Here is a 47696-nt window from a genome sequence, read left to right on the forward strand (position 1 = left end):
GGTTTCTTTAGTATTGCCTTTTTTAGATGCTGGTGGGTTTAAAATTTCCAATTCCTTAGATTTTTGGGCTTGACATATTACCGCAGGACTTTTTCATTAAGTCCCTTTCGCAGTCAGTGTGGAATAGCCTATTTTTTTGTATTACCGTACCGCTTCATATATCCCCTCATAGTATATTAATGAATAAAGTTTGAACATTTTTAGTGGGAAGGAAAGATGATGAATGAAGAAGAAGATCAAATCCATTCAGGGGCAGCAAGTGGCACCTAACCCAATTGGTCCTGAATGTATTCGAGTTACAAAAGTTTATGACTGGGTTGTACTCACAAACCGTGACCGGAATAAGGTTCCGATTCCTGATGAATGCTTTGCGCAAATAGAAGCTTGCCGTGATGATGGTAATATAGTTACGGCTACCTGTATGGAGGTACTGGATACAAGAAGATGTGATTTTGTTGGAGCAGTGCCTGCCAATATTCCAGATGTACCAGGAGCACAGATCGTTACACTAGCCTTCCATGTTCACATCCGTATCCAATTCTTCTGTAACGGTGTAGCGCTTCCTGGATGCAACTTTGTCGTGCCAGTCAGCTTTGTTGATGATGTTGTCCTTTGTTTCCCTGAGGGAACAGAAATCAACTGCAATATTTTTGATGTCCAATGTAATGTGTTATTGAATCAAATGCTAGGAAATATGGTTGTTATTGATGTTGTGATGTGTAAGGACGTTCAAGTAGAAGCAGAAGTGAAATTAGAAGTTGAAGCCAAGTTTTGCGGTCCGCGTGATATCATTCCAATTCCTGAACTGGAAGCGAATTGTCCGCCGCTTAGATTCCCGCAGCAATGTCCGGCATTCTTCCCGACTTTGAACTGTGAATGTCAAGGGGCAGCAGAATTTACGGGTACTGCAACAATAGCTTATACGGAGGGCGGGATAGCGGCTACACCTACAGGTGAACTTGATCTTACAGCCCTAGTATGTGACCAATGTACACTTTCAGGCAGCAGCATCCAGGTAAGTTTCGTCGATACACTTGGACCAACGCCAATCGGTACACCAGATGATGACCTTGACCAAAGCTTTATATTTACAGCAACAGACTTTAGACAGCCAACTTGTACTAACGGAACTGCTCTGACTGTAACCGGAACTGGAACATTCACACCATCAGGAGGTGTAACAGAAAATGCAACATTTACTCTTGCACTGACAGATATAACCGCTACACTAACCATTACTACTCCAACGACAACAGTCGTAATCGCTCTAACAGAAGCCACCAATCCAGGCTTCTCAGTTGATGTAGAAGATTGTGATCGTTTCGTTTAAATTAAAATATTACCAGGAAAAGAGATTTTCTTTGTTCCTGGTTTTTCTTTCCGAATTCTTCTTATTAATTGATCATGCTTTCTATAACTAATAACTAAAAGGAGTTTGATTTCATGTCCAAAAGCAATGCCATGCGCAAAGCCAGAAAAAAATTAAGAAAAAACAATTCCCAGCCCGCCGTTATGCAAAAGAGCCATCAACCTCAATTAAGGGTTCAGCAGCCCACGACAAAAGGCTGCTGCGGCGGAGGCAGATAATGTAAGTCAAAGTGCACTTTTTATAACAGCTCACATTCAAGATTCAGTGATCAGCCATTGCAAAAAGGAACTGCCGTTAGAGGCCTGCGGATTATTATCTGGAAGAAATCGGGTTATTCAATCCTTTTGGCCAATAAGGAATGTCGATAAAAGTCCTTATTCCTTTTCAATGGCTCTTGGTGAAATCGAAAGGGTATTTCACTCAATTGAGAGAAAGAATGAAGTGCTGATGGGAATTTACCATTCACATCCTACTGCTTCAGCCTATCCCTCATCTGGTGATATTGCATATAACAACTATCCGGAACTTGCTCATGTTATCATATCTTTAATGAAGAACCCCCCTGACATAAGGGCATTTAGCATTCAGGGAACTCAGGTAAATCCTATAGCCATACAATTAATGTAACTCGGAGCTTTTTTTAAGTATCTCATTTTTATCTTTCAACTAATTTGTTGATTTCCGTAGATGACTGATTGTCTAGCTGCAGGCATTTGGAGCTCGAGGCCATAAGATAATCCGTTCCCTGGCAAACTACGCCACTTCACGGGTTATCTTATGTTTGTCGCTCCTAATCAATCGCCTCCAGCTTTTCTATATGCCTCCCCGAGTTCAGCAAAAGCGAAATTTTGTTATTAGCCTCCATTTGCATTCCATTGTCATTAAAGAGTACAAAAGCTTCGACTGTCAATTTTTTATCTTCCTCGATATCCGTCAGCCTCATTTGAAGATTAGACAATGAAACTACTTCATCAGGCCCTATCACCAGATCATTAATTGACCTGATCCACAACTCCCCCTTTTCTTCTGCTTCTTCAAACCAATTTTCCTTGATATACTGCCAGCCTCTTGCTCCTTGTACAGTCTGAAGTCCTTTTGTGCTTGCTACATTCGGCGGCAGAATTTGACCAGTTATCCGGATACTGCCGGCAGGACTTACCCGTAAACAAATAAAAGGGTTCCGCAATGGCACTGTTCCGGTATTTTTGATAATTAAATTGCCAATTACCTTGAGGTTTTCACTATTGGCTTGATTAATCATTAAATGATAATCAAAAAAAGCCTGGGCATCGGTTATGGAATTGTTATCATTTGCCGGAGTATTTTGTTCGATTTCACCTTCTATTAGCTTACCTTCTTGTTCGCTTACTGCTTGATTAATTGTTTGAGTGTCGGATGAAAGTAAATTGATTAGTGCGTTAACTGATAAAATGGAAAATGGAGATATTCCTGATACATCGTGGAGTTTACATATTAAGCCAATTGAAAGGATATGAGCCATCTGTTCACTTATTATCTCCCATTCAGACCCATGTAGATTTGTTGGAATCATTACATGGATTTTGACCCCTTCCCGATTCTCCGGATTGTCCAGTTCATGAACTGCGACTTTTATGTTTAGCTTTTTGCATTCCTTTTTTATCAAATTAATCCACTTTACATCATGAATGCCTGAAGCATGGTATAGTTCAATCATGGACTGTTTAATTCTTGGGATTTGAAACAGGTTTACTGATATTTGTAATGCTGTTTTTCCTAATGGTTCTTCATCAAGAGCCAGTTTTACTTGCGCACCGCATTGTGAAAGACATTGCTGGATCGTCTTGACTATTTTCTGCTCATAGGACTCATTTCGCAATGAATTTTGCTTTAATTTTTGATCCTGAAAAATGATTATATGTTTATTGTAAAGTCCCGGATTAAGCTGCAGTACACCCTCTTCACTTTTTATATTAACCGAAAATCCTAACTCCCGAGCCCAATTATATAGAGCTGGCATTGAATCATCAGAAATGGATCCAATATATTTTTTGCCCATATGGATTTCCATTCCCATCCTCTCCTTCTCACATCGTTTTTTATATCATTCACACAGACTTACCTAATTATCTTATGTTACCTAAATAGTTATATGTTACGAAAATATCTGTCTCAGTGAAATCGCCCCTAGTTATCTGTCACGTTTAGATACAGGAAGCATATTTTAATATGAAGATTTTCACACAAGGAGTTTGCGGAATTTAGCTTATAAAGATGATAAAGAATCATCAATAAGACAGCCTTCAGACTATCGAAAAGGATGATTGATATAAACATCTCGATTGAGGAAGTGAATTGAAATGGTCAGAAATCCCAATCTTGAAATAAGGATGGAGAAGAAGTGTGTTGAATTATAATAATACGTCCGGAAACAGGCGATTAACCCCAGTTCAAATGGAACAGCATATTATTCATTTAAAGGCAGAACTAGAAAAATACAAAAATCAAATTAAAATATATGAGGAAGATTATCAAAACAGTTCGATTTATGAGTTAAAAGAAGACAACAAAAGACTTAAGCATGAGATCAAGCAGCTTACCCATCTCATCGAGGAAAAAGAGAATGAAGAAGAAGCGCTGTTAAAACGGGTTAATTTTAAAGAAGAGCAGCAACAGCAAGATGAAGCCCGTACAAAACAATTGCTCGAAAAATATGAGTACGAATTACAGCAACGCTGGGAGATTAATAAAAAGCTGGATCAGCTAAATGACGAGTTCGAGGAGAAAATAAGCAGTCTCAATCAATTCGAAGAAAACATAAAATCCTACCAAAACGATATCCTAGGACAGCTCGTACAACTATTTCAAATGCTAGAGCAAATCCATAAAGAAAATGCCAATTCCGATGCTTTAGAAGAGAAGCTGGCGAAAATATATAGTAAAGCGGAAGCACAAAGTGAAGAAATAAAAGAATTAAGTATTAAAGAAGAAAAGTATAAACAAGAATTGAAACACATGTCGGAAAGATTACAATTAAAGGAAGAGCAATATTTACAGGTAATGGAGAAGCTAGAGAACACCAATAAAGAAGGCAAAAAGCAAAATGAAGCGAACAAACAAGAAATTAAGAGATTGAAACAAAAAGAACAGCAATATACCCAGGAAATCGTGGAGCTAACTAACTCTCTTAATGAAACAGAAAAACAACTTACCCTAGAAATTGAAAAGCTTAAAAAGGAAGCGGAACTTTTTTATGAAAAAGAAAAGCAATATACAAATGAAATTGAAAGATTAACAAATTCATTGCGAAATCAAGAAAATCACTTCAAACAAGAACTTGATAAAGAAATCGAATTTTATAAAGCCTTAGTCAAACAAAAGGAAAATGAATGGGTGGAGGAAATGAACGTATTAAAAAACTCCATCAAGAAAAAGCATCAGTCTTGTACAAAGGAACTTGAAGTATTGAAAGATAAACTTGATGAATATCAGAAACAAGAAGCCACTCACAAAGCGAAGGAGCAGAAACGAGCTGAGGAGCAAAGTATTTTGCAGAAACGGATTAAAGAACAGAAGCAAGACGAGGTCAGAAAAAACCAAGGGATACCTTTCCCTAAAAATCAGCAAAATAAGAAACCAACATCAAATTTGCGTATCTCCTTTGATGAAGTAAAACGAAAAACAAACCATTCCCAGCACTATAGCGAAAGCGGATTTAACCAACCGGATGTTAACAGAAATCTACATTTAACTAAAAGCAAAACGTTTGACCACATGTCGACGCATATGGTCAGTACAGGAGCTAACCAGTTTTCAAAAAAATCCGCAACTTCCCCGACTTCTTCATTAAATTCATTTTATAAATCGCACCCTTTATATAAGACTATATTACAAAGCGCGAAGAACCCAATCAATCCATTTAAAAATTTTAAAAGCTGAGATAAGACCGTAGTATGTTTAACGTGGCATTCCCAAAAGAAAGATGCCACTCCGTTTTTTGGACTTATTATGAATTTTCCGAGGGAGCATCTCCATGAACAAAGTTTCGATTATCTTTCCGGTAAAAAATGAAGGGGTGAATGTGAAAACCACATTAGATTCCCTTTTCAATAAAATGACAAAATACTCCTTTGATGTGATTGTCGTGAATGATGCCTCAACTGACCAGTGCTGTGATTTTATAGAAGATTATTCAAAGAAAGACCAAATCCACCTGATTGAAACTAACGGCATTGGGCCGGCTAATGCAAGAAATGCCGGCGCCCAAATTGCAACTGGTGATTATCTTATTTTTTGTGATGCCCATTTAGAATTTGAGGACTCTTGGATTGACAGGATGCTTGAACCGCTAGTAGCCGGCAAAACAGATGCCATTTCCCCTGCAATTGGATCGATAGGTAATGAATCTTTTATCGGGTATGGGCAATCATTAAAGCCGAATCTTAGAATTAAATGGAACCCTAAACCCACGGGACTCTGTGAAACGGCTATTTTACCAGGAGCCTGTTTGGCAATCAAAAAAACTACGTTCGAAAAAGTCGGCGGATTTGAAAGCGGCTTTTTGACCTGGGGCCACGAGGACGTGGAATTGTCCATCAAGCTTTGGCTATTCGGGTACAGGTGCCATATCCTCCCGACTGTTAAAATTCTTCATTTGTTTAGAAAGATACATCCGTATCAAGTAAAATACGAAGATCTTTATTATAATTATCTCCGCATGGCCTATTTACATTTTAATGCAAAGAGGATCCTCTCATGCAAAAGACTGATTCTCCATACAAGGGCAAGGGAGATTGAATTAAGGGTGCTTAATGACGGTGTATTGAAGCAAAGAAATGAATACTTTAAGCGGCGAGTAAAATCAGATGATTGGTATTTTAATAAATTTAAGATCGATTTTTAATTCGTCAAATAAAAAACCTCCTAATCACGTATGAAATTTCGGTACCGTTTCATTTAACGCATTAGAAGGTTTATTTTACGGGCTTTACTACCCGATTTCTAGCGTCCCAGGAGAGATTCGAACTCCCGACCGACGGCTTAGAAGGCCGTTGCTCTATCCTGCTGAGCTACTGGGACAAGTTTTTAATTTTGCTACCTTTTAACAAGGACATTATTTATTATATTAGGCTAACATTCAAAAGTCAATAACTAGATGACTCTTTTTTAAAAATAATGCAGACAAGGAAGAGGTTCTGCTTCCTTGTCTGTTCCAAAAAATTACCCGAATTCATTATAGTCAAAAGTTCTTCGTAAATCCATCATTTCGCCATGTTCAAAATCATAAACATGGAGTTCGATCGACTTGTCTTGAATATCGAGAATACAATAGGTCTTCTCTCTTCTTCCCCTTGGCAATAGGAGGCTTCCAGGGTTGATAAACAGTTTCCCACGCACCATTTCAGCCCCTAATATATGGGTATGACCGAAGCAAACTACGTTAGCATTCACTTCCTCGGCACGTAATGAAAGATTGATAAGAGAGGATTTAACCGCATGAAGATGCCCATGAACGACGAAAAATCGTAAACCAGCTAGCTCACAGGTCACCTCGTTAGAAAAAGCACCTCCGAAATCGCAATTGCCCCTAACAACTGAAAAGCCTTGCAGTACCTGATCATCGCTTGATAGCTCAGAGTCCCCACAATGTAGAAAGAGGTCCACTTCATGCTCATATCTACTCCTTAGCTGCTCTAGCTCGGAGCGAAGACCGTGGCTATCGCTAACTATTAACACCTTTGCCATTAATCCACACCTTCTATAAAAGAGGATAAGATTTTCTCTAAATTTTTCAGCGCATTCGCACGATGACTAATTTGATTTTTTTGTTCAGGGTCAAGCTCAGCCATGGATTTTCCTAAATCCTTAACAAAAAAGATAGGGTCATATCCAAATCCATTGTGGCCCCGTCTTTCTCTCAAAATCATTCCCTCGCAAGTGCCATGAACGGTCATTGTCTCCCGATCGGGAAAAGCCACCGCCAGAGCGCAATAAAATCTTGCTGTTCTCTCAGCTTCCGGAGTATCGTTCAGCTCCTTAAGGACTTTATCAATATTCGCTTCATCATTTTTCTCAAGTCCTGCATACCGAGCAGAATAAATACCAGGAGCACCCTTAAGCGCATCAACGATTAGACCAGAGTCATCAGCAACAACGACTTGCCCTGTTTTTTTGGAGATGGTTTCCGCTTTGATCGTGGCATTTTCTTCGAAGGTGGCTCCGTTCTCCTCAACATCCTCGATTTCTTCAAAATCTAATAAGGTTTTCACCTCAAACCCAAGCGGCTGAAACATTTGTTCAAATTCTTTTGCCTTCCCCTTATTCTTTGTCGCGATTAATACTGATTTCATTTGGAAGCATTCCCCTCTATTTTAGCTCTTGCTTCCTCTCCAATCGCTTTCCTTTGGTGCTCAAATAGCTCGCTGATCCCTTCCTGTGCCGCTTTTAGCAGCTCTTGCAATTGGCTATAGGAGAAAGTTGCCTCTTCACCTGTTCCTTGAACCTCTACAAATTCTCCATTTCCAGTCATCACAATATTCATATCAACATTCGCTTTTGAGTCTTCTATGTAATTCAAGTCTAAGACGACTTCGTTTCCCTCTAAAATCCCAACACTTGTAGCAGCTAGGAAATCCTTCACTGGATATTTTGCCAGCTTCTTTGTTTGATATAGACGATGCAGGGCTTGTACCATAGCGACAAATGCACCGGTTATCGAGGCTGTTCTTGTTCCCCCATCTGCCTGAATCACGTCACAATCGACCCATATCGTTCTTTCACCTATCGCGTCAAGGTCCACAACAGCTCGAAGCGCTCTTCCAATGAGGCGCTGTATTTCCATCGTCCGACCGCTAATTTTTCCTTTGGCCGACTCCCTCACATTCCTTTGACCAGTTGCTCGGGGAAGCATGGAATACTCTGCTGTCACCCATCCCTTTCCTTGCCCTCTCATAAACGGTGGCACCTTTTCTTCTACACTTGCTGTACAAATCACCTTTGTATTGCCAACTGTGATTAACACAGAGCCTTCCGGGTGTATTAAATAATCCGTGTCAATTTGGATGGGGCGCAGTTGCAACGGTTGTCTTTCATCAGCACGCATCTTGTAATCCTCCCTTTCCATAAAGAAGAGGTGGCCCTAAAGCCACCTTCTTCCAGTGTCCAATCTTATTATAGCAAATAGTGTAGAAGTGTTACAAAACAGCCCTAAAAAAAAGATTTCTTAATAGCTACCAGTATTCACCTTTTGCGGTCGGGTGACTGGCTCCGTCAGCTTTTCTCCGTTTTCCTTAACAAGCTCGGCTTTGCCATTAACCATCACCTCAACACTCTCAATCCCCTCTTGTTCCGTAAGTGAAAGAACAAGAGAATTTAGTAGATGCTCAGAGATGATTTTTTTATCCTCAAAACTGCCAAATATGGATTCATTGAAATTCAAGGTCACTTTTTTGTTTTCTACCTTAGGATCATCAAGAAGCTTCACATCAGGAGAAAAATCATTTAATAAGGCTGATGAGTAGCTTGGTCCCCTAACGAGCTCAGCAACGATTCCAGCAATGCTATTGTCTTCCACGCGACGTGTGACAGGTACATAATAATTCTCTCCTTCTTCATTGGCTAGGAAATAGACAGTCGCTGACTTTGTATTCGTGATGTCTACAGCCTCGGAAGTATCAATATTGATTCCATTTGCTCGACTAACCTCCTTGCCAATAGGCGTACCTGCAACAGGCATTTCATTTAAATCGTGGCCATTCAATTTGAACTTTACCTTTTCGATGGTGTCAAATTGGGTTAAAGTCCACGTGACTGCCTGTAGAATCTTCAACTCATTTTCTGGCTTGTAGTTCTTAAATTCATTGGAAAAATTGACGATCGCCGTTTTATCCTTAATATCCACATCTACCTCTGTGTCAACAGGTAGAACGGCCGCAAACCCATTTGGAAGCATTTCCGTTACCGGTCCTCCCTCAACCAAATACGTCAATGCCTGCTTGGCTACCGACTCTGTTTTTGGCAACGGCAAGGTCTGTGCAACAACATAGCCGTTCTTATCGATTAAATAGAGCTCCGTCATGACTGAATCCTTTGTTGCTTCCTTTTCTACAGACTTTTCACCTACTGTTTTTCCCGTAATCTTTCCGTCATCTGTATAAGTCACCGTTTGCGGTGGATCAATCTTTTCTCTCGTCTTCCCACCTAAAAGTCCACAGCCTGATAACAGAAGAGATGAAACAATCACGGATGTAAGAATGGTTGTTCTTTTATTCATGGACATACATATCCCCCCAAAGACAGTTTGTACTAAGATATATACGAGCCCTTAAATCAATTTAGACCAGAAAAAAAAAGCCTCATTAGCAGAGACTTTCTTTTTCGATCTGGATGGTTTTTACATGTTGGATTTGTTTCCCTAACCATTTTGAAGCGATTTTTGAAAAAATCGCACTTGAACCAGTTGTGAAATAACAATGCTCCGGTACTTCATTTCTGTTCGCAAGCATTCCCTTATAATGGAGGATCGAGCTCACTTCACGTGCCGTTTCTTCTCCGGAACTGATCACATTTACATTTTTACCCATTATATTTTTTATAATGGGCTCTAAATGAGGATAATGGGTACACCCCAGGATCAGTGTATCTAGGCCAATATTTCTCAGCGGTGCAAGGGTTTCTGCGACTATTTTCTTGGCTACAGGACCTTCATATTCCCCGCTCTCTACGAGTGGAACAAATTTCGGACAAGCAAGTCCTGTGACAGAAACGGAACGATTAATGGATTTTAAAGCAGTCACATAGGCTTTGCTCTTAATCGTTCCCTCCGTTCCAATGACACCAATATTGTTATTTTTGCTCACCTTGAGTGCCGTAATCGCACCAGGAAAGATGACACCAATGACAGGGATGTCTAACTGGTTTCTTATTTCCTCCAATGCTACGGCAGTCGCAGTATTACATGCTATAACAAGCATTTTAATATTCTTTTCTAATAAAAAATTGGTTAACTCCCAGGTGAATTTCTTAACCTCTTCACCTGACCGTGGCCCATAAGGACATCTAGCCGTGTCCCCCAAATAGTAAATTTGCTCTTTAGGGAGCTGACGCATAATTTCCTTTGCTACGGTTAATCCTCCAACTCCCGAATCTATAATTCCGATTGGTTTGTCCAAACATCTCGCCTCATTCTCGCATATCTTGATGTAGTCTCATTAAGTTATCCTTTAGCAGAATGACCTCGTCCTCTGAAAAATTTCTTAATACTTCCTTTAAATAAACCTGACGTTTCTTAATCACCTCGTCAATGATTCTTTCCCCTTCAGCCAAAAGATGAATGCGCACAACCCGTCTGTCATTCGGATCTTTCACGCGCTTGACAAGGGCGTTTTTTTCCATTCGATCGACCAGATCAGTTGTCGTACTAAAGGCTAAATACATTTTATTCGATAATTCGCCGATTGTCATATCTCCTTCTTCAAAAAGCCACTGTAAAGCGACAAACTGGGGAGGGGTTATCGTATAATTGCTAAGGATTTCTCTTCCTTTTTGCTTGATAATTCCAGCTATGTACCTTAAATCCTTCTCGATATCGGCTACGATATCGAGATCCTTTTCAACCAATGCCTTTTCTTGATCCATCTTCCACAACTCCTAATATGAAATGCAACCATCACGCACAGTAAATTCTCTATTTCTACTATTTTCGCCTTTTTTCAGGATAATTTCAAGGAGAAATACGGACTTGTTAACTATTGGTGTCGAAAAGTAAGTATCCGCCTGTAGAACAAGCGGTTTTAATTTCGCCTATAAGGGCACTTTACTAACAAGGCCCCTAAAGGGGCCCTGGAATTGACCGCCAACCGTTTACCTCTCCTATTTGTCTTTAAATGGATCTACATATTCTCGTTTCGTCATGTTGTCTCGCGAATGTACTTTGCAACCGCCTCTTCATTCTAACCTACCGTGCTTACAGATCACATCCATATGTTGGTCAAGATGCCACCAAAATGTATTTCTCAAAAAAATTTGACAATAAATTCAAGGCGTACTGGAGATTACTTTCTTAAACGGTTAGGTTATAATAATTTTCAATAAATAAAAGGATTTTTTAACAATGATATCTAAAATTATTTACTAGATATAGTGATGGAATTGGGAGAGGAAGGGTGGATGATGAAAGCTACTTCTGAAATTATTTCGCTGCTAAATGAGTTAGACAACAATAGAATTGCTGACGATTTAGAAGGACAGGACATTGACTTTAAGGAGTGGATTCAACGAAGTTTCGATGACAACATAAAGCTAATGATTAAAATGGCGGTGTGCATGGCTAACGGCGGCGGTGGGAGTGTTATTTTCGGCGTTGCAGATAAGAAAAACGGAAGGAACAATGCAATTAAAGGAGTCCCTGCCAACTTGGATTTATACGCCATTTCCAAGCGAATATACGAAAAAACGGACCCTCATCTTACACCACATTTTGATTACATCGATGTGCCATATGGAACGGGAAAGCTGCTAATCATGCATGTATTCCCTGGCATGCCGCCATATACAACAACCGACGGAGCAGCAACCATCCGCCAGGGAAAAGATTGTATTCCTTTCACAGGAACGCTACGGAGGCAAATGGTTTCAACTACTTCAGAGCAAGATTTTACTGCGGAAGTTATATACGAAGACTGGAAAAAGCTCTTTTCTCCTTCAGCAATGGAAAAAATCCGCGAGATTTTAGTTGAACAGCGGGCCCCCGAACTGCTTCAGCAAATGAATGATGAAGACCTACTTGTATCTGTTGGTGCGCTAAAAAATGATTATCTAACAAAAGGAGCTTTATTACTTGTTGGTAAAACTGATGCGATTACTAGGCTGATTCCTCAATACAGTTGGGGATATAGGAAAATGGTTAGCGATACAGATTATATTATTAAAGAAGATGGCAATCAAGCTATCCCTATTGCTCTCTATGAATTAGAAAGATATATTGCGTCAGATAATCCGTTAGTGACGATTCAGTCTGGTTTAATTCATCCAGAATTCCATACATATCCAGTATTAGCATTGCGAGAAGCTTTGCTAAATGCATTTGGACACCGGGATTATCGTATGCTTGGCTCAGTTATGTTAAAACAGTACAGAGATAAGTTAATCATAACAAATCCGGGAGAATTTATTGGCGGAATAACGCCGCAAAATATATTGCACCATCCTTCTGTTACAAGAAATAGCCATTTAATGGACCTGCTTGATAAATTAAAGTTCGTGAACCGTTCCAATTTAGGTGTACCGCGTATTTATCGTTCTTTACTTATTGAGGGAAAGGAACCACCGGTCTATCGCGAGGTCGGAAATCATATTGAGCTAACCTTTATTGCATCCCCGTTAAATGACGGATTCAAAAATTTTGTAAATGCGATGACAAATAGAGGGTTCCATTTGGATACAGACCACCTTCTTATTTTGCAATATTTATTGCGTCATGGTGAAATTGATACCGCAACGGCTGCTGAAGCTATCCAACGAAACCAGGAACAAGCAAGAGAGGTTCTAAGTAAGTTATCCATTGAAATGAAGCTTATTGAGGCAATTGGACGCGGAAGAGGGCGTTACTATACATTATCAAAAGAAGCTTCTGCACAATTAAAAGGAGATATGGCATACGAACGGCAAGCCACATTAGATGACGAGGCTATAAAGATAAGAATATTATCCATATTAAAAGACCGGCCGCTCCGCAATAAAGAAATTCGTACAATGACAGGATTAGACCAAAAACAAGTTCAGCGATTAATGAAATCCCTTTATGACGAGGGGGTAAGGGTTGTTGGAAGAGGACCTGGCGCAAATTACGTTTTAGATAAAGAATAAGGACAAAAATAAGGACAGAATAAGGACAATAATTTGCGTTTAATATCCGACAATTTACCTTTTTAAACTTAATCAGAACAAAAATAAGGACAGAATGAGGACATTAGCTATAATCCTAATTGCGAAATATTAATAACAGATGAGCCTAGTTTATTTTCCCCTTGAACTGGCTCTTCTTTGTTATTAGTAATTTTAAGTGAAACATGTATAGCTCCATTAGCTTTTGCATCTATACCAAATGTTAGTGTGCTGGGAGATAAAAATAAAAGCTTGAGGAAGGAATCTCCTCAAGCTTTTAGCTATAACCGAAACATCTTTCATCAACAATACGAAAGTTATTATCAGAATGGGCTTCAATAGCTTCAAATACAATCCATTTGTCTGGATAAACCTTACGAACTTCTTCCTATAACATAAAAACTTTTAATAAATACTACAAAAACTCACAATTTGCTTCGTTCTTATTAAAGAAAATGAGTAAACCGGCTTCCAATGTGGATAGCCGGTTTTCATTTAAAGTTCTAGCTCTCCCATCCGAAGGAGCTCTACAACTGCTTGTGAACGCCCCTTAACACCGAGTTTTTGCATGGCATTCGAAATATGATTCCGAACCGTTTTTTCGCTGATAAACAGTTCACTAGCGATCTCTTTCGTTGTTTTGTCTTGTACTAATAGCTCAAATACTTCTCTTTCACGTTTGGTGAGTAATGGCTTGTGAGTATATTCATTCTCCTTCAAGTATTGTAACCCTCCTTGCCTTCGCCAGCTATGAACAGCGGGGTGGGTATATATTTAGTCACCATATCATATGTGAAGGAAATGATTGTAGTGACTACAAACCCGACAAGGAGTTTAAAGTTTTTGAAAAAATGTGCTTGTGCGGAGTTAGACGAGAATCTTTTCCTTCACCCCAAGCGCTCTCTTCATTTCTGGCGTCCATGGTACTCCTCTACCTGTTGTTTTAGAGATTTGGACAATGGTTCCTCTACCAACGAAGCATATATCATCATCCCCTCTTACGGCCATGTAATGGACATCGACTGAGGAGTTTCCAACACTGTTAGCTTTGACAAAAATTTTGAGCTGCTCATCGAAAAAAACTTGTTTAAGAAAATCACATTGCAGGTCAGCAACAACGATAATTGATTCACTACTTTCCGATAACCAATCTGCCATAAGCCCCTTGCTCTTAAAAAATTCAATTCTTGCCTCTTCGAAGTAAGTAAAGGGTACAGTGTTGTTCAAATGTCCAAACAGATCGGTTTCGGAAAAACGAACTTTTATAGGATAATAAAATTCAAACTCCTTTTGCCATGTGGATAAATCCTCAATATAGTTAATTCTATTCATCTAAATCCTCCTCTGTTAAAATGAATGATTATTCATTCATCTATTATAAGATATTTAGGAATAATTTCAAATCCAAAAATAAAAAGCTCTTTACTAATTTTTGCCCATTAAAAAGGATGTCCCGAAAAAGTTCGGAGACACCCTCTCTATTATTATACTTGATCACTGCCAAAGAAATTTTTGAATGACTGAATGGCTGTATCTCTATTAAGCGCTGCAATCGAAGTTGTAAGCGGAATTCCCTTTGGACAGGACTGTACGCAGTTTTGCGAGTTTCCACAGTTAGCAAGACCGCCATCCCCCATAATTTCCTCTAAGCGCTCTGCCTTGTTCATCGCACCCGTTGGGTGAGCGTTAAAGAGACGCACCTGTGAAAGCGGTGCAGGACCGATAAAGTTTGATTTGCTGTTCACATTTGGGCAAGCCTCTAGGCACACACCACAGGTCATGCATTTGGATAACTCATAGGCCCATTGACGTTTCGTTTCTGGCATCCGCGGACCCGGTCCCAAATCATAGGTTCCATCAATTGGAATCCATGCCTTTACCTTTTTCAAGGAATCAAACATACGACTTCTGTCAACCTGTAGGTCACGAACAACAGGGAATGTGCGCATTGGCTCTAAGCGAATTGGTTGCTCAAGCTGATCAACAATGGCTGAGCAGGATTGACGTGGTTTTCCATTAATGATCATCGAACAAGCACCACAAACCTCTTCCAAGCAGTTCATATCCCAAGTGATAGGAGAAGTTGTTTTACCTTGCTTGTTCACAGGATTACGACGAATCTCCATCAATGCGGAAATTACATTCATATTGGGACGATATGGGATTTCGAATTCCTCCTGAAATGGCTCAGAGTCCGGAGATTCCTGTCTCGTAATGATAAAATGAACAGTCTTAGTCTCTGACATTGCTTAGTTCTCCTCCTTTTTCTTAGAATAATCACGCTTACGTGGTGCGATCAAGGAAGTATCAACTTCTTCATAATGGAACTGTGGTGCCGATTTTGCATCGACGAACTTAGCCATTGTTGTCTTTAGGAATTCCTCGTCATTTCTTTCAGGGAATTCTGGCTTATAGTGAGCCCCACGGCTTTCATTACGATTGTAAGCCCCGATGGTGATGACACGTGCAAGCTGAAGCATGTTTTGCAGCTGACGAGTGAAGGCCGCTCCTTGGTTGCTCCATTTAGCTGTGTCATTGATATTGATATTTTCATAGCGCTCTAGGAGCTCTTGTAATTTTTCGTCTGTTTTCAATAATTTATCATTGTAGCGAACAACCGTCACATTATCGGTCATCCATTCCCCAAGCTCTTTATGAAGAACATATGCATTCTCATTTCCATCCATGGACATGATCTTATTCCACTTCTCTTGCTCCTGCTGTACATAACCGTCAAATAGAGAAGATGGTAAAGAATCAACGCTCTTAGCAAGGCCATTAATATAGTTCACTGCATTTGGCCCCGCAACCATTCCACCATAAATCGCTGATAGGAGAGAGTTAGCACCGAGACGGTTGGCCCCGTGCTGAGAATAATCACACTCACCTGCAGCAAAAAGACCAGGAATATTCGTCATTTGATCATTATCTACCCAAAGTCCGCCCATTGAATAGTGAACCGCAGGGAATATTTTCATTGGTACTTTACGTGGATCATCACCTGTGAATTTCTCATAGATTTCAATGATGCCACCAAGCTTTACATCAAGCTCATGGGGATCCTTATGAGAAAGATCAAGGAATACCATGTTCTCCCCGTTAATTCCCAGCTTCTGATTCACACAGACGTCAAATATTTCACGAGTCGCAATGTCCCTTGGTACAAGGTTACCGTAAGCAGGATATTTTTCCTCTAGGAAGTACCAAGGCTTACCATCCTTGTAAGTCCAAACTCGTCCACCTTCACCACGTGCTGATTCACTCATGAGACGGAGCTTGTCATCCCCAGGAATCGCAGTTGGATGGATTTGAATGAATTCACCATTAGCATAATAAGCACCTTGCTGATAAACAATGGATGCAGCCGAACCAGTGTTAATAACTGAGTTTGTTGATTTACCGAAGATGATTCCGGGACCACCTGTTGCCATAATTACGGCATCTGCTGCAAAAGACTTAATTTCCATAGAGGTTAAGTTTTGAGCAACAATTCCACGGCAAACCCCTTCATCATCAACAACAACGCCAAGGAATTCCCAGCCTTCATATTTCGATACCAAACCAGCTACTTCATGACGACGAACCTGCTCATCCAAAGCATATAGAAGCTGTTGTCCCGTTGTTGCCCCAGCAAATGCAGTACGGTGATGCTGTGTTCCACCGAAACGACGGAAATCTAGCAAACCTTCAGACGTACGGTTGAACATAACCCCCATCCGATCAAACAAGTGAATAATACCAGGCGCTGCCTCACACATCGCCTTTACCGGTGCTTGGTTTGCTAAGAAATCTCCACCATAAATCGTATCATCAAAGTGGATCCACGGAGAATCCCCTTCACCTTTCGTATTAACCGCTCCATTAATACCCCCTTGGGCACAAACAGAGTGAGAACGTTTAACCGGAACTAACGAGAATAATTCAACAGATGTTCCCGATTCTGCAGCTTTGACTGTTGCCATTAAGCCTGCTAATCCGCCACCGACAACAATGATTTTTCCTTTACCCACGCGTTTCACTCCCTCTTTCATTCACACTAGTAATCTATTAAACGAATGCAAAAATAGCTCGAAGCCCTACGAATGATAAGGCAATAAAAATAGCAATCGTAACATATGTGGAAATAACCTGTGATCTTGGTGTTACCGTAATTCCCCAGCTGACTGCGAATGACCATAAACCGTTAGCAAAGTGGAAAATTGTCGAAATAACTCCGATTATGTAGAACGCAAGCATAAACGGATTTGATAAAATATTTTCCATCATTTGAAAGTTAACCTCTGCTCCAAAAGCAGCAGCAACCCTAGTTTCCCAAACATGCCATGTAACAAAAATTAATGTGATAATCCCTGTTACGCGCTGAAGTAAGAACATCCAGTTGCGGAAAAAGCCATATCTCGTTACATTATTTTTTGCTGTAAAGGCAATATAGATTCCGTAAATAGCATGAAACAATAATGGTAAGAAAATAATAAAAATTTCTAGGAAACTTTTAAATGGTAGAGAATCCATAAATTTTGCTGCTTTGTTAAAAGAATCCTCTCCCCCTGTAGCAAAATGATTGACTACAAGGTGTTGCATTAAGAACAGACCAACCGGAATGACCCCAAGCAACGAATGCAATCTCCGATTAAAAAACTCTCGATTACCCGCCATGAATTTACCCCCTTTGAAATTTAAAGACTTTTTAAGCGGTCATTCTCCTATATTCCCCTTTTAAGGAATGTTATTTGATAAATTGTAAAAAAACGTTCGACACTTTTTTACAATTATGTGACATGTCCATTTTACTCCCAAGTAGGAAGAGCGTCAAGAAAACGTATACACAAAGTTTCCTATATAAACAAAATTTTTTGACATTATAAAAAAAGAGATTTACAACATAGACAAGATAATTACGTAAATATAAAAATATTGTGAAATAGCAATTTTTTCTTTATGAATACTCCTTCTTTTTTCTTATTTTGTGCGTATAATTGTACATATTGTATATAATAGAATCATAGAAAGAGGGGAGAACATTGACTGAATTACACGCATCTGAAATGACTCTTATAGAGCCTGATACCATTCCTGCCTTTGGATATGAATTGTTACGAGAAGTGGTTCTTCCAAGCATCCTTGGAAAAGAAACTTCCTCCATCCTTTATTGGGCAGGAAAAGATCTGGCACGCAAATTCCCTTTGCAAAATCTCGATGAAGTCATTGATTTTTTTGCAAAGGCAGGCTGGGGTTCATTAACCATCAAAGACGAATCAAAAAATGAAATACAAGCTGAGCTCTCTAGTTCAGTCATTTCAGAAAGGCTGAGTAAAAAAGATAGCACTACCACCTTCCAGCTTGAAGCAGGTTTCTTAGCACAACAGATCGAAAATCAAAGGAATGTTGTGGCTGAGTGCTACGAGCATCCGAAAAAACGTGCTCGAAAGATTGACTTTACAGTAAAATGGGATAAAAAGGATCCCGTTGAGTAAAATACCTTCTATAATCATTATTATAAATAGATATGTAATGAGCCAAAAAGCATCATTGCTTTTTGGCTTCTTTGTTTTATGATTTTACCGGCATGCCCGCTAATTCAAATGCATCATGCAAGGCTTCAACTGCCTTTACCATTTCCCCTTCATCGACAACCGTCGAAACCTTGATTTCTGACGTACTCACCATTTTCACATCAATATTTTGCTCTGCCAATACTTCAAACATTTGGGCAGCTACTCCAGGATTGGATACCATTCCAGAACCAACGATAGACACCTTCGCCAAATTGGATTCATATTGAACATTATCAAAATATAGTAATTCCTTATTATCCTTTAATACCTTTAATGTGTCGTTTAAATCCTTGGAATGAATAGAAAAAGATAAGTCTGTTGTATCTCTATCGGTCCTGCTTTGGATGATAATATCCACATTCAAATGATTGTTCGCAAGCGTCGTAAAAATGGTTGACAGGCTTGCTCGCTGATTTTTCAATCCTAATACGGTCACTCTTGTGATGTTGTCCTCAAAAGCGATCCCTCTTACGACTAGATTCTGTTCCATTCTTCCTTCCTCCTCAATGATCGTTCCCGATTCGGCTTCCATACTCGAACGTACTTCCAATGGAATTTGATAGTTCTTTGCAAATTCAACCGCCCTTGGATGGATAACCCCAGCTCCGAGATTGGCAAGCTCAAGCATCTCATCATAGGAGATGGATAATAATTTTCTTGCTGTCTTTACATAGCGAGGATCCGTTGTATATACACCAGTAACATCTGTGTAAATATCACATTTTTCTGCCTTCAGTCCTGCGGCAAGTGCGACTGCCGTAGTATCCGAGCCTCCTCTTCCCAAGGTCGTAATCTCTCCGTCCTTTGTTGCACCTTGAAAGCCAGCAACTACGACAATTTTTCCTTCCTTTAACTCGTTTGCTATTCGATTTGTGTGAATATCCATGATACGTGCATTTCCGAAGATCGCTTCTGTTTCCATTCCAGCTTGCCAGCCCGTTAAGGAGATCGCTGGATAGCCCTTTTCCAGTAGTGCCATTGTTAATAACGATATTGTAACCTGCTCTCCTGTTGTAAGCAGCATATCCATTTCTCTTTTGCTCGGTTTAGAAGTGATTCTTTCTGCCAAAGAAACGAGCTCATCGGTTGTTTTTCCCATGGCAGATACGACAACCACCACATCGTTTCCACGTGCTTTCTCTTCAATAACCCTATTTGCAACGTTCAAAATTTTTTCTGGGCTACCTACAGAGGTTCCACCAAATTTTTGCACGATTAAAGCCATTTAGTCCCCCTTCTTTCTACTATACTTTTTTCATTGACAATTATGAGTTAACTAAGAGTATTACCAGTGTGCATAGCTACCACCTATTTTTTCCACAGACTGTTTTCGCACGGATTGTTGTTCTGGAATGTCCTTAATACCGGCCATTCCGTTTCATACTAGGCGTGTGATACGCATAGAATGAGCAGCACTTTTCTCGGTTATTTCTACAGATAAACTGCATAAAACATCGTCTTATCTAATTATCTTTTGTTCATAAGCAACAATGTTTGAAAAGAGCATTTCCACAAAAAAAAGCAATGAGATTCTATCCCATTGCTGCGTGAAAAAAGTATCAAAATTTCGAACGCATCATTAGATAGCTCTCCAAGACGATCTAGTCTTGACAATCCTGCACTTATTCAATGCAGAACCAGCAAAAAAAGGGATGAGACTTTCTTCACTTCGGCGGTCCACCCCTTTCAAGTCTTTTCTCAGAAACTCATCCTTCTCCAAGACTCTACTATTAGCGTCCGCACCTCTACCTTCACTTACTTACGTTAAAGTGATAACGATATAAAGTTTTAAAAATTATAGCATAGGCTCGTCAGGAATACAATGTCATTCCTGCAATTTGTTAAACAATGCTTCTGCCGTATGGATTGGGATTCCAAGCTCCCGAAATTGATCCACCGAGGCTTCCTTCATTTTTTTCACGGAGCCAAATTCCTTTAACAGCTGCTTCTTGCGTTTCTCCCCAATTCCTGGAATGTCATCCAAAATGGATTGAAAGGCGGTCTTACCCCGCAACTGCCGATGAAACGTAATCGCAAAGCGGTGAACCTCGTCCTGAATGCGCTGCAGCAAATAAAACTCCTGACTGTTCCTTCCGAGAGGAATCACTTCGAGAGGATTGCCGAATAAAAGCTGTGAGGTTCGATGTTTTTCGTCCTTTACTAATCCAGACAGCGGAATATCCAGACCGAGCTCATTCTCCAATATATCACGAACCGCCTCCACATGCCCTTTTCCTCCATCAATCATAATCAGATCCGGAAGCGGTAATCCTTCCTTTAATACTCTGGAATAACGCCTTCGAACAACCTCCCGCATCGATTCATAATCATCCGGACCTTTCACAGACTTAATCTTGTATTTACGATATTCTCTTTTGGCTGGCTTGCCATCAATGAAAACAACGAGCGCAGATACTGGATCGGTCCCTTGGATATTAGAGTTATCGAATGCTTCGATTCGGTGAGGTGTATAAATGCCAAGCTGGTTACCCAATCGTTCCACAGCCTTGATCGTTCGGTCTTCATCTCGCTCGATGAGGGAGAACTTTTCTTGCAATGCAATTTTTGCATTCTTTTCGGCAAGCTTAACTAAATCCCTTTTTTGCCCTCGCTTTGGTTTGAGCATTTTCACATTTAACAGCGCTTCGGCTAAGGATTCGTCGACTTTTTCAGGTAAAAGGATTTCCTTTGGCTTGAAGTGATTCTCCTTGTCATAAAAACGTCCTAGGAAGGTTAAGAACTCCTCTTCTGGCTCGCTGTAAAATGGAAACATGGAAACATCACGCTCAATGAGCTTCCCTTGTCTTACAAAGAAGACCTGCACACACATCCAGCCTTTATCGACAGCATAGCCAAATACGTCACGATCGGTAAAATCGGTGGTCGTCATTTTCTGTTTTTCCATCGTCGACTCAATATGAGCAATTTTGTCTCGGTATTCCATCGCCCGCTCAAAATCAAGGTCTTCCGACGCTTTGTGCATCTTCTCGGTAAGCTCTTTTTTGATCTCTTTGTATCCGCCATTTAGAAATTTTGTAATTTCCTCCACCATATCCTTATAGGTGTCTTCAGAGACTTCATTCACACAAGGAGCTAGACACTGCCCCAAATGGTAATATAAGCATACTCGATCGGGCAGGGTCATGCATTTGCGAAGCGGGTATATACGGTCTAACAGCTTCTTCGTTTCATTAGCAGCTCCCACATTTGGGTAGGGTCCAAAATATTTCCCCTTATCCTTCTTTACTTTTCGTGTTGTAATCAGCCGTGGATGTCGCTCAGTCGTTAATTTGATAAAAGGGTATGTTTTATCATCCTTGAGCATAACGTTATATTTTGGGTCATGCTTTTTAATTAAGTTGAGCTCGAGGATAAGCGCCTCAATATTGGAGGAGGTTACAATGTACTCAAAATCCTCAATCTCACCCACAAGTCTTTGCGTTTTTCCATCGTGAGAACCTGTAAAATAGGAGCGGACTCTATTCTTTAGGATCTTGGCTTTGCCAACATAGATAATCGTTCCTTGCCGGTCCTTCATGAGATAACAGCCAGGCTGGTCTGGGAGTAACGCGAGTTTATTTTTTATCGTTTCGTTCATTGTTTTTTCACCCCCACCCTTCTTACTTCTGTAATTACTATATCAAAAAAATCTCCTGACCACATTCGTCAGGAGATTTTTTTAGGGCAAATTCTTATAGATGAGAATTTAAGCGTTCTGCAAGGGCTTCTTTTGGCTGGAAGCCAACCACTTTATCAACTACTTCTCCATCTTTGAAGACAAGTAATGTTGGGATGCTCATCACGCCAAATTTAGCAGCAGTTTCTTGGTTATCATCGACATCAAGCTTCACAATTCTTAGCTTATCTCCAAGCTCTTGATCAAGCTCTTCAAGGACAGGAGCGATCATTTTACATGGTCCGCACCATGGTGCCCAGAAATCTGCTAGTACAACACCGGTACTCGTTTCCTTATCAAAATTTTGGTCAGTTACATTCATAATTGCCATAATCTATTACCTCCTAAATATGCTTGCTATGCACGGCTTCATGAAAGTCGCCTACTCCACAGCACAGCCTTTTTTCTATAATTTAAATACTAAGGTCAGTATATCATCGTTCAAGTGACGATGCTAATAATTTGTTCGAAAGTAATTTGCCCCTAATACAAGCATCTATGCAAAAAATAGAACGAGCGGTTTTTACACCGCCCGTCGTTTTAATTACGCATTTACTTTTAATTTTTTGAATTCTTCAGTTAGCATCGGAACAACCTCAAATAGGTCTCCGACAATGCCGTAATCAGCTACATTAAAGATGTTAGCTTCCGGATCCTTGTTGATGGCAACAATTACTTTTGAGTTGGACATTCCAGCTAAATGTTGGATGGCTCCAGAAATACCGCAAGCGATGTAAAGGTCTGGTGTAACAACCTTACCTGTTTGGCCAATTTGTAGTGAATAGTCACAGTACTCTGCATCACAAGCTCCACGAGATGCACCGACTGCTCCACCAAGGACGTTGGCAAGCTCTTTTAAAGGCTCAAAGCCTTCTTCACTCTTAACACCACGGCCTCCAGCTACGACAACCTTTGCTTCAGAAAGGTCCACACCCTCTGTCGCCTTACGCACGACTTCCTTAATAATCGTACGTAGGTCTTTAATCTCTACAGAAAGGGATGTAACATCGCCGGTTCTTGATTCGTCCTTTTCTAGAGGAGCGATATTATTTGGACGTACCGTTGCAAAGATGATTCCATCTGTTACAATTTTCTTTTCAAATGCTTTACCGGAATAGATTGGGCGAGTAAAGACGATATTTCCTCCAGCCACTTCAATTCCAGTCACATCCGAAATTAATCCAGAATCTAGCTTACTAGCAAGCTTTGGTGATAGATCCTTTCCTAATGAAGTATGTCCAAAAATAATGCCTTCTGGCTGTTCTGAATCAATCACAGCTAATAAGCCTTGAGCATATCCATCAGAGGTATATTGTTCAAGCTTTTCGTCCTCTACAACAACGACTCGATCTGCACCATATTGAATCAAGTCATTCGCTAAATTAGAGACTGAAGCACCAAGAAGCACTCCAACTACTTCTCCACCTTCAGCTACAGTCTTAGCTGCACCAATTGCTTCATATGAAACGTTACGTAATGAACCATCACGAACTTCGCCTAATACTAATACTTTTCTAGCCATTTCGACTCCTCCTGTATGATATTTTCAGAAATTCTCACGTAATCCTTAATCAGGGTTAATTTCGAGTTATCAAACTACTTTAGCTTCGTTGTGAAGTAAGCTTACCAATTCCTTCACCTGATCGGTTAACTCGCCCTCAAGCACTCTTCCAGCTGCTTTTTGAGCTGGTAAATAAATCTCGATCGTTTTTGTTTTTGCCTCAACGTCATCCTCATCAAGATCTAAATCATCAAGCTCTAACTCATCAAGAGGCTTCTTCTTCGCCTTCATAATCCCTGGTAGAGAAGGATAGCGAGGCTCATTTAGACCCTGCTGAGCAGTAACAAGTAGAGGTAGGCTTGTTTCGATTACTTCTGAATCTCCTTCAACATCACGAACAACCTTTACATCTGACCCGTTAATCTCTAGCTTTGTTATCGTCGTTACATATGGGATGCCAAGCAGCTCGGCTACGCGTGGTCCAACCTGCCCAGAACCACCATCAATAGCCACATTTCCGCCAATGATCAAATCGGCTTCTTTATCTTTTAGGAATTCAGCTAGAATCTTAGCTGTTGTATATTGGTCACTGTAATCTAAATCATCTTCCGTATTGATCAGAACGGCCTTGTCAGCACCCATTGCTAATGCTGTGCGAAGCTGTTTTTCCGCCTCTTCATTTCCAACCGAAACCACGGTAACTTCTCCACCATGTGCATCACGGACTTGAATAGCCTCTTCAACGGCATATTCATCATAAGGATTAATGATAAACTCTGCTCCATCCTCATTGATTTGGCCACCAGAAATCGTAATCTTCTCTTCCGTATCGAAAGTTCTTTTCATTAGTACATAGATATTCATGGTTTCCCCTCCTAATAATGTTCAAAAGTAATTAGATTATTATGTTAAAGAGTCTTACCAAGGCAAGCTCCAAAACTCAATTTGTGAACGCTAACAAATTCTAAAATTAAGAAAATTAATCATTTACCAGTGAATTTAGGCTCCCTTTTCTCAATGAAGGCGGAAATTCCTTCCTTCGCATCTTCGGTAATAAACACTTGTCCAAAAAGCTCAGCTTCCCTTTTGACACCAGTATAGAATTCCTTTGTCTTCGAATAGTTTAATAGTTCAATAGCTGCGCCAATGGCAATCGGGCTCTTTTTGCCGATTTTTTTAGCCATGTCATATGCTTTTTCTAAAAGCTCATCGTCAGTATATGCATGATTGGCTAACCCGTATTGGACAGCTTCTTTGCCTGTGATCGGATCACTCGTAAACATCATTTCCGCTGCCCTTGCAACCCCTACATAACGGGGTAGACGTTGGGTTCCTGCAAATCCAGGAATAATTCCTAGCTGTAGCTCCGGTAACCCAAGCTTCGCGTTTTCTGTAACGAGCCTGAAGTGACACGCCATCGCAAGCTCTAATCCGCCGCCGAGAGCAGCCCCATGGATAGCTGCAATAATTGGCTTCGGAAAGTTTTCCATCCGGTCAAAGAGATTCTGACCATTTGTACCAAGGTTTGAAAAATCATCCTCGGATTGAACAGAAGTAAATTCCTTAATGTCAGCACCAGCAGAGAAAAAGCGTCCCTCTCCATGGATTAAAATCACGCGAATTTTTTCATTCGGCTTGATTTCATCCAGAACAGAAGAAAGTTCCTGTATTAACCCAGATGATAAGGCATTAGCTGGTGGCCGGTCAATTTTGATGGTTGCAACGAAATCTTCATATGACCATTTTAAATACTCCATTTTCGTACCCCCTTCTTCACCGTTTTATCTTATTTTGTTCCGCACCCGTTCAGAAGTAGCTTGTGAACAGGTATTGCTAGCGCTTGAAGATCATATTTCTGATCGCTCATGACCCAAGTTGTTGCCGTTTCATCCATTGTTCCAAAGATCATTTGTCTGGCAAGACGGATGTTTAATTCACTTGAGAATTCTCCATTTTCCATTCCCTCGGTTAAGATTTGGTCAATGACCTTTAAATAACCTTTTAGAACATGATTAATTCTCAATCTGAGGTCTTTGTTCGATTGTCTTAATTCCAGCTGAGTGACAATCGCTAAATGTGGATCCTCTGATAGTATTTTGAAATGAGTTTCCACCATCATTAATAACTTCTCTGCTGCGTACTGTTTTCCTGCTATAACCTCTTCAATTTTTTCAACGAAATTACCCATTTTTTCTTGAAAAAGAGAGATCAGAATATCTTCTTTATTTTTGAAATATAAATATATGGTACCATCGGCAACTCCTGCTTGCTTAGCAATTTTTGAGACCTGGGCTTGATGGTAGCCATTCTCAGCGATTACAATAACTGCCGCATCAATAATCTGCATGTATTTAGGTTTGTTTTTCTTCAATCGATGCCCTCCCTTCAAGAAACCTAGTTGTTCCATCTATTTCTTAGTTTCTTCTAACTAGCTGAAAGAATCAATACTTCAACAAAAAATAAAATTATGAATGAATCATCATTCATAATTTTATGATAGTAGTGCATTTAGTTTATGTCAAGAAAATTCAAGTCCTGCTTGAGAATTATTTTTTTGGGCAAGCTCTATGCCTTTTTCTCTTCTTCCTCCTGCTGCATTTTTTTCTTCTCTTCTTCCACTAATGTTCTTCGCAAAATTTTTCCGACTGCCGTTTTTGGAAGCTCTTTTCTAAATTCATACAATCTAGGAGCTTTGTATGCAGCTAGTGATTTGCGTGCAAACTCATTCAGTTCTTTCTCTGTTACTGTTGAGCCTTCTTTAAGTACCACATAGGCCTTGACTGTTTCTCCTCGGTACGGATCAGGTACCCCAGCTGCGACCACTTCTACGATATCTGGATGCTCATACAGCACCTCTTCAATTTCACGCGGATATATATTGTATCCTCCTGCAATAATCATATCCTTCTTACGATCAACAACGTAGAAATAACCTTTTTCATCCATATACCCCAAATCACCCGTAAGTAGCCAACCATCACGAAGAGTTTGAGCCGTTTCTTCAGGACGGTTCCAGTACCCTTTCATCACCTGAGGGCCTTTGACACAAATTTCTCCAACCTCACCGACAGGAAGAGGCTCACCTGTTTCAATCGAAAAGACCCCTGCATCGGTATCCGGCCAAGGAACCCCGATACTTCCCTTTACACTTGGACGATCCCAAAGAAAATTGGAATGAGTAACTGGAGAGGATTCTGTTAATCCATAGCCTTCTACAAGCTTACCACCGGTGACCTCTTCGAATTTTTGCTGGACCTCCACAGGCAGAGGAGCAGAGCCTGAAATACAGGAATCAATTGATGAAAGATCATATTTATGGAGATCCGGGTGATTCAACAAGCCAATATACATCGTTGGAGCCCCAGGGAAAATCGTTGGGCGCTGTTTTTGAATCGTCTTTAAGGCGGTGTCCATATCAAATTTCGGCAGTAGCACCATTTTGTTGCCTTGCATAACAGACAGGATTAAGACGGTTGTCATCCCATAAACATGGAAAAATGGAAGAAATCCAAGGACCACCTCTTCACCTTTTTTGCACTTATATAGCCAAGCTTCACACATGGAGGCATTGGAAACAAGATTTTTGTGGGTAAGCATGACGCCTTTAGGAAATCCTGTTGTTCCCCCCGTATATTGTAGGAGTGCTAAATCCTCCTCGAAATCAAATTCATATTCCTTTAAGGACCTTTGCGGCTGCTTCAATATTTCTATAAAGAGATGTTGATTTCCTTCATGCTTGACATTTACTGAGAAGCCGTACTGCTTTTTTTGGATAAATGGATAAATCAAATTTTTCGGGAATGGTAGAAAGTCCTTGATAGCGGTTACAATCACATGCTGTAAATCTGTTTGTGGCATCACTTTCGTTACCCGTGGATAGAGGATATCCAATGCAACAATCATCTTCGCTCCAGAATCCTTCATTTGATACTCTAATTCTCGCTCTACATAGAGTGGATTCGTTTGAACAACAATTCCGCCTGCAAACAGGATCCCATAATAACTAATGACAGCCTGCGGACAGTTCGGTAGCATAATCGCTACTCGATCCCCTTTTTCAAGTCCTAACCCCTGTAAATATCCTGCAAATTTCAGTGAATCCTCGTATACCTCCCTGTAGGTTAGCTCCTTCCCCATAAAGTGAATGGCGACCTTGTTCGGAAATTCTTCTGCTGTCTTCTTTAAATAATTTTGAACAGGTTCTTTGGAGTATTCAAGCGTGTGTGGAATTTCTTTAGGATAAAGCTCTAGCCAAGGCTTCTGTTCATTCATCTTTATACCCCCTTGTTCGTTCAATTTTTTGAACATTCTAATTGTTCTTCTCCAATTATAATATAGTAAACATTTTGTGACAATTAGAATATTACTTTCATCCTGTCCCCTGTACCTGTGCATTCATAGGCGACTGCTGAACATGCCCTTGGCAACCATCCGACAATGATCAATCCACATAGAAAAAACCGCCAACATGACGGTTTCAGAACATCCTATTTAAAGAACAAATAAATGATGCCAACTATAACAAAGCCGGCGCAGAGTGCTATTAAAATTTTTGCCAGTTTCTCCAACTCATGCTCGCTCCTTATGAGATATTTGCCCCTATCACATAGGATAATGCAATCGAGATCGTCATCGAAATGAATCCAACTGCTCGGTTATCATTCCCAATCTCTTCATCTATTTTAAACTTAGGAGTGAAAAATTCAAAAATAAAGTACCCAAGCAATAATAAGAAGAAGCCATAGACGCCCCAGCCGATCATCGTAAAAAGTGTGTCGTGCTGAGAAATAGAATGGCGAAAAACATTGGCGATTCCAAAGATTTTTCCACCGGTTGCCATAGCTACTGCCAGATTTCCATTTTTGATTTCATCCCAATTTCGATATTTTGTCACCAGTTCAAAAACAGCCAAGAACAAAACCATGCAAAGGATTACAATACTAAAATAAGCAGCTGTTTGTACATAATCATTCTCCCAGAATTGATTCATTCTAAACTCTCCCTAGCCTTTACTTATCGCACTTTTCTTAAAGATGGTTGCTTCTGAAAAAAACAATACAACTTACTTAAATTCTACGATTGTGACGCCGGTTCCCCCTTCTCCTGCATCACCAAAACGAATTCTTTTAACGGAGCGATGATTTCGTAAATACTCTTGTACTCCTTGTCGTAAGGCGCCGGTTCCTTTTCCGTGAATAATGGAAACCCTCGGGTAGCCAGCTAGCAGGGCATCATCAATGTATTTCTCCACCCGGATAAGAGCATCCTCAAAGCGCTCTCCCCTCAGGTCAAGCTCTAGACTTACATGAAAATCCTTTCCTCTAACCGTTGCTAGCGGTCTTGCTTCTACGACCTTTTCACTCTTAATAAACTGTAAATCCTGTTCATTCACCTTCATTTTTAAAATCCCAATTTGGACTTGCCACTCATGATCGGAAACTCGCTCCAGTAGCTGCCCCTTTTGATCGAAGCTTAATACCTTAACCTCATCCCCCGGCTTAAAGGTATGCTTCTGCTCCCTTTGATTAAGTGCTTTCGAGCTCTTCTTTGTCTTAGGCACCGCCTCCTCAAGACGCTTCCTAGCCTCGATTAATTCATGTTCCTTAATCTCCGCTTGTTTTTCCAGCTGCATTCTTCTTAATTGCTGAATGACCTCTTCCGCCTCTGACTGTGCCTTTATAAGAATTTGCTTTGCCTTTTCCTTTGCTTTTTCGACAAGCTCATCCTTCTTAGCATAATACTCTGCCATTTGCTTCTGTAGATCCCGATGCAGCTTTTCTGCATTCTTTAGTAAGTCGTGGGCTTCCTCCAGCTCTTTTTCCGCCTGCAATCTGTTTTCTTCAAGGGCGGCAATCATCCCTTCCACTTGGTTCGTATCTGCACTCACATGGGATTTAGCTGCCGAGATAACTTTTTCATTTAAACCGAGGCGCTTGGAAATTTCGAAGGCATTGCTTCGACCGGGAACTCCAATCAAGAGCTTATAGGTAGGACTTAATGTTTCTACATCAAATTCTACACTAGCATTGACAACACCTTCTCGGTTATAGCCGTAAGCCTTTAATTCTGGATAATGAGTCGTTGCGATCACTCTTGCTCCTCGTTTGTATACTTCATCCAGGATAGAAATGGCGAGAGCTGCCCCCTCCTGTGGATCGGTTCCTGCCCCCAACTCATCAAAAAGAACCAAGCTTTCGAAATCAACCTCGTTCAAAATATCCACGATATTGACCATATGGGAGGAAAATGTACTTAAGCTCTGCTCAATCGATTGCTCGTCCCCAATATCAGCAAATACAGAGGAAAAGACGGCCATCTCAGAGCCATCCAGAGCAGGAATTTGCAGGCCTGCCTGTGCCATCAATGTACATAGACCAACGGTTTTCAGCGTAACCGTTTTTCCACCTGTATTTGGACCAGTTATGACAATCGTGGAAAAATCCTTACCTAGGAAAATATCGTTTGCGACTACTTCATCGATCGGAATTAAGGGATGTCTTGCTTTAAATAAAGATATTCTTCCTTCATTATTCATCTTTGGCTTGGACGCTTTGATTTTCTGTCCATAACGAGCTTTGGCAAACACGAAATCAATCTTCGCAAGGACATCAACAATGATGGAAAGCTCACTGCTATTTTCTGCGACTCGTGCGGATAATTCCATCAAAATTCGCTCAATTTCCTGCTGTTCCTTCACTCGGATTGACTGAAGCTCATTGTTGAGCTCAACAATAGATTGCGGCTCAATGAATAATGTTTGACCCGAGGAGCTTTGGTCATGAATAATTCCGCCATAATGGCCCCGATACTCCTGTTTGACTGGGATTACAAAGCGATCATTGCGGATCGTGACGATCGCATCTGAGAGCATCTTTTGGGCATTGGAAGACCGAATCATGTTTTCAAGTCTTTCCCTTACTTTCGATTCCTTTGTTCTAAGCTGGTTGCGTAATGTGCGCAGTAGGTCACTTGCACTATCAAGGACCGCACCATTTTCATCGATCGCCATTCGGATGGCTTCCTCTAGTTCCGATAATACGACAATTTGACTGGTGAGCTCAGATAGATGAGGGTACTGTAGTTCTTCTTCGATCAAATCCTCCACAAACCTGCGAATAATGCGACTAGCATGGATCGTGCTTGACACCTGCATCAGTTCATGGGGACTTAGCATCCCGCCAATATCCGCACGCTTAATATGTGGCTTTATATCAAAAATCCCACCGAGAGGGACATTTCCCTTGATTCGAATCACGCTTGTTGCTTCATCTGTTTCTTCTTGCATTCTTATCACTTCTTCTAAGTTCGTTGAAGGGATAAGCTCACGAACCAACTGTGCTCCGAGCGTCGATGAAGCGTGCTCAAGCACCTGTTCTTTCACTTTATGAAATTCTAATATCTTCAAAACTCGCTGCTGCATGGAGAGAAGTCCTCCTTATCTCTATTCCTTAGGCTTTTTTATGTCTCATACAATAAGAGCCCTTGCAGAAAAATTCTTTATCTCTTTCATCTTTTTTGTAAAAACTGTTGGAGTTCTTCTAGACTCCAGGCATTGATTACATTTTCTCGTTGAATCCAACCTTTTTTAGCTGTAGAAACGCCCAATTGCATCTGGGTCAGCGTATCAACTTTATGGGCATCTGTATTGATCACAATTTTCACCCCAGCGTCCTGCGCCTTGCGTACATATTCTGCATTAAGGTCAAGTCTGTTCGGATTAGCATTTAGCTCTAGCGCCGTGTTTGTCTCTTTGGCTAATTCAATCAAGAGGTCAATATCTACAGCATAGCCCTCTCTTATCCCAATTTTCCTGCCGGTTGGATGTGCGATAATATCCACATGATGATTCTTCATTGCATTGGACAGCCGTTCCATTATTTTTTCCTTTGGCTGTGAAAATCCAGAATGAATGGAGGCGATTACAATGTCCATCCCCGCTAAGAGCTCATCATCATAGTCTAATGTTCCATCGGGAAGGATGTCCATTTCGACCCCAGATAAAATCGTGATGTCCTCATATTTTTCATTCAGACTCTTTATTTCTTCTCTTTGTTTCAGAAGTCGCTCCTCAGTTAATCCGTTCGCTACCTTTAGAAACTTGGAGTGATCCGTGATCGCCATGTATTGATAGCCTAATCTTCTGCAGGCTTCCACCATCTCTTCAATCGAATGGGCACCATCACTCCAGGTCGTATGCATATGTAAGTCCCCTTTCATATGCTCCATCGAGATGATCTCAAGCTCTGGGGAGTATTTCTCGACCTCACTGCCATCCTCTCGCATTTCTGGTGGAATGAAGGACAGGCCAAAATAGGCGTAAAAGTCCTTCTCTGTATCAAAGGTCAGCACTTTTCCCGTCTCCACTATTTCAACTCCGTACTCGCTAATCTTCTCACCACGTTCCTTAGCAAGCTGACGCATGCGGACATTATGTTCCTTCGAGCCCGTAAAGTGATGAAGGGTGGTCGCAAATTCCTCGGGTCTCACAAGGCGAAAATCGACCGAGACATCATGAGAGTATTCAAGAATGACCGAGACCTTCGTATCCCCAGCGGCAACCGTCTCCTTAATTCCCTCAATCTGAAGCAGTTGCTCTCTCACGATGGTTGGCTCTTTTGTGGCAATAATAAAGTCAAGATCCTTTACCGTTTCCTTCACCCTGCGCAAACTTCCTGCTCTTGAAAATCTTTCAACAGCTGTCATTTTACCTAAAATCTCTTCGATCTGCATGGCAATAGGAAGCATGTATGCGAGGGGAAGACGATCGGGTTTATTGCGGACACTATCTATCGCCGCAAGGATCTTTTCTTCCGTCTTCTTCCCAAACCCTGCTAACTCCCTCACTTGCCCGTCAAGACAAGCCTGCTTTAGATCCTCAACATTTTCTATTTGCAGCTCTTTGTGCAGCTTCGCAATCTTTTTCCCGCCAAGTCCTGGTAATTGCAGGAGAAGAATGAGTCCCTTTGGCACTTCCTTCTGGAGCTCCTCGAGCACGGAGGATGCTCCTGTTTGGATATATTCCTCGATCACCGAAGCGGTTCCTTTTCCAACACCTTGAAGGGTTGTGAAATTCTCTATCTCTTCCAATGTGCGCTCATCCATTTCTAAAGAATTCGCTGCTTTACGGAAGGCCGAGATTTTAAAAGGATTTTCACCTTTAAGCTCCATATAGATTGCAATCGATTCTAGCAAACGAACAACTTCCTTTTTATTGGTCGCCAACTCCATCACCTCCCACCTTTTCAAACAATCCTCTGTCCGTTAAAATTATTGTTACCTTATTCTGTATACGTACTACAGGGGAAAAGGTTTTATTTTTTACAAAGACGCAGTTAAATTTCTAAGTTGATCTTGATACTGCCATATGTGCATGGGTTCACTACGTTGTTCGTACCGAACAACACCCGTTCACGCCATGCACATATGGCTAATATCAGCACTGAGCATGAACAAAGTCTTCACAAAAAAACAACTTCCCTAAATAGAGAAGTTCACGAAGCGATATGCTCTATCCAAAGCTCCTTAATTTGACTAGAAAAATAGGGAGTATGCTCAACGATCATTTTTGCTAAGAAGGAATCACCTAGCGCATCTTGAACGGCATCCACTGGTAAAAGCGCTGCTATGTAGAGAAGGATAAATATAACAAGATACACTTCCAAAAAGCCTAAAATTCCACCGGCCCAAACATTTAGTGTCTTTAGGATCGGAAGGTTGGCTACAAAATCAAGCATATTGCCAATGATTTGCATAGCAATTTTCACAGCCAAAAAGATCCCCACAAACGAGATCGCGTTATAATAGGCTGCTTCTAAATGACCATTATCCAACAATAATTGAAAGGTAGAATCTGTACTAAAGTTCGGATAAGGAATCCACAAGGTAAGCTTAGGGGCCAAGTCACCATAATAGATATAAGCAACAATAAATGCGATAATGAACCCGGTAATGTGGATAAGCTGGAGGATAAAACCTCTTTTCAAACCTATTAAAAAACCAAAAATCAATACTATAAATATTGCGAGACTCAGCATGACTGATTCAGTCCTTTACTCTTTTTAATTCACCTTCGAGCTTCTCAAGCTGATCCTTAAGCTTGAGATAATCATTCACAGCATTCACCGCTGTTAAGACCGCCAGCTTGCTCGTGTCGAGTGAAGGATTCTTGGAGCTGATTTCACGCATTTTCTCATCAACCATTGAAGCGACAAGTCGTACGTGACTTGAACTTTCCGTTCCCACTATAATATATTGCTGTCCATATATGTCAACAGTTGTGCGTGTTTTTTGTGCATCTGACAAGCCTATTGCCCCCATTTCGTAGAATCCTAATCACTATGATAACATGAACCTATTAATAGTGAAAAGTCTAAGTATGTCTAAACAGGGCATACTAAAAGAATCGCGAATTTTTAATCGAACGGAGTTGAATCGTATGGGCCCAATCGTATTGAAGCTCAGTATGAATGAAATCGAATCTATGAAAAAACACTATACCTCTAATCTAACGGATAAAGTCCCACAAGGCAGTGTGTTTTGTGCAAAAACCAAGGGTTGTACGATCACAGCCTACAAATCTGGAAAAGTCCTTTTTCAAGGTGCTGACAGTGAAAAGGAAGCAGGGCAGTGGGGAAGCCCTGTTGAAAAATCTTCATCATTGCCCACTCCTAAAAACTCTACACATCTACCTGCAAATTTTGGCAGTTTGTCTGTAGTAGGCTCAGATGAGGTTGGTACGGGCGACTACTTTGGTCCGATCACCGTTGTTGCCGCTTATGTAAAAAGGGAGCAGCTCCCCCTTTTGAAAGAGCTCGGAGTCAAGGATTCCAAAAATTTAAAGGATGATAAAATTATTGAAATCGCTAAACAAATCAAGGATATCGTACCTCACAGTTTACTAACCTTGCACAATGAAAAATATAATCAGCTCCAGCAAAGGGGCATGTCCCAGGGAAAAATGAAGGCACTGTTACATAATCAAGCCATCGGGCATGTGCTAGAAAAGATTGCTCCAGAAAAACCCGAGGCTGTCCTGATTGATGAGTTTGCCAAAGAGAATGTATATTACCAGCATCTAAGGGGGCAATCCATCGTTCATCGGGAGAATGTCTACTTTAGCACAAAAGCGGAAGGGATTCATCTGGCAGTTGCTGCTGCTTCCATCATTGCCCGCTATGCCTTTGTCCGGCATTTTGAACATCTATCTGCAAGGGCAGGGTTCACGCTGCCAAAAGGAGCAGGGCCTGCAGTCGATAAAGCGGCGGCGAGGCTAATTTTGGAAAAAGGAGAAGCAGTCCTGCCGCATTTTGTTAAGTATCATTTTGCCAATACTGAGAAAGCTCGAAGAATGATAAAAAAATAAGCTTTGTTCTAATACCGCCTTATACGTACGCATTCTCTACGTTACTCGTACCGAATAAAACCAGTTCACGCGTACGTATAAGGCTAAAATTAACATAAACACAGCCAAAAAATGAAATGGGGACTCGCATCTGCCCGAGTCCCCTAATTTTTTATCCTCTCAAAACGGCTCCTGCTTTTTCAGCTAAAGCAGCCAACACTTTTTCGTGAACCTTTGTCACTTCTTCATCTGTTAGCGTTTTTTCAGGATCAAAATATTTCAATGAATACGCGATGGATTTCTTTCCAGGTTCCATGCGTTCTCCTTCGTATAAATCGAAGATGTGAACATCCTTGAGTAGCTTCCCGCCAGCTTCGACGATAATGTTTTCAAGTTCACCAGCGACAGTTGCCTGATCCACAACTAATGCAATGTCTCTTGTGATCGAAGGGAAGCGTGGGATCGCTTCATATTGTAGTGGAGCCACAGCATCAGACAATAGAGTCTCTAAAGAAAGCTCAAATACATAGGTTTCCTTAAGATCCATCTCTTTTTGAATGGTTGGATGAACTTGACCAATGAAACCAATTTTCTTATCTGACAGGAAGATTTCTGCCGTTCGCCCTGGATGCATCCCCTCAATTGTTGCTTGACGGTATTCCACCTTATTTTCTAATCCAAGCTTGGCAAATAGTCCTTCAAGTATTCCTTTCAGTACAAAGAAATCAACAGCCTTCTTTTCACCCTGCCAACCATGCTCATGCCATAAGCCTGTGATTGCCCCTGCCAAATGCTCCCGTTCCTGTGGCAGCTCCTCCGACCCATTGGCCAAGAAGACCGCACCCATTTCATAGACAGCGACACGATCATTTTGACGGGCCAGATTATATTTTAGTACATCTAAGAGCTGCGGAAGAATGCTTAAGCGGAGTTGGCTATGCTCTTCGCTCATCGGCATCGATAGCTCAATTGGCTCCCGAGTTTCAAGAGCAAATTGGGTGGCTTTCGTTGGATTTGTTAGAGAATACGTAATCGCTTGATACAGTCCTGCTCCTTCTAAAAAGGTGCGGACGATCCGGCGTTTTTTCTGATAATCCGTTAAATACCCAGGCTTTGAAGAACCAATCGGTAATGTCGTTGGAATTCGATCATAGCCGTAAAGACGTGCTACTTCCTCAATCAAATCCTCTTCAATGGTAATGTCACCACGACGTGTTGGAACAGTGACTGTGAATGTTTCATTGTCCGTTGTCGTGTCAAATTGCAGGCGAGAGAAAATGTTCTCCACTTCTTCCTTAGTGATTGCTGTTCCAATGACCCCATTGATTTTTTCAAGGGTAATAGAAATAACAGCAGGCTCGACTTGTAGCGTATCTGCTTCAGCTGCTCCTTCTAACACCTCGCCGCCAGCATATAAGGCAAGAAGTTCTGCTGCTCTTTCCGCTGCAGCACGGACTCGATTCGGATCGACACCCTTTTCAAAGCGTGCACTTGCTTCACTTCGTAAGCCCATATCCTTTGAAGCAGCCCTAACCGTTGCCCCTTTGAAATAAGCGGATTCCAGCAAGACAGTTGTCGTGTCAGCTTGAACCTCCGAATTGGCACCACCCATCACGCCGGCAAGTGCGACCGGCTCGCTGCCATTGGTGATCACAAGATGCTCCTCTGTCAATGTTCTTTCGGCGTCATCAAGGGTGACAATTTTCTCGCCATTTTTGGCACGGCGAACGAGAATTTCCTTTGAACCAAGGGCGTCATAGTCAAAAGCATGCAGCGGCTGACCATACTCAAGCAGAATGTAGTTCGTAATATCGACAACATTGTTATGTGGGCGAATCCCTGCAGCCATTAATCTGCCTTGCATCCATAATGGAGATGGAGCAATTTTGACATTTTTGATGACCTTTGCCACATAAAGGGGATTGTCTTCCTTTGCTTCGACGGTTACTTTAATATAATCTGTTGCTTTTTCAGCGGTAGTGCTCACCTGCGGATGAGGCAGCTTTACTTCTCGGTCTAGAATCGCCGCCACCTCATAGGCAACCCCAAGCATGCTCATGCAGTCCGAGCGGTTCGCCGTTAGACCAAGCTCAAGAATGTGGTCATCACGGTTTAGTTTTTCAAGAGCGTCCTCGCCAACAGTTACATCATTTGGAAAGACAAAGATTCCTTCCGAGAATTCTTTTGCGACAAGCTTCGCTTCAATTCCCAATTCCTGCAGGGAACAAATCATCCCGTTCGATTCCTCGCCGCGAAGCTTCGCTTTTTTAATTTTGAAATTTCCAGGGAGTACGGCACCGACTGTAGCCACTGCGACCTTTTGTCCTTTATCAACATTCGGAGCGCCACAAATGATTTGAACGGGCTCTTCTTCCCCAATATCAACGAGACATTTGTTCAGCTTGTCTGCATTCGGATGCTGCTCTCTTTCTAGCACATGCCCGATGACAACCCCTTTTAATCCTTCGTTTAAGGTTTCTACCCCTTCAACCTCAATCCCGCTTTTTGTAATTTTATCGGCAAGCTCGGCAGGAGTGATCCCTGAAAGATCCACATATTCCTGCAGCCATTTATATGAAACGAACATGTCATTATCCTCCTATTTATTCACTTACATGAAATTGTTTTAAGAAACGGATATCATTTGTATAGAAATGTCGAATATCCTCAATACCATATTTCAGCATCGCGATTCGCTCCACTCCCATTCCAAACGCAAACCCAGAGTATTTTTTTGAATCAAAGCCAGACATTTCAAGCACATTCGGATGGACCATGCCAGCGCCTAGTATTTCAATCCAGCCTGTCTTTTTACAAATATTGCAGCCACTTCCTCCACATTTAAAACAAGACACGTCCACCTCTACAGAAGGCTCTGTGAACGGGAAGAAGCTTGGACGTAGACGAATTTCTCGGTCCTCACCAAATAATTTCTTCGCAAATACCTCTAATGTGCCCTTCAAATCACTCATGCGGATATTTTCATCGACGACAAGCCCCTCAATTTGCATGAATTGATGAGAATGGGTCGCATCATCATTGTCACGTCTATACACTTTACCAGGACAAATGATTTTAACAGGCCCTTTTCCATGATGCTTCTCCATCGTTCTTGCCTGAACCGGTGAAGTTTGTGTACGCATTAAAATCTCTTCGGTGATATAGAAGGAATCCTGCATATCACGAGCTGGATGGCTCTTTGGCAGGTTCAGTGCTTCAAAGTTATAATAATCCTGCTCCACTTCAGGACCTTCGGCTATGGTATAGCCCATCCCAATAAAAAGATCCTCAATTTCTTCGACGATACTTGTAAGTGGATGGTGGTTTCCTGACTTGATCGGACGGCCAGGCAATGTGACATCAATCGTCTCAGAAGCTAGCTTTTGTTGAACGGCTTCTTGTTCCAAAGTCACTTGCTTTTCTTCAATGCTTGAAGAAATCGCGTCTCTCACCTCATTGGCAAGGGCCCCCATTTTCGGACGCTCCTCCGCCGAGAGCTTGCCCATTCCTTTTAAAACCTCTGTAATTGGACCCTTTTTCCCTAAATAAGATACACGGATATCATTGAGTTCCTTCAAATCAGCCGCATTTTGAACCGCTTGTAGAGCTTCCTGCTGGAGCTCCTTTAATCGTTCTTGCATGATTCATATCCTCCTTTTAATATGGGTTTCGCAAATTTAATGGGATTTCCGCAAATATAATATATAGGTTTTTTCGCAATTATCCGAGGAAAAACAAAAAAACCTCTATCCCAATAGAAGGGACGAGGTTTCATTTCGCGGTACCACCCTAGATTAACCATAAAAATGGCTCACTTCATTTGGATAACGGCTCGCGCCGATGCATCTTTACACCGAAATGCGGAAATCTTGCATTCAATGGTCCCGATGCCAACTCTGGAGGTGAACTTCACTTACTTTTTCTATAAAAATGCTTGCAGTCTTAGGCATTTTCTCCCTAAATAGAGCGGGTAAGCTACTTTTCTCCGTCAATGTTTTTCAAGTATGTATTTTGCTGTACATTATAGTACATTAACACAATGGTTTCAACCTTTCAAGTAGTATAAAAGGATTCCTGTAGCAACGGCTACATTCAGTGATTCACTTTTTCCGAAAATGGGGATATAGAGATTCCTTTCTGTCAGCCGAAGCAATTCTGGATTCACACCGCTTCCTTCATTTCCGACTATGAGAGCGAACGCACCTGGTGGCTCAGTTTCCGTATATATATGTCCGTTTTCCAAGGAGGTTCCATATACTTGAATATCCTCCTCGCCTAATTTCTCAATCCATTCCTTAAGATCGCCTCTTATAACCGGAAGATGAAAATGGCTACCCTGTGCCGAGCGAATGACCTTTGGGTTGTAGGTGTCAACACTTCCGGTACCGACAATCACTCCATCCATTCCTGCGGCATCGGCTGTTCGAATCATGGTCCCAAGATTACCGGGATCCTGGACAGCATCAATCAATAAGAATTGTTTACCGTCAAATTTTGAATCCTTTCGCACTGCTTCACAAACTGCAAGAACTCCCTGCGGTGTTTCGGTATCACTCAGCTCACGAATAATCTCTGAAGTGACGGTTGTAACTGGGGTAGAGCCATAATCCCATCTCTGCGGTATTTCCGTTCCTTCACTAACAATCAAATGAAGAAGCTGATTTGCCTTCAGGGCTTCCTCGACGAGGTGAAATCCCTCTACAAGGAAGGTTCCTGTTTTGTCACGTTCCTTTTTCGTTAACAGCTTGCGCCACTGCTTGATTTGCGGATTTTGGGCGGATTGTATGTATTTCAAAGCGATAAATGCTCCTTTTCCTAATTCTTTTCGTTCCCTCATTATACTTTATCTAGCATAACCTTCTCAATTCTATAAGCATAATTCATCGAAAACTGGAAAATCATATTAGCGAAGTGATTTTAAAAGGAGTGTGTCCTGATGAATTTTGACTTAAGAAATGCGATTATTCACAACGTTTCTGGCAACTCGCAAACTGAATTACGAGAAACCATTGTTGACGCTATTCAAAACGGAGAAGAAAAGATGCTGCCTGGATTAGGTGTTCTTTTTGAGGTAATATGGAAAAACTCTTCTGAGGAAGATAGGAAGGAAATGCTTCAAACATTGGAAAGTGGCTTAAAATAAGTTTTTTGTATCCGTTTATTTAAGTATGATGCCCATTCTCATTGATTATTGAGATGATGGGCATCATTCCCCCACTTTGATGACCTACACACCTTTTTCTCCACACCAACGGGCACCATTCTCTGCAAGCCTACTAAAAAAACAAACCTCAGTCAAAAAACTGAGGCTCGCATCACTTATTCAAACGTAATCTTATTAACCGTATCTTGGTCAAGTCTCTTAATGACCTCTACGATTAATTTAACCGCATTCTCGTAGTCATCACGATGCAGCATTGCAGCATGTGAATGGATGTAGCGGGTAGCGATTGTGATCGCAAGAGATGGAACACCATGATGGGCTAAATGAATGGAACCAGCATCTGTTCCACCACCAGGTACAAGATCAAATTGATATGGAATATTTAATTCATCTGCAACTCCCGTGACAAAATCACGTAAGCCCTTATGAGAAACCATGGAAGCATCATATAAAAGAATTTGCGGACCTTTGCCCATTTTGCTCATCGCTTCTTTTTCCGTAATTCCTGGCGTATCCCCTGCAATCCCTACGTCAACACCGAAGCCAATATCAGGATTCACCGCATGGGCAGCCGTTCTTGCCCCTCTTAAGCCAACCTCTTCTTGAATCGTACCGACTCCGTAGACAACATTCTCATGCTGCTCGCCCTTAAGCTGCTTCATCACATCAATAGCAATCGCACAGCCAATGCGGTTATCCCATGCTTTCGCAAGCAGCATCTTTTCATTGTTCATGACCGTGAATTCAAAATATGGAACAACCATATCCCCTGGCTTCACGCCCCACTCTGCAGCTTCCTCGCGGCTACATGCACCGATATCAATGAACATATCCTTAATCTCAACTGGCTTTTTGCGAGCTTCTGGCGATAAAATATGTGGTGGTTTGGAGCCAATCACTCCTGTGATATCGCCCTTGCTTGTAACGACCGTCACTCGTTGAGCAAGCATGACCTGAGACCACCAACCACCAACTGTTTGGAAACGGAGGAAGCCTTTTTCATCAATTTGTGTGACCATGAAGCCGACCTCATCAAGATGACCAGCCACCAAGATTTTTGGTCCGCCTTCTTTTCCAACCTTTTTGGCAATTAAGCTTCCTAAGCCATCTGTCGTAACTTCGTCCGCGTAGGGCTCTATGTATTTTTTCATAACCTCTCGTGGCTCACGCTCATTGCCGGGGATTCCCTTCGCATCGGTTAAGTCCTTTAACATGATTAATGTTTCATCTAATTTTGTCATTATTTCGACTCCCTTAATATGTATTCGGATTCATTATAACGAAGAATCGTTGCAAAATTCAATTAGTAGCCATCATGCTGCCTTTTATAATTTACTTCATTTTTCTTAATGTATGCCTCTTTAATCTCATCGTCCTCAAAGCCTAATAGACTTGCAAGCAACAAATAGCTTCCGAACATCCGCTTGTAATTTTCCTCGGAACGCTCCCCTCGAAAAGCATGAACGGCCTCATATACCGCTAAAAATTGTTCGTTCACATAAAGTCCGTCAGACTCCCTGCCTGTAATTTCCGCAATCCTATCAAAGTCACACTCAATCCCTAATGAAAGCATGAAATGAACCCCATCGACAAATTCCTCTAAAACGACATCCTCTGGAGACGATGGCTTTAAGCTCCAAAACTTAAAACATCTCGTTTCATTTGCTAGCTCGCCAAGCTCAACCAGCAGGGCTAATATTTTTCGATCAAATAGATCTTCATTTTCCAATCCATGCTGTTTTTCAATATGTTGGTCCAAACCTCTTTGCATCTCAAACATTTCTTTCAGCTTCATCCATTTCCCCCACTTTTTTTCAACTAGGTTTATCATATAGAAAAAAAGGCAAAAAATAAATGATCCGAAAATGAAACTTTTTCTTTCATCAATCGTAAATGAGGAAAAAGGATTGGGGGATTAGTGTACGATGTGGGTAATTCGTCTTCTTCTATTTGCACTCATTATTTTTTTGATTTATAGCACCGTCAAATATTTACTTAATCCCAAACGGAAGCTTGAGCTCGCCCATGAGCAAAAAAGGTTTTTCTTTTTAGATAATAAAAATGTTCGAAGAAACTTTCTAGTTACGTATAAAGGGGTTTTATTTGAAGGGGAAAAATATTTAGGGACAACAGCAAATGCCTTTGAAGTGGTAAATGTATTTATTTGGCCTCATAAAGTGGCAGATTTAAATGGGCTTGTCCGCGAGGATTTCGAGTTTATTGAAAAAAAGGTGCTCGACAGCTATCCAAATGCTGCGATTGACTGGAAGAGTCCCATTCATGAATTTATGAATAAAAACTACAAAGCCAATACTCCGTTTAAAAAAGAGTAAACGTTCGGATTCCCCGAACGTTTTTTTCATGCGGTTGCCTTGAAGAATTCCTTCCATTTGATATAAGAAGCTGCTTAACAGTTGTGTCTTTCAAGATGTACGCATCTATTAAAGCTTATCGGATTTAACCCCAATTATGACAAAAACAGGTTCTCACCGATTAAAATTCTACAAATTTGTTCTATTATAAAACTCCTAACGAATAAATTGCATAGCAAGTTTTATCGTTAGGAGTTTTATAAGTATTTAATAGACATAGAATATCTAAATAATCCTATGTAATAGATCGTTGATGATTAGTTACTTCTCCAATCAAGAATTGCTTGTACAGGGTCGCCTTGAAAAAGATCACTACTAAACTCTAATCTTTCATTATTTCCAGATGTAGTTACGCTATGAAGCTCGTACACATTTCCACCATATACATCTCTTTTCCAGGTACCGTTACCGTCGGAACCTTTAGTGCGAACATCTAATTTAACACCTTGAGTTGCATGTAGAGCTAAACCAGCCTTAGCGCCACTTGTTGCTTTTGTTTGATCTTTAGTTTCACCACCAGTTTTACTATGAGATGGAACATAAACACTTATGTTATATTGCCAGGAAGTTCCAGCTTGTGTAACAATGGCCCCTGATATTAATAGTCCTAGACTTAAAGCACCAGCTACCAAACTTTTTTTCATATAAATTCTCCTTTCCATATTTTAGGTACAATTAAATTATTACATAATCTCACATATTTTACAATAAAAATAAGTTTTACATAAAAATGGTAGAGTGGTATAGTAAAAAAGAGAATTAGATCGGACGTTTAAAGGAACAAAGAGAAAGGATGCTATTCATGAAACAATATTCAATTGGAAGAGAAATTAAATACAAACTACGCTTTAGTACTATTTTAATTTGGCTAGTAGTCATATGTTTACCCATAATCTACTATTTAGTGGCTAGAAAAAACTACGAATTCAGAGATTCATTAGACGTCTTTTCTTTTATGATGGAAGTTGTGGCACTATTTTTCCCTATTGTTGCTACACTAATTTATTTACCTTCCTTTTCTGAGGAATTAAAAAATCGCTTTTTAGTTTATACACGTATAAGAATTCCGTTAAAGAAATTGCTCTTTATGAAATTTTTAACAAATTTTATACTGTCATTTAGTTTCTTTTTTATCTTCATATTATTCCTTTTTATTCTAAGCTTTCACATTTTCCCATCTCTAGGGTTGGCTCACTTACAGCCCGAAGCATACCTTTTAAATGAAATGACAGTTAAAACAGATGCCTATACACGTTACACTTTTACACAGCTTTTGGAATATGGAGCTTTTACCTACGGCCTAATATATTCCTTTTGGGTGGGACTAAACGCTGCTATATATGCTTCAATTGGTTTTCTACTGTTAGTTTTGGTTCCAAACAAGTTTATAGCTATGACTTTTCCGACATTAATTTATTTAATCGGCAGCTATTTATTGAGTGTGGGTAATCTTCGAATATTTCGATTTATAGATTCTATCTTCCCTTACAGTTATATACAACAACCCATTTGGACGGCTATTGTTCCATTTATAGTATTGAGTTGTTTAAGCTTATTTTTATTTCTTCACATAAGAAAAAACATTAATCAATTGGATGATTTTATATGACTAGGATAAAAAATATAATACAAGAATTTTTAAAATGGCAATGGACTTTATGGATTCTTTTCCTTTTTCTTTATACTTGGAAATTGAAATCTAATCTGATGGGGGTTCAAAGTGTACTTGGAGTTTCGATTAATCTATGGGATTTCATGTTGGAATTTTTTGTTAATCCTTTACTATTTATTTATTTTTTATTTCCTATTTTCCTCATCTCATTCTGCAAAACCATTCTGCAAAATGGGGAATATATGATTTTACTTAGATTGCACAGCTATAAAAGATGGATTTTCTTTATGGTTGGTAAAGTTATACCACCTATAATTGTATTCTTATTTATTTGGGTGCTTGTAAGTCTAATAGTTTCCTTACCATCTCCCTTACAACTATCATGGAGTGAGTATGCTACAAATGATTTTGGCATGAATTATCTGGTTTTTGAATTGCAACAATACTTTATCCATCCTTATATTGCAGTATTGCTGCAAATAATACAGTATTTTGCTTTTTTAATCACCGTTCACGTTGTTATATCAACATTCTACTTAATTTGGCCAAAAAACAGTACGCTAATAATTTTGGCAAGTAGCATCTATTTCTTAACAATCATTACCTATAAAATGTTTAATGATTGGGATTGGATTCAAATTTCTAATTATATTTTCACTTATTATAGTATTACTGATCTCAATTCAGCTTATCTACCACTCTTATTCTTATTTATAATTTTTATATCTTGTCTTTTAATAATAAACCTATTTAAAAAATAGAGAATTAGGATGGAATAACTATGGTAAGAAACACCTATCAAAATATTGTTGCTTATTTAGCTCTTTGCTTTTTCGGCATACTATTCACTGTGTTTGGGACTGGGAGTTCGCAACTTTCATCTGTTTGGGACCTACTATATCTTAGTTTTTATGGCTTAACTGGCCAGAGATTTTCTATCATTTCCTTTTTATATTATTGCATTGTTTTCTTAGGATTCGCTTATTTGTTTCAAAACCATTTAAGTATTGTTTTAAACGAACGAATTTATTACCAATTAATACGTTATCAAAGCCTATATAAATGGTTTTTGAATTTTTTAAAATTTGCTCTGGGGGTAGGATTCTTATTATTAATTTCTTTACTTTGTGTAACAGTTGTAGCTGGCTTAATTGGCGGAAAAGGCCTGACCTTATCCTTAACAATAGTCCCTGGAATTTCAGTATCTTTGCTTATTTATCATTTTTTTATAAATGGCCTCTTGCAACTATTGAATTATGTACTTATTTCCTTTATTGTCATTTGGATTTGGAAAAAAAGCGAGTATAATCTAATCACATTAGGAGTACTGAGTGTACTAAGCTTACCTATTTTGAATCATAAACTAATCTTTCCATCTGCTTTAAATAGTCTTGGCTATTTAAGCGCAAAAGAGTTAGTCATATTTCAAATTACTGTTGTATTACTGATTTATCTTATTATTGAGTTCTTTCTTATTTATTACCTTTTCAAAAAAAGAGGAGTTTCATTTTAATATTGGAGGGAAATCGAGTGGCATTAATAGAGTTTAAAAATGTAAGTAAGTCGTTTAAAAGTAATCCCATATTCATAGATGTATCTATTCAGTTTGAAAAAGGGAAAATCTATGGAATTACTGGAAATAATGGTTCAGGCAAGTCTGTACTCTTTAAAATGATATGTGGATTTATCCCACCTGACAAAGGACAAATAGTGATTCACCCCGATTACTTGGAACCAAAAAATAAATTCCCTAAAAATTTCGGGATTATTATTGACCGTCCAGGTTATAACGCTAGCAAAACTGGTTTTGATAATTTAAAATCGTTAGCAATTATTCAAAATCTTATTTCAGATGAGGAAATAAAAGAGGCGATGAAAATCGTAGGTCTAGAACCTGAAAACACTCAGAAGGTAAAGCACTATTCCCTTGGAATGAAACAAAAGCTCTCTATAGCTCAAGCGATAATGGAAAAACAAGAAGTGTTAATTTTAGATGAACCATTCAATGCTCTTGATAGAGAAAGTGTAGATAATATAAGAAAGTTACTATTAAGTTATAAAATGAATAGAAAGACCGTTTTATTAACAAGTCATAATCAAGAAGATATTGAACTATTGTGTGATCATGTTTTAAGGATAGAAAATCATAAATTAACAGAAACTAAATAGTTATTTTAAAGTGAGACCCTTCTCCAAGACGATATAAAATCTCTACGGGATGATGGGTCCGTGTAGAACCCCCAGCGCAGGCGGCAAAGCACTTCGCTTTCCCTAGGCTCCCCATACCGCCTGCGGAAAGCGAAGTGCCTGGTGTGGAAATCAACGGGTCCGACTACCAAGGAATCAACATTATAAATAGGCGCCATGGGCCTGTTGCCTATCTTTTGGACACTCCCTTTCATAAATGATTTATACAGTCGCCTTGAAGAATTCACGCCATCTAATAACGGTGATTTTTTCTCTAAGAGTATACGTAAGAATCGAAATAGCAATGATAATGATGATTATCAACGTTGGAGTGAAACGGCTAATAAACTCACCGAAGATGGTATAGAAGAATGCTAGTGGAAGATTTGTAAAAAAGGATGCTCTCATGTAATCCTTCAAGCTACGGTATCGTTCCAGTAAACAAAAGCTAAGTAATTGGTAGTGGATAAATGGAATAAGGCGCAAAACCGCTACTTGGCTTGTTGTCAGATTGCGATATTCGCCAAACCATTTTTTCTTGATCAAGGACAGTTTGGTATGAGTTTTTGGCATGCGATTAATTAAGAAATAGAAGAGCAAGCTGCTTAACAGTAACCCGACAATTGAATAGATGGTGCCTGCCACTGTGCCGAAGAGAACCCCTCCAGCGACACAGATGACTGCAACAGGAATAAAGAAAAATTGCCGAAAAAAATGTAATAGGATGAATGCAATCGGGGCTAAGAGCCCACCCGTTTCCACTATAGCTAGAAGCATCGCCATTTGATCGTCCAAGCTACCACCTTCTTTTCTGCCATATTCTCGGATGTTTGTTAGGGGTTATTAAAGCTTATCGGATTTCGAAGCATTTATGACAAAAACCAAAGGATATAAGCAATGAAGCCTATTTCTATGACAGAAAGCAACGGGAATCCCCATTTGAAGGCTGCATGCTTCGTCTTTGTTATTAATCACCCTGTTTGTCGGTAGTTTCGGAACCGACAATGGCGGTGATTTTTTTAATTTTTAACCGTCATTTTCGTTGACGATATATATT

General features: G+C 40.2%; 45 protein-coding genes, 1 tRNA gene, 1 riboswitch and 1 other annotated feature. Of the genes, 13 read left to right on the plus strand and 33 right to left on the minus strand.

Annotated features, from left to right (window positions below):
- Positions 1-223 precede the first annotated feature (223 nt).
- On the plus strand, positions 224-1330 hold the full coding sequence (locus tag J2S07_RS18060) for a BMQ_0737 family morphogenetic spore coat protein (protein ID WP_307151807.1): 1107 nt from the start codon (positions 224-226) through the stop codon (positions 1328-1330).
- 291 nt (positions 1331-1621) lie between these two features.
- Complete coding sequence (locus J2S07_RS22000) at positions 1622-1996, plus strand: M67 family metallopeptidase (RefSeq protein WP_370872885.1); 375 nt, start codon at positions 1622-1624, stop codon at positions 1994-1996.
- A gap of 163 nt (positions 1997-2159) precedes the next feature.
- On the opposite strand, the gene J2S07_RS18065 is transcribed toward J2S07_RS22000, so the two are convergent.
- The gene (locus J2S07_RS18065; RefSeq protein ID WP_307151808.1) at positions 2160-3419 is read right to left on the minus strand and encodes a hypothetical protein; all 1260 of its coding nucleotides are present in this window, start codon (positions 3417-3419) and stop codon (positions 2160-2162) included.
- Positions 3420-3754: 335 nt separating this feature from the next.
- Between J2S07_RS18065 and J2S07_RS18070 the strand changes: the two genes are divergently transcribed.
- Positions 3755-5287 carry a coiled-coil domain-containing protein gene (locus tag J2S07_RS18070; RefSeq protein ID WP_307151809.1) on the plus strand — a complete coding sequence of 511 codons (1533 nt, stop codon included), beginning with the start codon at positions 3755-3757 and terminating at the stop codon, positions 5285-5287.
- Positions 5288-5381: 94 nt separating this feature from the next.
- Positions 5382-6251 (plus strand): glycosyltransferase family 2 protein, encoded by an 870-nt coding sequence (locus J2S07_RS18075; protein ID WP_307151810.1) that lies wholly within the window; start codon positions 5382-5384, stop codon positions 6249-6251.
- A 102-nt stretch (positions 6252-6353) separates the two neighbouring features.
- On the opposite strand, the gene J2S07_RS18080 is transcribed toward J2S07_RS18075, so the two are convergent.
- The 7 genes from J2S07_RS18080 to J2S07_RS18110 all read right to left on the minus strand — a co-directional run bounded on the left by J2S07_RS18080 (position 6354) and on the right by J2S07_RS18110 (position 10984).
- Positions 6354-6427: transfer RNA gene (locus tag J2S07_RS18080), tRNA-Arg, on the minus strand.
- Positions 6428-6568: 141 nt separating this feature from the next.
- Positions 6569-7093, minus strand: a complete 525-nt coding sequence (locus tag J2S07_RS18085; RefSeq protein WP_307151811.1) for a metallophosphoesterase family protein — start codon at positions 7091-7093, stop codon at positions 6569-6571.
- On the minus strand, positions 7093-7698 hold the full coding sequence (locus J2S07_RS18090; RefSeq protein ID WP_307151812.1) for an XTP/dITP diphosphatase: 606 nt from the start codon (positions 7696-7698) through the stop codon (positions 7093-7095). Before J2S07_RS18090 ends, J2S07_RS18085 begins: the two co-directional genes overlap by 1 nt.
- Positions 7695-8450 (minus strand): ribonuclease PH, encoded by a 756-nt coding sequence (rph, locus tag J2S07_RS18095; RefSeq protein WP_307151813.1) that lies wholly within the window; start codon positions 8448-8450, stop codon positions 7695-7697. The genes J2S07_RS18090 and rph overlap by 4 nt, the downstream gene beginning before the upstream one ends.
- Before the next feature lie 120 nt (positions 8451-8570).
- Complete coding sequence (locus tag J2S07_RS18100; RefSeq protein ID WP_307151814.1) at positions 8571-9626, minus strand: GerMN domain-containing protein; 1056 nt, start codon at positions 9624-9626, stop codon at positions 8571-8573.
- A 79-nt stretch (positions 9627-9705) separates the two neighbouring features.
- Positions 9706-10518: a glutamate racemase gene (racE, locus tag J2S07_RS18105; protein ID WP_307151815.1), complete on the minus strand. Its 813-nt coding sequence runs from the start codon at positions 10516-10518 to the stop codon at positions 9706-9708.
- Between the two features lie 10 nt (positions 10519-10528).
- On the minus strand, positions 10529-10984 hold the full coding sequence (locus tag J2S07_RS18110; RefSeq protein WP_307151816.1) for a MarR family winged helix-turn-helix transcriptional regulator: 456 nt from the start codon (positions 10982-10984) through the stop codon (positions 10529-10531).
- A gap of 531 nt (positions 10985-11515) precedes the next feature.
- Between J2S07_RS18110 and J2S07_RS18115 the strand changes: the two genes are divergently transcribed.
- A complete protein-coding gene (locus J2S07_RS18115) occupies positions 11516-13213 on the plus strand; it encodes an RNA-binding domain-containing protein (RefSeq protein ID WP_307151817.1) in 1698 nt (565 codons plus the stop codon).
- Positions 13214-13726: 513 nt separating this feature from the next.
- Here the strand turns inward: J2S07_RS18115 and gerE are convergent.
- The 5 genes from gerE to J2S07_RS18140 all read right to left on the minus strand — a co-directional run bounded on the left by gerE (position 13727) and on the right by J2S07_RS18140 (position 17887).
- Positions 13727-13951, minus strand: a complete 225-nt coding sequence (gene gerE / locus J2S07_RS18120) for a spore germination transcription factor GerE (protein ID WP_019154738.1) — start codon at positions 13949-13951, stop codon at positions 13727-13729.
- Positions 13952-14098: 147 nt separating this feature from the next.
- On the minus strand, positions 14099-14563 hold the full coding sequence (locus J2S07_RS18125) for an acyl-CoA thioesterase (RefSeq protein WP_307151818.1): 465 nt from the start codon (positions 14561-14563) through the stop codon (positions 14099-14101).
- 152 nt (positions 14564-14715) lie between these two features.
- Positions 14716-15477, minus strand: coding sequence for a succinate dehydrogenase iron-sulfur subunit (gene sdhB, locus J2S07_RS18130; RefSeq protein WP_307151819.1), 762 nt, complete (start codon positions 15475-15477; stop codon positions 14716-14718).
- Between the two features lie 3 nt (positions 15478-15480).
- Positions 15481-17241, minus strand: coding sequence for a succinate dehydrogenase flavoprotein subunit (gene sdhA, locus J2S07_RS18135; RefSeq protein WP_307151820.1), 1761 nt, complete (start codon positions 17239-17241; stop codon positions 15481-15483).
- Between the two features lie 37 nt (positions 17242-17278).
- Positions 17279-17887, minus strand: a complete 609-nt coding sequence (locus J2S07_RS18140) for a succinate dehydrogenase cytochrome b558 subunit (RefSeq protein WP_307151821.1) — start codon at positions 17885-17887, stop codon at positions 17279-17281.
- Positions 17888-18252: 365 nt separating this feature from the next.
- Between J2S07_RS18140 and J2S07_RS18145 the strand changes: the two genes are divergently transcribed.
- Positions 18253-18705, plus strand: coding sequence for a YslB family protein (locus J2S07_RS18145; protein WP_307151822.1), 453 nt, complete (start codon positions 18253-18255; stop codon positions 18703-18705).
- Positions 18706-18781: 76 nt separating this feature from the next.
- Here the strand turns inward: J2S07_RS18145 and J2S07_RS18150 are convergent, their stop codons facing one another.
- The 13 genes from J2S07_RS18150 to zapA all read right to left on the minus strand — a co-directional run bounded on the left by J2S07_RS18150 (position 18782) and on the right by zapA (position 34265).
- On the minus strand, positions 18782-20011 hold the full coding sequence (locus J2S07_RS18150) for an aspartate kinase (protein ID WP_307151823.1): 1230 nt from the start codon (positions 20009-20011) through the stop codon (positions 18782-18784).
- A gap of 351 nt (positions 20012-20362) precedes the next feature.
- A riboswitch (Lysine riboswitch) is annotated at positions 20363-20542 on the minus strand.
- A 69-nt stretch (positions 20543-20611) separates the two neighbouring features.
- A complete protein-coding gene (gene uvrC, locus J2S07_RS18155; protein WP_307151824.1) occupies positions 20612-22384 on the minus strand; it encodes an excinuclease ABC subunit UvrC in 1773 nt (590 codons plus the stop codon).
- 94 nt (positions 22385-22478) lie between these two features.
- Entirely contained in the window at positions 22479-22793 is a 315-nt protein-coding gene (gene trxA, locus J2S07_RS18160; protein WP_307151826.1) for a thioredoxin, read from the minus strand.
- Positions 22794-23006: 213 nt separating this feature from the next.
- Positions 23007-23984: an electron transfer flavoprotein subunit alpha/FixB family protein gene (locus J2S07_RS18165; protein WP_307151827.1), complete on the minus strand. Its 978-nt coding sequence runs from the start codon at positions 23982-23984 to the stop codon at positions 23007-23009.
- Positions 23985-24053: 69 nt separating this feature from the next.
- A complete protein-coding gene (locus J2S07_RS18170) occupies positions 24054-24827 on the minus strand; it encodes an electron transfer flavoprotein subunit beta/FixA family protein (RefSeq protein WP_307151828.1) in 774 nt (257 codons plus the stop codon).
- Between the two features lie 119 nt (positions 24828-24946).
- Positions 24947-25720 carry an enoyl-CoA hydratase gene (locus J2S07_RS18175; RefSeq protein ID WP_307151829.1) on the minus strand — a complete coding sequence of 258 codons (774 nt, stop codon included), beginning with the start codon at positions 25718-25720 and terminating at the stop codon, positions 24947-24949.
- 29 nt (positions 25721-25749) lie between these two features.
- Complete coding sequence (fadR, locus tag J2S07_RS18180; protein WP_307151830.1) at positions 25750-26334, minus strand: fatty acid metabolism transcriptional regulator FadR; 585 nt, start codon at positions 26332-26334, stop codon at positions 25750-25752.
- Positions 26335-26528: 194 nt separating this feature from the next.
- Positions 26529-28235, minus strand: coding sequence for a long-chain-fatty-acid--CoA ligase (locus tag J2S07_RS18185; RefSeq protein ID WP_307151831.1), 1707 nt, complete (start codon positions 28233-28235; stop codon positions 26529-26531).
- Between the two features lie 310 nt (positions 28236-28545).
- Complete coding sequence (locus J2S07_RS18190; RefSeq protein WP_307151832.1) at positions 28546-28953, minus strand: DUF350 domain-containing protein; 408 nt, start codon at positions 28951-28953, stop codon at positions 28546-28548.
- Between the two features lie 72 nt (positions 28954-29025).
- Entirely contained in the window at positions 29026-31383 is a 2358-nt protein-coding gene (locus tag J2S07_RS18195) for an endonuclease MutS2 (RefSeq protein ID WP_307151833.1), read from the minus strand.
- A gap of 86 nt (positions 31384-31469) precedes the next feature.
- Positions 31470-33185 carry a DNA polymerase/3'-5' exonuclease PolX gene (polX, locus tag J2S07_RS18200; RefSeq protein WP_307151834.1) on the minus strand — a complete coding sequence of 572 codons (1716 nt, stop codon included), beginning with the start codon at positions 33183-33185 and terminating at the stop codon, positions 31470-31472.
- Positions 33186-33454: 269 nt separating this feature from the next.
- The gene (locus J2S07_RS18205; protein ID WP_307151835.1) at positions 33455-33997 is read right to left on the minus strand and encodes a CvpA family protein; all 543 of its coding nucleotides are present in this window, start codon (positions 33995-33997) and stop codon (positions 33455-33457) included.
- Positions 33998-34004: 7 nt separating this feature from the next.
- The gene (zapA, locus tag J2S07_RS18210) at positions 34005-34265 is read right to left on the minus strand and encodes a cell division protein ZapA (protein ID WP_307151836.1); all 261 of its coding nucleotides are present in this window, start codon (positions 34263-34265) and stop codon (positions 34005-34007) included.
- Positions 34266-34398: 133 nt separating this feature from the next.
- Here zapA and rnhC point away from each other — a divergent pair, with 133 nt between their 5' ends.
- Positions 34399-35325 carry a ribonuclease HIII gene (gene rnhC, locus J2S07_RS18215; RefSeq protein WP_307151837.1) on the plus strand — a complete coding sequence of 309 codons (927 nt, stop codon included), beginning with the start codon at positions 34399-34401 and terminating at the stop codon, positions 35323-35325.
- Positions 35326-35476: 151 nt separating this feature from the next.
- Here rnhC and pheT read toward each other — a convergent pair whose 3' ends face one another.
- From pheT to J2S07_RS18230, 3 genes are all read right to left on the minus strand, one after another.
- A complete protein-coding gene (gene pheT / locus J2S07_RS18220) occupies positions 35477-37891 on the minus strand; it encodes a phenylalanine--tRNA ligase subunit beta (RefSeq protein WP_307151838.1) in 2415 nt (804 codons plus the stop codon).
- Positions 37892-37907: 16 nt separating this feature from the next.
- Entirely contained in the window at positions 37908-38945 is a 1038-nt protein-coding gene (gene pheS, locus J2S07_RS18225; RefSeq protein WP_307151839.1) for a phenylalanine--tRNA ligase subunit alpha, read from the minus strand.
- A gap of 115 nt (positions 38946-39060) precedes the next feature.
- Positions 39061-39305, minus strand: a binding site (T-box leader).
- Between the two features lie 44 nt (positions 39306-39349).
- On the minus strand, positions 39350-40099 hold the full coding sequence (locus J2S07_RS18230) for a TrmH family RNA methyltransferase (RefSeq protein ID WP_307151840.1): 750 nt from the start codon (positions 40097-40099) through the stop codon (positions 39350-39352).
- Positions 40100-40240: 141 nt separating this feature from the next.
- Between J2S07_RS18230 and sspI the strand changes: the two genes are divergently transcribed.
- Positions 40241-40447, plus strand: coding sequence for a small acid-soluble spore protein SspI (sspI, locus tag J2S07_RS18235; RefSeq protein ID WP_307151841.1), 207 nt, complete (start codon positions 40241-40243; stop codon positions 40445-40447).
- A 176-nt stretch (positions 40448-40623) separates the two neighbouring features.
- On the opposite strand, the gene J2S07_RS18240 is transcribed toward sspI, so the two are convergent.
- Complete coding sequence (locus J2S07_RS18240) at positions 40624-41709, minus strand: M42 family metallopeptidase (protein WP_307151842.1); 1086 nt, start codon at positions 41707-41709, stop codon at positions 40624-40626.
- Positions 41710-41771: 62 nt separating this feature from the next.
- On the minus strand, positions 41772-42263 hold the full coding sequence (locus J2S07_RS18245) for a dUTP diphosphatase (RefSeq protein ID WP_307151843.1): 492 nt from the start codon (positions 42261-42263) through the stop codon (positions 41772-41774).
- 130 nt (positions 42264-42393) lie between these two features.
- On the opposite strand from J2S07_RS18245, the gene J2S07_RS18250 reads away from it, so the two are divergent.
- Positions 42394-42801: a sigma-w pathway protein ysdB gene (locus tag J2S07_RS18250; protein ID WP_307151844.1), complete on the plus strand. Its 408-nt coding sequence runs from the start codon at positions 42394-42396 to the stop codon at positions 42799-42801.
- Positions 42802-43097: 296 nt separating this feature from the next.
- On the opposite strand, the gene J2S07_RS18255 is transcribed toward J2S07_RS18250, so the two are convergent.
- Complete coding sequence (locus tag J2S07_RS18255; protein WP_307151845.1) at positions 43098-43484, minus strand: hypothetical protein; 387 nt, start codon at positions 43482-43484, stop codon at positions 43098-43100.
- A gap of 158 nt (positions 43485-43642) precedes the next feature.
- Here J2S07_RS18255 and J2S07_RS18260 point away from each other — a divergent pair, with 158 nt between their 5' ends.
- From J2S07_RS18260 to J2S07_RS18275, 4 genes are read left to right on the plus strand one after another with little or no spacing between them, the layout of a single operon-like run.
- Positions 43643-44449, plus strand: a complete 807-nt coding sequence (locus J2S07_RS18260) for a hypothetical protein (protein WP_307151846.1) — start codon at positions 43643-43645, stop codon at positions 44447-44449.
- Complete coding sequence (locus tag J2S07_RS18265) at positions 44446-45213, plus strand: hypothetical protein (protein WP_307151847.1); 768 nt, start codon at positions 44446-44448, stop codon at positions 45211-45213. The genes J2S07_RS18260 and J2S07_RS18265 overlap by 4 nt, the downstream gene beginning before the upstream one ends.
- 20 nt (positions 45214-45233) lie before the next feature.
- Positions 45234-45965 carry a hypothetical protein gene (locus tag J2S07_RS18270; RefSeq protein ID WP_307151848.1) on the plus strand — a complete coding sequence of 244 codons (732 nt, stop codon included), beginning with the start codon at positions 45234-45236 and terminating at the stop codon, positions 45963-45965.
- A gap of 17 nt (positions 45966-45982) precedes the next feature.
- A complete protein-coding gene (locus J2S07_RS18275) occupies positions 45983-46621 on the plus strand; it encodes an ABC transporter ATP-binding protein (protein ID WP_307151849.1) in 639 nt (212 codons plus the stop codon).
- Positions 46622-46861: 240 nt separating this feature from the next.
- Here J2S07_RS18275 and J2S07_RS18280 read toward each other — a convergent pair whose 3' ends face one another.
- Positions 46862-47434 carry a TVP38/TMEM64 family protein gene (locus J2S07_RS18280; RefSeq protein WP_307151850.1) on the minus strand — a complete coding sequence of 191 codons (573 nt, stop codon included), beginning with the start codon at positions 47432-47434 and terminating at the stop codon, positions 46862-46864.
- Positions 47435-47696: the final 262 nt, after the last annotated feature.

The organism is Anoxybacillus andreesenii (assembly GCF_030813005.1).
Lineage (GTDB): Bacteria > Bacillota > Bacilli > Bacillales > Cytobacillaceae > Robertmurraya > Robertmurraya andreesenii.

Bases quoted from the DNA above. Each gene is read 5' to 3' on its own strand.
- J2S07_RS18060 (WP_307151807.1), top strand. From the start codon at position 224: ATGAAGAAGAAGATCAAATCCATTCAGGGGCAGCAAGTGGCACCTAAC.
- J2S07_RS18065 (WP_307151808.1), bottom strand. From the start codon at position 3,419: ATGGAAATCCATATGGGCAAAAAATATATTGGATCCATTTCTGATGAT.
- J2S07_RS18075 (WP_307151810.1), top strand. From the start codon at position 5,382: ATGAACAAAGTTTCGATTATCTTTCCGGTAAAAAATGAAGGGGTGAAT.
- J2S07_RS18085 (WP_307151811.1), bottom strand. From the start codon at position 7,093: ATGGCAAAGGTGTTAATAGTTAGCGATAGCCACGGTCTTCGCTCCGAG.
- J2S07_RS18090 (WP_307151812.1), bottom strand. From the start codon at position 7,698: ATGAAATCAGTATTAATCGCGACAAAGAATAAGGGGAAGGCAAAAGAA.
- rph (WP_307151813.1), bottom strand. From the start codon at position 8,450: ATGCGTGCTGATGAAAGACAACCGTTGCAACTGCGCCCCATCCAAATT.
- J2S07_RS18100 (WP_307151814.1), bottom strand. From the start codon at position 9,626: ATGTCCATGAATAAAAGAACAACCATTCTTACATCCGTGATTGTTTCA.
- J2S07_RS18110 (WP_307151816.1), bottom strand. From the start codon at position 10,984: ATGGATCAAGAAAAGGCATTGGTTGAAAAGGATCTCGATATCGTAGCC.
- J2S07_RS18115 (WP_307151817.1), top strand. From the start codon at position 11,516: ATGATGAAAGCTACTTCTGAAATTATTTCGCTGCTAAATGAGTTAGAC.
- J2S07_RS18125 (WP_307151818.1), bottom strand. From the start codon at position 14,563: ATGAATAGAATTAACTATATTGAGGATTTATCCACATGGCAAAAGGAG.
- sdhB (WP_307151819.1), bottom strand. From the start codon at position 15,477: ATGTCAGAGACTAAGACTGTTCATTTTATCATTACGAGACAGGAATCT.
- J2S07_RS18140 (WP_307151821.1), bottom strand. From the start codon at position 17,887: ATGGCGGGTAATCGAGAGTTTTTTAATCGGAGATTGCATTCGTTGCTT.
- J2S07_RS18150 (WP_307151823.1), bottom strand. From the start codon at position 20,011: ATGGCTTTAATCGTGCAAAAATTTGGTGGAACCTCTGTAGGTAGCCCA.
- uvrC (WP_307151824.1), bottom strand. From the start codon at position 22,384: ATGAACGAAACGATAAAAAATAAACTCGCGTTACTCCCAGACCAGCCT.
- trxA (WP_307151826.1), bottom strand. From the start codon at position 22,793: ATGGCAATTATGAATGTAACTGACCAAAATTTTGATAAGGAAACGAGT.
- J2S07_RS18165 (WP_307151827.1), bottom strand. From the start codon at position 23,984: ATGGCTAGAAAAGTATTAGTATTAGGCGAAGTTCGTGATGGTTCATTA.
- J2S07_RS18170 (WP_307151828.1), bottom strand. From the start codon at position 24,827: ATGAATATCTATGTACTAATGAAAAGAACTTTCGATACGGAAGAGAAG.
- J2S07_RS18175 (WP_307151829.1), bottom strand. From the start codon at position 25,720: ATGGAGTATTTAAAATGGTCATATGAAGATTTCGTTGCAACCATCAAA.
- J2S07_RS18185 (WP_307151831.1), bottom strand. From the start codon at position 28,235: ATGAATGAACAGAAGCCTTGGCTAGAGCTTTATCCTAAAGAAATTCCA.
- J2S07_RS18190 (WP_307151832.1), bottom strand. From the start codon at position 28,953: ATGAATCAATTCTGGGAGAATGATTATGTACAAACAGCTGCTTATTTT.
- J2S07_RS18195 (WP_307151833.1), bottom strand. From the start codon at position 31,383: ATGCAGCAGCGAGTTTTGAAGATATTAGAATTTCATAAAGTGAAAGAA.
- J2S07_RS18205 (WP_307151835.1), bottom strand. From the start codon at position 33,997: ATGCTGAGTCTCGCAATATTTATAGTATTGATTTTTGGTTTTTTAATA.
- rnhC (WP_307151837.1), top strand. From the start codon at position 34,399: ATGGGCCCAATCGTATTGAAGCTCAGTATGAATGAAATCGAATCTATG.
- pheT (WP_307151838.1), bottom strand. From the start codon at position 37,891: ATGTTCGTTTCATATAAATGGCTGCAGGAATATGTGGATCTTTCAGGG.
- pheS (WP_307151839.1), bottom strand. From the start codon at position 38,945: ATGCAAGAACGATTAAAGGAGCTCCAGCAGGAAGCTCTACAAGCGGTT.
- sspI (WP_307151841.1), top strand. From the start codon at position 40,241: ATGAATTTTGACTTAAGAAATGCGATTATTCACAACGTTTCTGGCAAC.
- J2S07_RS18240 (WP_307151842.1), bottom strand. From the start codon at position 41,709: ATGACAAAATTAGATGAAACATTAATCATGTTAAAGGACTTAACCGAT.
- J2S07_RS18245 (WP_307151843.1), bottom strand. From the start codon at position 42,263: ATGAAGCTGAAAGAAATGTTTGAGATGCAAAGAGGTTTGGACCAACAT.
- J2S07_RS18250 (WP_307151844.1), top strand. From the start codon at position 42,394: ATGTGGGTAATTCGTCTTCTTCTATTTGCACTCATTATTTTTTTGATT.
- J2S07_RS18255 (WP_307151845.1), bottom strand. From the start codon at position 43,484: ATGAAAAAAAGTTTGGTAGCTGGTGCTTTAAGTCTAGGACTATTAATA.
- J2S07_RS18260 (WP_307151846.1), top strand. From the start codon at position 43,643: ATGAAACAATATTCAATTGGAAGAGAAATTAAATACAAACTACGCTTT.
- J2S07_RS18265 (WP_307151847.1), top strand. From the start codon at position 44,446: ATGACTAGGATAAAAAATATAATACAAGAATTTTTAAAATGGCAATGG.
- J2S07_RS18270 (WP_307151848.1), top strand. From the start codon at position 45,234: ATGGTAAGAAACACCTATCAAAATATTGTTGCTTATTTAGCTCTTTGC.